General features: G+C 68.0%; 47 protein-coding genes and 2 pseudogenes (1 of these 49 running past the window's edge). 25 read left to right on the top strand and 24 right to left on the bottom strand.

Translation table 11 applies throughout. The features are described 5' to 3' along the window. Positions 1-112 carry the 5' portion of an isoprenylcysteine carboxylmethyltransferase family protein gene (locus G3N62_RS12475; RefSeq protein WP_034186073.1) on the bottom strand. 458 nt of this gene lie to the left of the window's left edge, so only the first 112 of its 570 coding nucleotides appear in the window; its start codon is at positions 110-112; its stop codon lies beyond the left edge, outside the window. Between the two features lie 67 nt (positions 113-179). Beyond that, positions 180-1082, bottom strand: coding sequence for an alpha/beta hydrolase (locus G3N62_RS12470; protein WP_034186072.1), 903 nt, complete (start codon positions 1080-1082; stop codon positions 180-182). Between the two features lie 722 nt (positions 1083-1804). On the opposite strand from G3N62_RS12470, the gene betI reads away from it, so the two are divergent. The 3 genes from betI to betA are packed head-to-tail and all read left to right on the top strand — an operon-like array spanning position 1805 to position 5617. Beyond that, complete coding sequence (betI, locus tag G3N62_RS12465) at positions 1805-2389, top strand: transcriptional regulator BetI (protein WP_034186211.1); 585 nt, start codon at positions 1805-1807, stop codon at positions 2387-2389. A gap of 32 nt (positions 2390-2421) precedes the next feature. After that, a complete protein-coding gene (gene betB, locus G3N62_RS12460; RefSeq protein WP_124669606.1) occupies positions 2422-3891 on the top strand; it encodes a betaine-aldehyde dehydrogenase in 1470 nt (489 codons plus the stop codon). 25 nt (positions 3892-3916) lie between these two features. Next, positions 3917-5617 carry a choline dehydrogenase gene (gene betA, locus G3N62_RS12455; RefSeq protein WP_059556914.1) on the top strand — a complete coding sequence of 567 codons (1701 nt, stop codon included), beginning with the start codon at positions 3917-3919 and terminating at the stop codon, positions 5615-5617. 270 nt (positions 5618-5887) lie between these two features. On the opposite strand, the gene G3N62_RS12450 is transcribed toward betA, so the two are convergent. The 7 genes from G3N62_RS12450 to G3N62_RS12420 all read right to left on the bottom strand — a co-directional run bounded on the left by G3N62_RS12450 (position 5888) and on the right by G3N62_RS12420 (position 13287). Beyond that, positions 5888-7009 carry a hypothetical protein gene (locus tag G3N62_RS12450; RefSeq protein WP_124669605.1) on the bottom strand — a complete coding sequence of 374 codons (1122 nt, stop codon included), beginning with the start codon at positions 7007-7009 and terminating at the stop codon, positions 5888-5890. 209 nt (positions 7010-7218) lie between these two features. Next, positions 7219-7722 carry an activator protein gene (locus G3N62_RS12445; RefSeq protein WP_124607767.1) on the bottom strand — a complete coding sequence of 168 codons (504 nt, stop codon included), beginning with the start codon at positions 7720-7722 and terminating at the stop codon, positions 7219-7221. 185 nt (positions 7723-7907) lie between these two features. Further along, positions 7908-8411, bottom strand: coding sequence for a hypothetical protein (locus G3N62_RS12440; protein ID WP_049035976.1), 504 nt, complete (start codon positions 8409-8411; stop codon positions 7908-7910). Between the two features lie 121 nt (positions 8412-8532). After that, positions 8533-9357 (bottom strand): OmpW family outer membrane protein, encoded by an 825-nt coding sequence (locus tag G3N62_RS12435; RefSeq protein ID WP_034186067.1) that lies wholly within the window; start codon positions 9355-9357, stop codon positions 8533-8535. A gap of 74 nt (positions 9358-9431) precedes the next feature. Then, entirely contained in the window at positions 9432-10685 is a 1254-nt protein-coding gene (locus G3N62_RS12430; protein WP_124669604.1) for a DUF2957 domain-containing protein, read from the bottom strand. A 71-nt stretch (positions 10686-10756) separates the two neighbouring features. Further along, the gene (locus tag G3N62_RS12425) at positions 10757-12370 is read right to left on the bottom strand and encodes a DUF2957 domain-containing protein (protein ID WP_049035969.1); all 1614 of its coding nucleotides are present in this window, start codon (positions 12368-12370) and stop codon (positions 10757-10759) included. A 620-nt stretch (positions 12371-12990) separates the two neighbouring features. Then, positions 12991-13287, bottom strand: a complete 297-nt coding sequence (locus G3N62_RS12420) for a cupin domain-containing protein (protein WP_059556917.1) — start codon at positions 13285-13287, stop codon at positions 12991-12993. Between the two features lie 420 nt (positions 13288-13707). Here G3N62_RS12420 and G3N62_RS12415 point away from each other — a divergent pair, with 420 nt between their 5' ends. The 4 genes from G3N62_RS12415 to G3N62_RS12400 all read left to right on the top strand — a co-directional run bounded on the left by G3N62_RS12415 (position 13708) and on the right by G3N62_RS12400 (position 17230). Beyond that, complete coding sequence (locus tag G3N62_RS12415; protein ID WP_034186209.1) at positions 13708-14652, top strand: ABC transporter ATP-binding protein; 945 nt, start codon at positions 13708-13710, stop codon at positions 14650-14652. A 3-nt stretch (positions 14653-14655) separates the two neighbouring features. Next, entirely contained in the window at positions 14656-15417 is a 762-nt protein-coding gene (locus G3N62_RS12410; RefSeq protein WP_034186063.1) for an ABC transporter permease, read from the top strand. A 152-nt stretch (positions 15418-15569) separates the two neighbouring features. Next, positions 15570-16994, top strand: coding sequence for an MFS transporter (locus G3N62_RS12405; RefSeq protein ID WP_124669603.1), 1425 nt, complete (start codon positions 15570-15572; stop codon positions 16992-16994). Further along, entirely contained in the window at positions 16991-17230 is a 240-nt protein-coding gene (locus G3N62_RS12400) for a hypothetical protein (protein WP_185733059.1), read from the top strand. The genes G3N62_RS12405 and G3N62_RS12400 overlap by 4 nt, the downstream gene beginning before the upstream one ends. Positions 17231-17275: 45 nt before the next feature. On the opposite strand, the gene G3N62_RS12395 is transcribed toward G3N62_RS12400, so the two are convergent. After that, positions 17276-17506 (bottom strand): hypothetical protein, encoded by a 231-nt coding sequence (locus G3N62_RS12395; RefSeq protein ID WP_034186060.1) that lies wholly within the window; start codon positions 17504-17506, stop codon positions 17276-17278. Between the two features lie 207 nt (positions 17507-17713). Between G3N62_RS12395 and G3N62_RS12390 the strand changes: the two genes are divergently transcribed. The 5 genes and pseudogenes from G3N62_RS12390 to G3N62_RS12370 all read left to right on the top strand — a co-directional run. Then, positions 17714-18145 (top strand): YciI family protein, encoded by a 432-nt coding sequence (locus G3N62_RS12390; protein WP_124669676.1) that lies wholly within the window; start codon positions 17714-17716, stop codon positions 18143-18145. Positions 18146-18250: 105 nt separating this feature from the next. Further along, positions 18251-19057: a DinB family protein gene (locus tag G3N62_RS12385; RefSeq protein WP_124669602.1), complete on the top strand. Its 807-nt coding sequence runs from the start codon at positions 18251-18253 to the stop codon at positions 19055-19057. Then, a complete protein-coding gene (locus tag G3N62_RS12380; protein WP_034186057.1) occupies positions 19054-19794 on the top strand; it encodes an alpha/beta hydrolase in 741 nt (246 codons plus the stop codon). Before G3N62_RS12385 ends, G3N62_RS12380 begins: the two co-directional genes overlap by 4 nt. A 110-nt stretch (positions 19795-19904) precedes the next feature. After that, complete coding sequence (locus G3N62_RS12375; protein WP_175026750.1) at positions 19905-20783, top strand: alpha/beta hydrolase family protein; 879 nt, start codon at positions 19905-19907, stop codon at positions 20781-20783. Beyond that, positions 20780-20905 (top strand): annotated as a pseudogene (locus tag G3N62_RS12370) (LysR family transcriptional regulator); the annotation flags it as partial. The gene G3N62_RS12375 and the pseudogene G3N62_RS12370, both read left to right, overlap by 4 nt. 85 nt (positions 20906-20990) lie before the next feature. Here G3N62_RS12370 and G3N62_RS12365 read toward each other — a convergent pair. Then, on the bottom strand, positions 20991-21221 hold the full coding sequence (locus tag G3N62_RS12365) for a hypothetical protein (protein WP_034186208.1): 231 nt from the start codon (positions 21219-21221) through the stop codon (positions 20991-20993). A 207-nt stretch (positions 21222-21428) separates the two neighbouring features. Beyond that, complete coding sequence (locus tag G3N62_RS12360) at positions 21429-22328, bottom strand: hypothetical protein (protein ID WP_034186055.1); 900 nt, start codon at positions 22326-22328, stop codon at positions 21429-21431. A 78-nt stretch (positions 22329-22406) separates the two neighbouring features. Between G3N62_RS12360 and G3N62_RS12355 the strand changes: the two genes are divergently transcribed. Continuing rightward, on the top strand, positions 22407-22745 hold the full coding sequence (locus G3N62_RS12355) for a hypothetical protein (protein ID WP_006493567.1): 339 nt from the start codon (positions 22407-22409) through the stop codon (positions 22743-22745). An 18-nt stretch (positions 22746-22763) separates the two neighbouring features. Here the strand turns inward: G3N62_RS12355 and G3N62_RS12350 are convergent, their stop codons facing one another. The 7 genes from G3N62_RS12350 to G3N62_RS12320 form a co-directional block, all read right to left on the bottom strand. Then, complete coding sequence (locus G3N62_RS12350) at positions 22764-23510, bottom strand: energy transducer TonB (RefSeq protein ID WP_124669601.1); 747 nt, start codon at positions 23508-23510, stop codon at positions 22764-22766. Positions 23511-23674: 164 nt separating this feature from the next. Then, the gene (pqqE, locus tag G3N62_RS12345) at positions 23675-24814 is read right to left on the bottom strand and encodes a pyrroloquinoline quinone biosynthesis protein PqqE (protein WP_124669600.1); all 1140 of its coding nucleotides are present in this window, start codon (positions 24812-24814) and stop codon (positions 23675-23677) included. A gap of 1 nt (position 24815) precedes the next feature. After that, positions 24816-25097: a pyrroloquinoline quinone biosynthesis peptide chaperone PqqD gene (pqqD, locus tag G3N62_RS12340; protein ID WP_006480620.1), complete on the bottom strand. Its 282-nt coding sequence runs from the start codon at positions 25095-25097 to the stop codon at positions 24816-24818. Then, a complete protein-coding gene (pqqC, locus tag G3N62_RS12335; protein ID WP_124669599.1) occupies positions 25094-25813 on the bottom strand; it encodes a pyrroloquinoline-quinone synthase PqqC in 720 nt (239 codons plus the stop codon). The genes pqqD and pqqC overlap by 4 nt, the downstream gene beginning before the upstream one ends. Positions 25814-25815: 2 nt before the next feature. Next, positions 25816-26739 carry a pyrroloquinoline quinone biosynthesis protein PqqB gene (gene pqqB, locus G3N62_RS12330; protein WP_069705505.1) on the bottom strand — a complete coding sequence of 308 codons (924 nt, stop codon included), beginning with the start codon at positions 26737-26739 and terminating at the stop codon, positions 25816-25818. A 61-nt stretch (positions 26740-26800) separates the two neighbouring features. Then, positions 26801-26875, bottom strand: coding sequence for a pyrroloquinoline quinone precursor peptide PqqA (pqqA, locus tag G3N62_RS12325; protein WP_006485436.1), 75 nt, complete (start codon positions 26873-26875; stop codon positions 26801-26803). Positions 26876-27189: 314 nt separating this feature from the next. After that, positions 27190-29220 (bottom strand): sigma-54-dependent Fis family transcriptional regulator, encoded by a 2031-nt coding sequence (locus tag G3N62_RS12320; protein ID WP_049035952.1) that lies wholly within the window; start codon positions 29218-29220, stop codon positions 27190-27192. A gap of 317 nt (positions 29221-29537) precedes the next feature. On the opposite strand from G3N62_RS12320, the gene G3N62_RS12315 reads away from it, so the two are divergent. Then, positions 29538-30527, top strand: coding sequence for an alpha/beta fold hydrolase (locus G3N62_RS12315; protein WP_124669598.1), 990 nt, complete (start codon positions 29538-29540; stop codon positions 30525-30527). A gap of 59 nt (positions 30528-30586) precedes the next feature. Here the strand turns inward: G3N62_RS12315 and G3N62_RS12310 are convergent, their stop codons facing one another. Beyond that, positions 30587-32917, bottom strand: coding sequence for a TonB-dependent receptor (locus G3N62_RS12310; protein WP_124669597.1), 2331 nt, complete (start codon positions 32915-32917; stop codon positions 30587-30589). Positions 32918-33349: 432 nt separating this feature from the next. Here G3N62_RS12310 and G3N62_RS12305 point away from each other — a divergent pair, with 432 nt between their 5' ends. From G3N62_RS12305 to G3N62_RS12280, 6 genes are all read left to right on the top strand, one after another. Further along, the gene (locus tag G3N62_RS12305) at positions 33350-35071 is read left to right on the top strand and encodes a methanol/ethanol family PQQ-dependent dehydrogenase (RefSeq protein ID WP_034186047.1); all 1722 of its coding nucleotides are present in this window, start codon (positions 33350-33352) and stop codon (positions 35069-35071) included. Between the two features lie 80 nt (positions 35072-35151). Then, positions 35152-36357 (top strand): c-type cytochrome, encoded by a 1206-nt coding sequence (locus tag G3N62_RS12300; RefSeq protein ID WP_049033822.1) that lies wholly within the window; start codon positions 35152-35154, stop codon positions 36355-36357. 98 nt (positions 36358-36455) lie between these two features. After that, positions 36456-36770 (top strand): high-potential iron-sulfur protein, encoded by a 315-nt coding sequence (locus G3N62_RS12295; RefSeq protein ID WP_034186207.1) that lies wholly within the window; start codon positions 36456-36458, stop codon positions 36768-36770. Further along, positions 36754-38628, top strand: a complete 1875-nt coding sequence (locus G3N62_RS12290) for a sigma-70 family RNA polymerase sigma factor (protein WP_124669596.1) — start codon at positions 36754-36756, stop codon at positions 38626-38628. Before G3N62_RS12295 ends, G3N62_RS12290 begins: the two co-directional genes overlap by 17 nt. Positions 38629-38988: 360 nt before the next feature. Then, on the top strand, positions 38989-40059 hold the full coding sequence (locus G3N62_RS12285) for a porin (RefSeq protein ID WP_069246006.1): 1071 nt from the start codon (positions 38989-38991) through the stop codon (positions 40057-40059). Positions 40060-40267: 208 nt separating this feature from the next. Next, the gene (locus tag G3N62_RS12280) at positions 40268-41674 is read left to right on the top strand and encodes a methyl-accepting chemotaxis protein (protein WP_124669595.1); all 1407 of its coding nucleotides are present in this window, start codon (positions 40268-40270) and stop codon (positions 41672-41674) included. A 21-nt stretch (positions 41675-41695) separates the two neighbouring features. Here G3N62_RS12280 and pbpC read toward each other — a convergent pair whose 3' ends face one another. Together pbpC and G3N62_RS12270 are read right to left on the bottom strand one after the other, a co-directional pair. Next, a complete protein-coding gene (gene pbpC / locus G3N62_RS12275; RefSeq protein WP_124669594.1) occupies positions 41696-44107 on the bottom strand; it encodes a penicillin-binding protein 1C in 2412 nt (803 codons plus the stop codon). Positions 44108-44161: 54 nt separating this feature from the next. Continuing rightward, positions 44162-50164 (bottom strand): alpha-2-macroglobulin, encoded by a 6003-nt coding sequence (locus tag G3N62_RS12270; protein ID WP_124669593.1) that lies wholly within the window; start codon positions 50162-50164, stop codon positions 44162-44164. Positions 50165-50455: 291 nt separating this feature from the next. Here G3N62_RS12270 and G3N62_RS12265 point away from each other — a divergent pair, with 291 nt between their 5' ends. Further along, entirely contained in the window at positions 50456-51724 is a 1269-nt protein-coding gene (locus tag G3N62_RS12265; RefSeq protein ID WP_124669592.1) for a lipoprotein-releasing ABC transporter permease subunit, read from the top strand. A gap of 8 nt (positions 51725-51732) precedes the next feature. On the opposite strand, the gene G3N62_RS12260 is transcribed toward G3N62_RS12265, so the two are convergent. Next, complete coding sequence (locus G3N62_RS12260) at positions 51733-52542, bottom strand: hypothetical protein (RefSeq protein WP_124669591.1); 810 nt, start codon at positions 52540-52542, stop codon at positions 51733-51735. 503 nt (positions 52543-53045) lie between these two features. Between G3N62_RS12260 and G3N62_RS12255 the strand changes: the two genes are divergently transcribed. Together G3N62_RS12255 and G3N62_RS12250 are read left to right on the top strand one after the other, a co-directional pair. Beyond that, positions 53046-55010 (top strand): Xaa-Pro dipeptidyl-peptidase, encoded by a 1965-nt coding sequence (locus G3N62_RS12255; protein WP_124669590.1) that lies wholly within the window; start codon positions 53046-53048, stop codon positions 55008-55010. Between the two features lie 131 nt (positions 55011-55141). Then, positions 55142-55510: an NUDIX hydrolase gene (locus tag G3N62_RS12250; RefSeq protein ID WP_124607571.1), complete on the top strand. Its 369-nt coding sequence runs from the start codon at positions 55142-55144 to the stop codon at positions 55508-55510. Between the two features lie 21 nt (positions 55511-55531). On the opposite strand, the gene G3N62_RS12245 is transcribed toward G3N62_RS12250, so the two are convergent. Continuing rightward, complete coding sequence (locus G3N62_RS12245) at positions 55532-56461, bottom strand: 2-hydroxyacid dehydrogenase (RefSeq protein ID WP_034186039.1); 930 nt, start codon at positions 56459-56461, stop codon at positions 55532-55534. Positions 56462-56627: 166 nt separating this feature from the next. On the opposite strand from G3N62_RS12245, the gene G3N62_RS12240 reads away from it, so the two are divergent. Together G3N62_RS12240 and G3N62_RS35945 are read left to right on the top strand one after the other, a co-directional pair. Then, complete coding sequence (locus tag G3N62_RS12240; protein ID WP_069705516.1) at positions 56628-57551, top strand: ABC transporter substrate-binding protein; 924 nt, start codon at positions 56628-56630, stop codon at positions 57549-57551. Further along, positions 57548-57671: pseudogene (locus G3N62_RS35945) on the top strand (ABC transporter permease); the annotation flags it as partial. The gene G3N62_RS12240 and the pseudogene G3N62_RS35945, both read left to right, overlap by 4 nt.

Raw genomic sequence — 57671 nt, 5'->3', positions numbered from 1 at the left:
AGCGCGACGCTTCCTTGCGCACGGTCGTCTTCACGCCCTGCGACGTGGCGATCCAGTAAGCGAGCCATGCGGCCCACGGAACGACGATGGCGATGGTCTGAACGATATTCACGGCTGGCCTGCCTCGTTGGGATGGGAATTCGGATGTGCGGGGCGAACCCGGTGCACGACGGTTGGCGTCACGACGACAGCGCGTGCATCGGCGCGGGCACGCACGCATGCGCGGCGGCGCGCGCCATGCCGGCCGCGACGCTCGCCTCGCCGCAGAAGAACTCGAGCAGCGCCGTGCGCGTGCATTCGCGCTGCGCGCGGCCTTCGATGTCGAGGAAATGGCCGGCGTCCGGCACCGTCGCGAACCGTGCGCGCGACACGTGCGCGCCGAGCTGGCGCACGTCGGCCGGCGTCGTGTATTCGTCGCGCTCGCCGTTCAGGAACAGCAGCTCGCAGCCGATGTTCGAGAACTCGCTGAAGTAGCGCTCGGGCCGCAGCGACAGAATCTGGTCGACGTGGAACGCGACCTGGTCCTGCTCGTCGCGCGGCAGGCGCGTGAGATACCGGTAGTTGTACAGCTTCATGATGCGCGGCAGGTAGCGGCCGACGGTGTCGTTCAGCAGCTGCGCGGCCTTCAGGTTCTCGCCGGCCGCGATGTGATCGCGGGCACGCGTCACGTAGTCGACCATCGCGTCGTTCAGGAACGGCGAGAACGAGCAGATCGCCGCGCGACGCACGCTCGGGCAGCCGCGCGCGAGCGCGAACAGCGACGCGACGCCGCCCCACGACACCGACACGAGGAACGCCGGCGCGAAATGCTCGACCAGGTACTGGAGGATCGCGGCTTCGTCGTCCTTGGTCAGGATGCAGCAACCCGGGTTGTACTGACGCGACTGGCCCGCATACGGCAGGTCGAAGCAGATCGTGTTCATCCGCTCGCCGAGGTACTGGACGGTCTGCCCGAACGACGCCGTCGTCGCGAGCGCGCCGTTGACGAGCATCGCGGTGTCGAACGCCGGGTCGAACACGTTCCGTTCGACATAGACCTTCAGGCCATTCGGTAGCGGGACCACGTGTTTTTCGGTCGGCATCGTCGTTCTCCGGTGGATGCGGCGTCTCGACGTCGCGGCATGCTGCAGGTGCGCAATGACAGGTGACGGCCCCGTGCGCGATCCGTCATCGCGCCCATTGCCGACGCACCGCGGCAAATGCCGGCGGCGCTCATTGATTCCTGATGGTGCGGCGCCATACTAATACGGTCGATATTACTTACTCAAGTCATTCCAACGATCCCCTCTACTCTGTTAGAAAATGCCCATGATTCAAATTTTTTCGTCAATTTCTATGGTATGCGGATTCTCCACGCGGGCGAACGCAATCGTTTGCGAGCAATCCGGAGAAGCGCTCGAAAAATCGATATTCTTTTTTAAATTCAAATACATAAGATATTTTAATCGCCTGATTAAAACGATTTCATGAAAGCTGCACGCATTCACGATCCGAATTGACGATTTCACATTGCGAATAATCTTACATATTTCGACACTCTTTCGTTTTGTAATGCACCGGAAGTGGAAATTTTCCCTCGCATTGCGTCATCTTTTCGGAATCCGTTTTAAACAGATTTCAATTTAATTAACCTTCTTTCAATGCATTTTTCCGCACCCGCACATGACCGCGGAGGCGACGCGGCACCCGTCGCGGCGTGCTGTTTCGCCGTCGGACCCTGATTTTTTGTTGATTGAACGATCAATAAAAAACCGCTAAGCTTTCGACTTCCATGAACGGCCCCGTCCGGGCGAAGGGAGTCGCGATGCCGAAAGTCGGAATGCGGGAGATCCGCCGCGCGCAGTTGATCGATGCCACGCTGCGCTCGATCGACGAAGCGGGCCTGCCCGGCACGACGCTCGCCTCGGTCGCGCAACGCGCGAACATCTCGACGGGCATCGTCAGCCACTACTTCGGCGACAAGGACGGCCTGCTCGAAGCGACGATGCGGCACGTGCTGCGCGACCTGTGGTCGGCCACCACGCGCCGCCGCACGGCCGCGCGCAAGGATCCGCGTTCGCGGCTGCGCGCGATCGTCGCCGCGAACTTCGACGATACGCAGGTCAGCGCCCCCGTGATGAAGACGTGGCTCGCGTTCTGGTCGCAGAGCATGCACGACCCGATGCTCAAGCGCCTGCAGCACGTCAACACGCGGCGCCTCCATTCGAACCTGTGCGCCGAGTTCGCGAAGGCCTTGCCGCGCACGAAAGCGCGCGAAGCCGCCAGCGGCCTCGCCGCGCTGATCGACGGCCTGTGGCTGCGCGGCGCGCTCGCCGGCGGCCCGATCGACACCCGGGCTGCACTGAAGCTCGCCCACGATTACATCGACCTGCTGCTCGCGTCCGCCTGACGCGTCACGCAGTCGCCTACCAGGAGATCCTCATGTCCGTATACGGTTTGCAGCGCCTCTACATCGGCGGCGGTTACGTCGACGCCACGAGCGGCAAGACTTTCGACACCTTCGATCCCGCCACCGGCGAACTGCTCGCCCAGGTGCAGCAGGCAAGCGCGGCCGACGTCGAGCGTGCCGTCGCGTCCGCGCAGGAAGGCCAGCGCGAATGGGCCGCGATGACCGCGATGCAGCGCTCGCGCATCCTGCGCCGCGCGGTCGACCTGCTGCGCGAACGCAACGACGAACTCGCGGCGATCGAAACGCGCGACACCGGCAAGCCGATCGGCGAGACGCTCGCGGTCGACATCGTCACCGGCGCGGACGTGATCGAGTACTACGCGGGCCTCGCGACCGCGATCGAGGGGCTGCAGGTGCCGCTGCGCGCCGAGTCGTTCGTCTACACGCGCCGCGAGCCGCTGGGCGTGTGCGCGGGCATCGGCGCGTGGAACTACCCGATCCAGATCGCGTGCTGGAAGACCGCGCCCGCGCTCGCGGCCGGCAATGCGATGGTGTTCAAGCCGAGCGAGGTCACGCCGCTGACCGCGCTGAAGCTCGCGGAAATCTATACGGAAGCCGGCGTGCCGGCCGGCGTGTTCAACGTCGTGCAGGGCGACGGCTCGGTCGGCGCGCTGCTGACGGGCCACCCGGACATCGCGAAGGTGTCGTTCACGGGCGGCGTCGAGACGGGCAAGAAAGTGATGTCGCTGGCCGGCGCCTCGTCGCTGAAGGAAGTGACGATGGAACTCGGCGGCAAGTCGCCGCTGATCGTGTTCGACGATGCGGATCTCGATCGTGCGGCCGACATCGCCGTGACCGCCAACTTCTTCAGCTCGGGCCAGGTCTGCACGAACGGCACGCGCGTGTTCGTGCACCGCTCGATCAAGGATGCGTTCACGCAAAAGGTGCTCGAACGCGTGAAGCGCATCCGCGTCGGCAAGCCGACCGATGCCGACACCAACTTCGGCCCGCTCGTGTCGGCCGCGCAGCTCGACAAGGTGCTCGGCTTCATCGAGAGCGGCAAGGCCGAAGGCGCGAAGCTGCTCGCGGGCGGCACCCGCCTGACCGACGGCCACTTCGCGAACGGCCAGTACGTCGCGCCGACCGTGTTCGGCGATTGCCGCGACGACATGAGGATCGTGCGCGAGGAAATCTTCGGGCCGGTGATGAGCATCCTCGATTTCGAATCGGAAGACGAAGCGATCGCCCGCGCGAACGACACGCACTACGGCCTCGCGGCCGGCGTCGTGACCGAGAACCTGTCGCGCGCGCACCGCACGATCCATCGCCTCGAAGCCGGCATCTGCTGGATCAACACGTGGGGCGAATCGCCGGCCGAAATGCCGGTTGGCGGATACAAGCAATCCGGTGTCGGACGCGAGAACGGCATCACGACGCTCGAGCACTACACTCGAATCAAGTCGGTGCAGGTCGAGCTCGGCCGCTACAACCCGGTGTTTTGAGGATCACGAAAGGAGATTGACCGTCATGACGACACGCGAATACGACTACATCATCTGCGGCGCCGGTTCCGCGGGCAACGTGCTCGCAACGCGCCTGACGGAAGATCCGGACGTCACGGTGCTGCTGCTCGAAGCCGGTGGCCCCGACTACCGCTTCGACTTCCGCACGCAGATGCCGGCCGCCCTCGCCTACCCGCTGCAGGGCCGCCGCTACAACTGGGCGTACGAGACCGACCCCGAGCCGCACATGGACAACCGCCGGATGGAATGCGGCCGCGGCAAGGGGCTCGGCGGCTCGTCGCTGATCAACGGGATGTGCTACATCCGCGGCAACGCGCTCGACTACGACAACTGGTCGACGCACAAGGGCCTCGAGAACTGGACGTATCTCGACTGCCTGCCGTACTTCAAGAAAGCCGAGACGCGCGACGTCGGCCCGAACGACTATCACGGCGGCAGCGGCCCCGTGTCGGTCACGACCAGCAAGCCGGGCGTGAACCCGCTGTTCGAGGCGATGGTCGATGCGGGTGTGCAGGCCGGCTATCCGCGCACCGACGACCTGAACGGTTACCAGCAGGAGGGCTTCGGCCCGATGGACCGCACGGTCACGCCGAAGGGCCGCCGCGCGAGCACCGCGCGCGGCTACCTCGACCAGGCGAAGGTGCGGCCGAACCTCGAGATCGTCACGCATGCGCTCGCCGACCGCATCCTGTTCGACGGCAAGCGCGCGTCGGGCGTCACGTACCTGCGCGGCAGCGAGCGCGCGAGCGCGCATGCACGCCGCGAAGTGCTCGTGTGCAGCGGCGCGATCGCGTCGCCGCAGTTGCTGCAACGCTCGGGCGTCGGCCCCGGCGCGTGGCTGAAGGAACTGGACATCCCCGTCGTGCTCGACCTGCCGGGTGTCGGCCAGAACCTGCAGGACCACCTGGAGATGTACATCCAGTACGAGTGCAAGGAACCCGTCTCGCTGTACCCGGCGCTCAAGTGGTGGAACCAGCCGAAGATCGGCCTCGAATGGATGCTGAACGGCACGGGCCTCGGCGCGAGCAACCACTTCGAGGCGGGCGGCTTCATCCGCACGCGCGACGACGACCTCTGGCCGAACATCCAGTATCACTTCCTGCCGGTGGCGATCAACTACAACGGCTCGAACGCGATCGAGATGCACGGCTTCCAGGCGCACGTCGGCTCGATGCGCTCGCCGAGCCGCGGCCGCGTGAAGCTGCGCTCGCGCGACCCGAACGACCATCCGAGCATCCTGTTCAACTACATGGCCGAAGCGCTCGACTGGCGCGAGTTCCGCGACGCGATCCGCGCGACGCGCGAGATCATGCGCCAGCCCGCGCTCGACCGCTATCGCGGCCGCGAGCTGAACCCGGGTGCCGACTGCAAGAGCGACAAGGAACTCGACGCGTTCGTGCGCGCCCGCGCGGAGACCGCGTTCCATCCGTCGTGCTCGTGCAAGATGGGTTACGACGACATGGCCGTGGTCGATGAAGAAGGCCGCGTCCACGGGCTCGAAGGGCTCCGTGTGGTCGATGCGTCGATCATGCCGATCATTACGACCGGCAACCTGAACGCGCCGACGATCATGATCGCCGAGAAGATTGCCGACAAGATCCGCGGCCGCCAGCCGCTCGCGCGGGTCGACGTGCCGTACTTCGTCGCGAACGGCGCGATGGCGAGGAACGTCGCGAAGGCCGTGCGGCAGCCCGAGACGGTCTGACGACGGCGGGCGCGCTGCCCGAACCTGGATGGTGTCCTGATGAAACGCCGCCGATCGCGATGGTCGGCGGCATCACATACTGCGTCCGGTCGATGGAGCGCGGAACCGAGGCGTTGCGCGGCCGGTCGGCGCGGCAGTCGTGCGGTCGCACGACGCGGCCCATGGCGTGACGCCGCGCCCGCACGTGCCAACGCGGCCCGGGATGTCGCCCCGGGGCGAGCGCCTGCGCGCGAGGCGGTGCGGGCCGTTTCATCCCGGCCAAGCCCCCCGTCAGCCGGCCTTGCTCCCGTCTTCGCCTGAGCGGGAAATCGTCACGCCCCGCGTGCGCACCCGCTTGCCGCGGACGATCGGATTCCAGCGCGACGTCAGGCTCATCGCGTCGCGCAGGCGGTCGAACGCGACATCCTCCGTCGGCCCGAAGCGGCTGACCGCCGGCCACGCGAGCACGTGGTCGAGCCACGCCTGCCAGGTGTCGCCGTGGAAGCGACCGCCGATTTCCCGCACCGTATCCGGTGCGGCGATCGCGATGCCCGCCAGCAGGTAGCAGGCCCAGAAGCTGCCCGCGCCGACGAGTCGATCGAGCCGGCAAACGGCGAGCGCGGCAAGCAGCCCGTCCATCGACGCGAGATCGGCGCGATGCGTACGGATCGCCCGCGCGACGAGATTGTGCTGCCCGCCGTACGCCTGAACCGACACGCCGTTGCCGGCCGCGAGCCCGGCCGAGAACATCGCGAGCGCGGCCATCTCGTCGATGCGCGCCGCGTCGTCTCGCGGGCCGCATGCGCGCAGCACGATCGCGTCGATGACGGCGCCGGGGTGGGTCGGCGTTTCCCCGTTCGCTGCCGCGATAGCGGTCAGCCTTTCTCTCGGGTTCTTCGCAGGCGGCATCTCGCGCGGCCCGTCAGGTGGGTTCGCGACGCGTTCTCGCGCGTCTTCGCCGTGGCGTTCGACGCCGCCGGCAATGCGTTCGAGCGCGGCCCAGCCGATGTCGGGATCGTCGAATGCGCACACCTCGATCACGCCGTGCGCGGAGTCGAATACGGCACGCGAGCCCGGGCAGCAACGTTCGGCCTCAGCGAGTTGCCGGACGGACGGCACATGCGAGCACGCGCCGAGCGGATCGGCCGGGTCGCACGCGCAGCCGCCGCCGTCCGACGCGCTCCACGGGACGAGCCGGTGGAGCGCGGCCGCCGCTTCGCGCGACAGGCTCGTGCCGGTTCCCGCGCGCGTCGTGTACGACGCGGCGACGGCCGTGTCGCCGGCATCGCGCGCGGTCATCGTGCAGGACGCCGTGTCGAGATGGTCGATCAGGTATTGCAGCCACGCGGCGGTGCGCAGCCGGTCGGGCGTCGCGTCGCGGGCATCGCCATACTTTGCTGGATCGGTAAGCATGGTTCCGGCCAATTGGAATCGTTTTGTTTCGATCGAATCGGGGAAGCGCAGTACGTCACGCCCGCCCCGCGGGTCCGCCCATGCCGGATCGCGACACGGGCGGCTCGGCCGGCACGCGGATAAGCGCGACGACGCGAATACATCGAGGAGGCGAACATGGCCGCGTGCGAACCGCACGATCCTCGCGCACGGCTGGCGCTCCGCGACGGTTACTGCACGTGGAGCTTCGGCGACGCGACGAGCGTGCCGGCCAACCTGCAGTCCGGCGCCCATTCGGCCTGGTTGAAGGTCAGCGACGCGTTCGAATCGTTCCACGCCGCCACGAGCTTGTCGGGACCGCAAGAACCCAGCAGCGTGAAGGTCACCTGCGCATCGTTGATCGACAGCTGTGTCGCGCTGTCCACCTGCCCCGTCCACGGCGTGGCGCTGCTCGCCGTACTGCTGATCAGCGGGCACCAGTTGCCTCCGCCGAACTGCGCCGACGTGATGCGGATCACGCCCGCCGGCGTGATCGTTCCGTTGAACGTCACCGCGCAGTTGGTGTTGATCGCCTTCTTGCCGAGCGTGGTCATTCCCGTCGCGGAGAACGGTTCGCCGTTCGGATTCATCGGCTGACCGTCCGCGCGAGAAACCGTCACGGCAAAGGCGGGCGCGGCCAAAACCGCGGTGAATACCACGGCAGCGACACGCGATGCGATTGGACGAATGTTCATCTGCACTGCCCTCTCTCTTTTTTGATATGAATGGCGGCACACCGGCAGAAACGATCGCGCCGCCGAATGAATCCGGCCGCCGCGCCGATACACGCGACGGCACGAACCCATCGAAGCCGCGGAAACCCGCCGCACATGCCGCACGGCCCTCGTGCGCGGCGGGTTCCGCTTCGATCGCCCGGCGTTTACTGCACGTGGAACTTCGGCGACGTGGCGACCGTGCCGCTCACCGTGCAATCCGGCGTCAGCGCGGACTTGTCGAAGGTCAGCGACGAGTTCGAATCGCTCCACGCCGTCACGACCTTGCTCGGCCCGCAGGTACCGAGCAACGTGACGTTCACCTTCACGTTGTTGATCGACAACTGCGTCGTGCTGTCGGCCTGGCCCGTCCACGGCGACGTGCTGCTCGCGCTGCCGCTGATCAGTCCGCACGTCGCGCCGCCCGAGAACGTCGTCGACGTGATGTTGACGATGCCGGTCGACGTGATCGTGCCGTTGAAGGTCGCGTTGCAGTTCGCGTTGATCGACCCCTTGGCCAGCGCCGTCAGCCCCGACGCCGAGAACGGCTCGCCGTTCGGATTCATCGGCTGGCCGTCGGCACGCGAAACGGTGACGGCGAAAACAGGCGCGGCCGAAACCGCGGTGAAAGCCACTGCAGCAACAAGCGATACGATTTTGCGAATGCTCATTTGAACTGCCCCCTCTCTTCACAAATGGCGGCACGCCGCCAGGAACGCGACCTTCCGGCCGGAACGATCCGGCCAGCCGGGCGCAGGAAACCGCCGGCGCGCGTCATGCGCGCCGGTCGGCTCAGAACTTGTAGGAAATCCCGACGAACGTGATCAGCGGATCGGCCTTCAGCCGCGTGCGCGTGGTCGCGAGCGTCGACCCGTCGGCCGCCTTGATCACGAGCGACGAGTAGGTCTTCAGCGGCATATAGGTCAGCGTCGCCGTCAGCCCCCAGTGCTTGTCGATCGCATAGCTCGCGCCGACGTTGTAGACCGGCGTGAACGACGACGACGCCTTGCCCTCCACCGACGTCGCGCCCGGCTTGCCGGCGCCGGCCGCGAGCACGCTGCCGAGGTTCTCGTTGATGTCCTTCGCGAAGTTGCCGTTCAGTTCGATGTTGCTGAACCAGCTGTAGGCCACGCCGATCCCGACGAACGGGCGGAACTTCGCCGTCGGCGCATTGAAGTAGTACTGCAGGATGATCGTCGGGCTCCACTGCCGCGCGTTCTTCACGGCCGGCTGGTTCGCCGACTTGTCCATGTCGACGTTGCCGAGCGCGCCGGCCGGGCCCGGAGGCTTGATCACGCCATGGCCGGTCAGCGTGAACTCGGGCGGCACGCCGAGCACCGACGTCACCGCGATGTGGTCGGTGAAGAAGTGCGTGAGCGTGAGGCCGACCGTATCGGCATTGTTGACCGTCAGGCTCGTGCCCGGCGACGTGAACGAGCCCGGCAGGCGCAGCGGCCCGTTGATCGGCATGCTCGCGAGATTCGTCGTCAACCCGTTGGTCGAATCCTGCGGCATGATGTGCAGCCAGCCCAGCGTCGCGACGTTGTCGCCCGCCTGCTGGGCCGATGCGAGCGTCGACGCGACTGCGGCGACACCCGCGACAATCAGCTTCTTCATGAAGTCTCCCCCTCGTTCTGTCGGGGCGCCGCGCATCCGCGCGCGGCGCCACCGTGTCTCCATCCAGGCGTGCGTCACTGCACGAATGCGCCGACCGTGAAGTACGGGTTGCTCGTATCGGCCATGTCGAGGAACCCGAACACGCCGCCGGTGAACACGAACTTGCCGGTTGCCGGCCCCGACGCCGCATCCGCGTGCACGGTCGTCACGACGCCCGGCACCTTCTGCGTGTAGTCGAGGTTCAGCGCGCGCGTGAGCGCGGCCTGCGACGCGTTGAACGGATCGAGCAGCGTGGCCTGCGCGCCGACGAGCGCGGTCGCGCGGTAGTTGAACGCGCTGTCGACGCCCGTGTACTCGCCGTCCTGCGAGCCCTGCGCGATCGCCGTCTGCGGGCTCAGGAACGAGATGCCCGATTCGTCGTCCGCGCTCGGCGGGCCTTGCGTGAGGTCCGCGTTCGCGGCGCCGGTGCGGATGAAGATCGGCACGAGCTGGTTGCGCAGCTTGCCGACGATCAGGATCCCCTTGCCGGCCTTCGCCGGATCGAGCGCGGCGAGCGTCGGCGGAATCTGCGGCTGGTAGTTGAGCGACTGGAACGCCGGCGCATCGGGGCGCAGCGTGAACGGCTGGTTCACGGTCGCGCTCGACGCGAGCGGCAACCCGCCGTTCTTCTTGCCGAAGTTGTCGGTTTCCGTATAACTGCCGTCCGCGTTGATCGTCACCTTCTGGTCGAGCGCCACCGGCTGGAAGTTCTGCGACGGCACCTGGTGATAGCCGAGCTGGTTGTACGTGCCGGCGATCTTCGTCAGGTCGGTTTCCAGCGACGAGAAGCTGATGAACGGGTAATACGGGAACGTCGTCTTCGGGATCTTGCCGACGCCGATCACGCCGTCGAACTGGATCGTCGCGCCGGGAATCGCGCCGCCCAGCACGCCTTCGCCGAGGAACAGCCGCGCGGGCCGGCTCGGGTCGAGGCTCGCGCTCTGCATCCGGAACGTGCACTGGTTCAGCTTCACCGTCGGCAGCCCCGTTTCGTCGGCCAGCGTGCCGTCGACCACATTGGCGGGCGCCGTGTCGCGCGTCGGCTGCACGGTGCCGGTGGTGGTCGGCACCGGCGACGCGAGGTAGGTCATCCGGTACGTCATCTTCGTCGTGTCGAGCTGCACCTTCACGAGCTCGCCCGACCCCGACCCGCCGATGAATACCGTGTTGTAGTCGATCGTCTGCGGACACAGCCGGACCACCGGCGCGGGCGGCGGGTCGCCGTCGCCGCCGCATGCGGCCAGCACGGGCGCGAGCGATGCCGCGGCCATCCATTGCTTCACATTCATAGGAATCCTCTTGAAATTCGATTCGCCGGCGGCGACGCATGCGCCGCCGGTGTTACGTGTTCAATGCAGGGTTACTGGACGAACGCACCGACCGTGAAGAACGGGTTGACCTTGTTGTTGTTGACGACCATCGCGTAGACGTTGCCGGCCGTCACGAGCCAGCCGGTGTCGCCCTTGCTGAAGATCGCCACGTTGCCGTTCGCGCCCTTCGCGTTGAAGTCCTGCGTGGCGGTCACCTTGATCTTGCCGGGCGTGGCCTGCGTATAGTCGAGCGCGAACTGCGAGGTGACCGACGACGTCTGCGGATCGATGAATGCCGCGGTATTGCCCTGGAACAGCGTGGACGTATAGTTCGCAGCCAGCGTCGACACGGCGGTACCGTCGTTGCAGGTGCCCGCTTCCGTCAGGAAGGTGCCGTTGACGAAACTGCCGGGCAGCTCCGGATGCGGCACGTTCGGATTGAAGCTCGGGCCCGCCGTCGGGAAGAAGGTCGTCGTGCCGGGAGACGTCACGATGCCGCAGGCGGAGGCGCTGGTCGCGCCGATGTAGCCGCCTTTCAGCGAATTCGCGGCGATCGCGGTGGTCGACGACAGCATCGAGATACCGACTTCGGCATCGGCGACGGAGGCGAGCAGATTGGTCGCATCGACATACGTGTAGCCGACGCGAATCACGACCGGTATCCGTACGCCATTCAGCTTGCCGACGATCATGATGCCTTTGGCCTGGCTCGACGCAAGAAGGATGAGCGACGACCCCTGCCCCGCGATCGGATACGAGAGCACGCCAAACGCGTTCGGCAGCCCGTTGCTCACGAACACGTTGTCGGCCGACCCGTCCGCATTCTTGCGCAGCGTCCACGGCGTCCCGGTCGTCTGGCACGAGTAGTCGCTGCCCGGGGTGATCGTGCACGAACCGTCCGCATTGAGCGTCTGGTTCCAGTTGACGACGTCCGGTTCCCAGCCGATTGGCCCGGGCGCGCTCTGCCCGCCCCCGCCGAGCGGCGACAGATGGATGCCTACCTCGTTGTAATTGCCCGCGACCTTCGAAAAATCGGTTTCCGTTTCGATGAAGCCGATGAACGGATAGAAATCGAACGTGCGCGACGGCACGTAGCCGATGGGCAACGGAGCGCCGAGGTCGATGCCCTTGAACGCGATCGTCGCCCCCGGAATCCCGCCGCCCACGACACCATTGCCGACGAACAGCATCGGCGGATCGGCGCGATTGATCGTCACCGCATACGCGCCGTCGCTCGTCGCGCCGCTGTCGAGCACGAACGCGCAGCGGTTCTGCTCGGCCGTCGGGAGGTTGGTCGGATGATGGAACGCGCCGCTGATCGTCAGGCCCGCGCGCGTGTTGTTGACTTGCCCTGCCGACGTCGGCACCGACGATTCGATGAACTGCATCTGGTAGGTGAGCTTCGTCGTGTCGAACTTCACCTTCACGTACTCGCCGCTGCCGGCGCCGCCCGTATACGTCGTCGTGTAATCGAGCGCGTCCGGACACAGCTTCGCCACGACGGGCGGCGTCGTTTCGGCGCCGCTCGGCCCGCAGGCGCTGCCCGAGCACTGCGGCACGTTGATCGGCCCCGGATCGTCGCCGCCGCCGCAACCGGCGACGAACGGCAGCACCAGCACCGCGCACGACAGGATCGCCTTCCGCCATTCAGGAATGCAAATCATCAACCCCTCCTTTTCAGGTACGACAAGTCTCGTCCGGCCAGGCTGCATGGCCCGCCGGTTGGTATCGCGCCGCCGCCCGAACGCGCGGCGCATGACAATGCGCGCCAGACGGCCGCGATGCCGGTCAGGCATGTGCGGCACACGCCGCTGCGGCAGACAAGCGCGGTCCCGCAGCGCCGTCATGCGGCACGGCGCCGTCGGAACGATCGGAACGGAAAGTGGTTCGCCGCGCTACACGGCGAGGTGACGACGCAGGCATGCGACCTGCGTCGCGCCTGCATGCAGCGAAAAATCGGGAAACGGCAGTCCGGCTGGCCCCGCGGATGGGCGTCTCATGGTGTGGTCTCCATACGTACGCTTGATTCGTTATCGTGATGCGTCGTTTGTCGAGACTATGATCGGACCATTCAAACAAGTAAATGGATGCAGAGTTCCAAACGAATGAACCCGCGCGATCCTAGCGTTTACACGGTATTTAACAGATTTTCAAACAGCCTTCATTTTATTTGCTCAGACAAATACCCGGGCTGTGGAACACGCGTTTGAACGGCACTCGCGCAATCCGCGCCGAGCCAGGCCAGGCGGCCTTCAGCGGCCCGCACGCATGTTGCGGCGCAACCTCATACGTCGATGATCGCGAGCGTGCCGTGGCTGCCGGGCAGCACCGCGTGACGTATCCCGGCGCGCGCGAGATACATCTGCCCGGCCCCAACCACCACCGTCTCACCGTCAACCTCGAGCATCAGCGTGCCGTCGAGCACCAGCAGCCCCTCGTTGTAGTCGTGCACTTCCGCGTCGTACGGCTGCGCATCCATGCGCAGCACCTTGATCCGGGCCGGCCCGACCTCGCCGACGATCGTGGATTTCCATGCGGCGGCCTGCGCGGCGGCCACGGACTTGAAATCGACCAAAGACATGCGCCCGCTCCATGAACGATGAAAGGAACGCATTATCGCGAGCGCGATGCGTGCCGTCCCGGTACGGCGCAAGGGTCTTCCGGCAGCACAGTCGAGGTGCCGCAACGGCGGAACCACGGTCGCGGCGGGAATCATGAGAAATGCGGCAAATTGTTCGCTTAATTCAAATAAAGCACGTATTTGCTGATCGAAGTGCGGGCGATTCATGCAAATCCGGCGCCGGCAATACGCGGCCTTTCCACCGGAATGCATTTCGATCTACCGATTGCTAATATGGCGGTCCTGCGATCCCGCACCACAACGTCGTTCGACATGACGCCCGACCGCCATGCCGTCCCCGGTCCCGGCCGCTTCGCAGCGGCGGCGACGCCGGGCACGCGCGGCGCGGCGTCGCGCCGGCCGGCCGTACCACCCGTGAGCATGCAACCGATCCTTTCCGTCTCCGACCTCTCCAAGACTTACGCGTCCGGCTTCCAGGCGCTGAAGCACGTGACCCTCGACATCCGCCCCGGCGAGATCTTCGCGCTGCTCGGGCCGAACGGCGCCGGCAAGACCACGCTGATCGGCTCGATCTGCGGCATCGTCACGCCGACCGAAGGCCGCGTGACGGTCGGCGGTCACGACATCCGCGATCAATACCGCGCGGCCCGCGAAATGATCGGCCTCGTGCCGCAGGAGCTGACCACCGACGCGTTCGAAAGCGTCTGGGCGACCGTGTCGTTCAGCCGCGGGCTGTTCGGCAAGGCGCCCGATCCCGCGTATATCGAGAAGACGCTGAAGGCGTTGTCGCTGTGGGACAAGCGCGACAACAAGCTGATGACGCTGTCGGGCGGCATGAAGCGCCGCGTGATGATCGCGAAGGCGCTGTCGCACGAGCCGCGCATCCTGTTCCTCGACGAGCCGACGGCCGGCGTCGACGTCGAGCTGCGCCGCGACATGTGGAAGCTCGTCGATTCGCTGCGCGAAAGCGGCGTGACGATCCTGCTGACCACGCACTACATCGAGGAAGCCGAAGAGATGGCCGACCGGATCGGCATCATCCTCGGCGGCGAGCTCGTGCTCGTCGAGGAAAAACGCGAGCTGATGCGCAAGCTCGGCAAGAAGCAGCTGACCGTGCAACTCGAGCACCCGCTCGCGGAGGTGCCGCCCGCGCTCGCGCCGTTCGGGCTCGAACGCGCGGACGACGGCGCCGCGCTCGTCTACACGTACGACTCGCAGCGCGACGACGCGAGCATCGCGAAACTGATCGGCGCGCTCGGCTCGGCCGGCATCGGCTTTCGCGACCTGCACACGACGCAGAGCTCGCTCGAGGACATCTTCGTCAGCCTGATCGACAACCGCCGCAACGGCGTGCAAGGAGCCTGACGCATGAACTGGCATGGAATCCGCGCGATCTACCGCGCAGAAATGGCCCGCACGCGCCGCACGCTGATGCAGAGCATCATCGCGCCGGTGATCTCGACGTCGCTGTATTTCGTCGTGTTCGGCTCCGCGATCGGCTCGCGCATCAGCGACGTGAACGGGATCGGCTACGGGTCGTTCATCGTGCCGGGGCTCGTGATGCTGTCGCTGCTGTCGCAGAGCATCTCGAACGCATCGTTCGGCATCTACTTCCCGCGCTTCACCGGCACGATCTACGAGATCCTGTCCGCGCCCGTGTCGTACTGGGAGATCGTGATCGCCTACGTCGGCGCCGCCGCGTCGAAGTCGATGCTGCTCGGCGTGATCATCCTCGCCACGGCCGGCCTGTTCGTGCCGCTGCACATCCTGCATCCGTTCTGGATGGTGCTGTTCCTCGTGCTGACGGCGATCACGTTCAGCCTGTTCGGCTTCGTGATCGGCATCTGGGCCGACAGCTTCGAGAAGCTGCAGCTCGTGCCGTTGCTGATCATCACGCCGCTCACGTTCCTCGGCGGCAGCTTCTACTCGGTCGACATGCTGCCGCCCGCATGGCGCGTCGTCACGCTGTTCAACCCGATCGTCTACCTGATCAGCGGTTTCCGCTGGTCGTTCTACGGGCTGGCCGACGTACACGTGTGGATCAGCCTCGCCGCGACCGGGCTGTTCCTCGTGATCCTGCTCGCGATCGTCGCGTGGATGTTCCGCACCGGATACAAGCTGAAGAATTGACGGCGCACGCGCCGCCGCGCCGATGACGCATTTGGGCAAGCAGGCGGCGTTTTTCCTCTGATGCGGCAGTTTGTGGTCGCGTCTACTGAACGTGAAGCATCGGGGCCCTGGAGCATGCGCTGCGCGGCCCCTTTTTCATTTCAGAGGACGCCATGCCCGCCGCCACCGCTCCCGTCTCCGCCGCCGCCCGGCTCGAACGCCTGCCGTTCTCCGGCTATCACAAGCGCATCTTCTTCATCATCGCGATCGCGTTCTTCTTCGACTCGGTCGACCTCGGCACGATGACGTTCGTGCTCGGCTCGATCCGCAAGGAGTTCGGGCTGTCGACCGCGGCCGCCGGCCTCGTCGCGAGCGCGAGCTTCTTCGGGATGGTGCTCGGCGCGGCCGTCGCCGGCCTGCTCGCCGACCGCTTCGGCCGCCGGCCCGTGTTCCAGTGGAGCATGGTGCTGTGGGGTGCCGCGTCGTACCTGTGCTCGACCGCGCAGAGCGTCGACGCGCTGATCGTCTACCGCGTGCTGCTCGGCATCGGGATGGGCATGGAATTCCCGGTCGCGCAGACGCTGCTGTCCGAGTTCGTGCCGACCGAGAAGCGCGGCCGCCTGATCGCGCTGATGGACGGCTTCTGGCCGCTCGGCTTCATCACGGCCGGCGTCGTCGCGTACTTCGTGCTGCCGCAGTTCGGTTGGCGCACCGTGTTCGCGCTGCTCGCGATTCCCGCGGTATTCGTGCTCGTCGTGCGCCGCATCGTGCCCGAATCGCCGCGCTGGCTCGAGCACGCGGGCCGGCACGCGGAAGCCGACACGGTGATGCACGCGATCGAGGCGAAAGTGATGCGCTCGGCCGGCGTCACGACGCTGCCGCCGCCGTCGCGACTCGCGGAACCGGTCGTCGCACGCGGCCACGGCGCGCTGCGCGAGATCTGGAGCGGCGTGTACCGTCGCCGCACGGTGATGGTGTGGCTGCTGTGGTTCTTCGCGCTGCTCGGCTTCTACGGCCTCACGTCGTGGCTCGGCGCCCTGCTGCAGCAAGCCGGCTTCGAAGTCACGAAATCGGTGTTCTATACGGTACTGATCTCGCTGGGCGGCGTGCCGGGGTTCCTGTGCGCCGCATGGCTCGTCGAGCGCTGGGGGCGCAAGCCGACCTGCATCGCGTCGCTGATCGGCGGCGGCGCGATGGCGTATGCCTACGGCCAGAGCGCGCTGTACGGCGGCAGCACGACGCTGCTGATCGTCACGGGCCTCGCGATGCAGTTCTTCCTGTTCGGGATGTGGGCCGCGCTGTACACGTACACGCCCGAACTGTATGGCACCGGCGCGCGTGCGACGGGGTCGGGCTTCGCGTCGGCGGTCGGACGCGTCGGTTCGCTGATCGGGCCTTACGTGGTCGGTGTCGTGCTGCCGATCTTCGGCCAGGGCGGCGTGTTCACGCTCGGTGCGCTGTCGTTCGTCGCGGCGGCGATCGCCGTGTGGACGCTCGGGATCGAGACGAAGGGCCTCGCGCTGGAACAACTGGCGGCCGGCGACGCGGCCGGGGGCAGCGGCCGGTATCCGGCGGCGGCGGCGGATAAGGTGTCGTGATCGCCGGGGTTCGCTTTCAGGCCGGGAACGCGTTCAGCGCCGTTCCCGGCCGCTGCGTCAACCGTCAGGCTTCGCGCCCGTGGCCGGTCATCCTCGAATCGATCCGGCGCCCGGACGACCTGCCGTCGCTCGCGCGCGTGGCGAACGCGCCGCGGCGGATCCCGGCACCCGATCTCGGCCTCTTCCTGCCGATACCCGGCGCGACGATCGCGCACCGCGAAGCCGCCGCCGCGTAAGCCGCGGAGGCGGCAATTCAACGATAAGGGTGCGGCCGGTGCCGGTCAGGCACCGGCGACGACGAACTCTTCGGCCGCCTTGCGCTGGACCGCGGCCATCACGGCCAGTTCGCGCTTGCTGCGCGTGTCGCCGGACACGACACCGGTCGCGTGCTTCGCCTTCGCACCCAGCGGGAAAAACACAAACGACGCGCCGGCCGGCGCGGCCGGTTCCGCACGCAGGCGCTTGTTCAGGATCTTCAGGTACTTCTTCTTCGAGACTTCCTTAGCAGCCATGGCACCCTCCGCGTCGACGTGGTGAAGATCAGCATACCAGTTTTGGTGATGCGCTCCGCGGCGGCGGCCGCCAGTTCGCCCTTCGCGGAAAATGCTTCGCGCGCGCTGTCGATACGCGTCCTTCTCGTACGTCGTGTTGTCGTAACCGATCGTTTTGCCGTCGATGCGGCCGGCGGTTCCCCCATTCATTTTTCAGGAGATACGACAATGCGCGTCCTGGTCATCGTCAAAGCCACCGCCGATTCCGAGTCCGGCCGGATGCCCGACACCGAAAGCATGGCCGAAATGGGCCGCTTCAATGAGGAACTGGTCAAGGCCGGCATCCTCCTCGACGCGGACGGGCTGCGCCCCAGCAGCCACGGCAAGCGTGTGCATTTCTCCGGCACGCATCGCTCCGTCGTCGACGGCCCGTTCGCCGAAACGAAGGAACTCGTCGCCGGCTACTGGCTATGGCAGGTGAAATCGATGGAAGAAGCCGTCGAATGGGTGAAGCGCTGCCCGAACCCGATGCCGGGCGACTCCGACATCGAGATCCGCCCGCTGTTCGAAGCCGAGGATTTCGGCGACGCGCTCACCCCCGAACTGAAGGAACAGGAAGCGCGGATGCGCGCGGAAGTCGACGCGCGGCAGAAGTCCTGAGCAGCAGGCGGGCACGCGCCTCGCGCGTGTCCGGAGACGCCGGTTGACGAGCACCCGATTAGTAACGTATCGTTTTGATACGTTACTAATCGAAACCCGTTCGTCATGCATTCCCGTTTCGACCGTTTCCGCACGACCGCGCTCGGCGCCCAGCTCGAAGCGTTGATCGAACAGCCCGAGCGCTATCTCGAGTTCGCCGCGCTGTCGCGCGTCGGCGTCGCCGCGATCGGCGCGATCCAGGACGAGATCGCGCGCAAATTCCCCGAAATCGAAGCGGACACGACGGCTCGCCAGTTCTGCGGCGCGATGGTCGCGGAAGTCATGCGCCGTCACGGTCACGAGGTCGTGCAGGCGCGCGGGCGGCTCGGCGGCGCGCTGTTCAGCTACGGTGCGGTGTTCAGCCCGTTTCCGCGGCGGCTGCCGTTCGCCGACGTCGCCGCCGCGCTGGCCCGCATGCCCGACCGGCTCGCCGCGTATGCCGCGCGGGTGCCGGTCGCGCTGCGCACGCGCCGCCCGACCGGTACCGGCTTCTCGCTCGTCGAACACGCGTACCACCTGCGCGACCTCGACGCCGTGTTCGCCGAGCGCATCGAGGTCGTGCGTACGGCCGAATTGCCCGTGATCGAGTCGGTCGATGGTACCGCCCTCGCCGCGCAGCGCGACTATCTTGCGCAGCCGCTCGCCCCCGCGGTCGACGCATTCCGATCGGGTCGCGCCGCGCTGTGCGCCACGGCCGCCGCGCTGGAACCGTCGCAACGCGCGCGCTGCGGGCTGCGCGACGGGATCCGCCGGATGTCGCTCGACGAACTCGTGCGCGAACTGCTCGACCACGACCGCACGCACATGCTCGAACTCGACGAACTGCTCGCCGAACTCGCGTTGCCGCCCCTGCCCTCCGTATCCGCCGAATGACCCAGCCCGCGCCCGTCGTCTTCATTCACGGTTTCATCGGCACGTTCGACGTGCGCGGATGGAACGGCCCGCATCTCGCGCCCGACCTGCTCGGCTACGGCGCGCATCGCGCAACCCCGTTCGATGCGATCTCGCTTGCCGCACAGGTCGAACACGTGCGCCGGACCGTCGCCACGCATTTCGGCGCGCAGCCGGTCGATATCGTCGGCCATTCGGTCGGCGGCGCGATCGCGATGCTGTTCGCGCATGCACATCCTGAATGCGTGCGGCATGTCGTCAACGTCGAAGGCAACTTCACGCTCGACGATGCGTTCTGGTCGGCGGCGGTCGGCCGCATGACGCCCGACGAGGCCGACGCGATGCTCGACGGCCTGCGCGCCGCCCCGCTCGACTGGCTGCGCGGCGCGATCGACGCACCGTCGCCGAGCCAGCTCGACGCCGCACGCCGCTGGCTCGCGCATCAGCCGGCATCGACGCTGCGCGCGATGGGCCGCTCGGTGGTCGCGACGACCGGCGCTCCCGGCTACCTGCAGGCGCTCGCGCAAGTCTTCGAGCGTCACGGCGTCTGGCTGGTCGCCGGCGAACGCTCGCGCGCGGGCTGGCACGTGCCCGACTGGGCGCTCGCGCGCTGTGCGGGCTTCGACACGATCGCAGGCTGCGGTCACCTGATCGCGGCCGAGCAGCCCGATGCGTTTCGCGCCGCCATCGAGCGCATCGTCGCCGCGCCGCCCACCTGACAACCCGTAGGATTCACCGAAATTTGTCTGAAAGGCACGGTTGCTAGAGTCGCCTGAACAGGGTTTTCCCGGTGCCCGGCGCCGGACCGAGTCGACACATGCGAGGATCGATGAACCTGGCACGTACCTTCTGGCTGCTTCTGCTGCTCGCCGTCACGAGCCCTGCGTTCGCGTTTCACGCGCGGGTCGTCGCGATCCCGAGCGCCGCGATGCACGAGACGCTGAAGGCGACCGTCGTGCTGCCCGACGATTACACGCACGGCAACCGCGGCGACGAACGCTATCCGGTCGTCTATCTGCTGCACGGCTCCGGCGGCGACCATACCGACTGGACGTCGAACACGCGCATCGCCGCGCTGGCCGACCGCTATCACGCGATCCTCGTGATGCCCGACGGCGGACACGAAAGCTGGTACATCGACAGCCCGTTCGATTCGGGCAGCCGCTACGAAACCTTCATCGGCGACGAAGTCGTGTCCTACGTCGATCTGCATTTCCGCACGATCGCGACGCAGCACGCGCGCGCGATCACGGGGCTCAGCATGGGCGGCTTCGGAGCGCTGCGCATCGCACTCGACCGGCCCGACACGTTCGGCGCGGTCGGCAGCATCAGCGGCGCGGTCGATCCGCGCTGCTGCGCGGACGAGCCGGGCATCGACCACGTATTCGGCGATCCCGTGCGCCATCCGTCGTTCTGGAACCGCAACGTGATCGTCGAAAGCGCGCGCGCGTTCGTCCGTGCGCATCTCGACCTGACGATCGATTGCGGTCGCGACGATTCATTCGTCGACTCGAACCGCACGCTGCACGAACGGCTCGTCGCGCTCGGCGTGCCGCACGACTATACGGAACGGCCCGGCGGTCATACCTGGGATTACTGGGCGAACGCGATCCGCTACCAGATGCGGTTCTTCGCGACGTCGTTCCAGCATCGCGGCTACGCGTACCGCCCAGCGCCTGCCGCGCCGGGCATGACGCGCGCGGGCTGACGCACGCGCCGCGCGACAACCCGGCAGGCCTGCCTGTCTTCGTCGCCGTCGCGCGCGAGCGTAGCTTCACGCGTGCGGCCGCCCGACTCGGCGTGCCGCAATCGGCACTCGGTTACACGATGATGGATTGACAGGCCGGGCAACCCGCTCGCATGAAGCGGTACGCACGCGGCCCGGCGTGCGAAGACAACGGCGGAAACGGATCGGTCAGTTGCCGTGCGTGGCGTCCGCGCCGACGACGCGATCGAAGCATTCCTGTGCACGCGCCAGTTCGTCGAGCGCGCGATCGAGGCGCGACATCGCACGTGCGTATTCGGCCGACGAACCGTCGTCGTCGCTTTCGCCGCGCACCGCGCGAAACGCCTGATCGACGTTGCGCGTGGCTTCGACGAAGCGCTGTGCGGCCTGCGCTTCCCGCGAACAGATGTGGGTCGACATCGACACTCCTCCCTCAGGATTGCAGTGTGAAGCACGCCGACGCTCAGTGTACGTGGTGCGCATGTCGTCGGCGTGAACCACGACCCATCGCGTATCGACGCATCGGCCGCCGCGCAGCGCGCTTCGTGCCGATTGTCCCTCTGCGCTCGCCGATCCGCCACGGCGAGATTGCAACAAATTCTTGCGCGGCCTGCCGCGCGCCTGGCGTCACGCGCGCCCGATACGCGGATGCGCAAGCCCTGCAAACGCAGCCGCGTCGCCCGGCGACAGGTCGAACAGATCGCCGGTGAGATCGCGCGGATGCTCGACGGCCGGCCGGTTGCGCATACGCGCCACATGGGCGGGCGCAACATACGCGGCCGCCGTTTCGATCGGCGGCACGTCGAACAGATCGCGCGTGACGCCGCGCACGGCGTCCGTCGGCGAACGGCCGCGCAGGCGCGCGACGAGCTCGACGAAGCGATCGAAATCGCCCGCGCGCGTGGCCTTGTTCACTTCCGCGAGATCGCGCGCCTTCAGCACGCACGGCTGCGCGAGCCGCACGAAATACGGCGCTTCGAGCTCGACCGACAACGCGAGCGGATAGCTCTTGCCCGTCTGCTCCCTCGCCCGCCCGACGCAATCGACCACGGCCGCACCCTGTGCGGCGCCGAGCGGCTTGCCGGTGCTCACGCTGCGCAGATGATCGGGAAACACGCGCAGCTGCGTGCCGACCGTCAGCGCGGTGGACGACGCACACACGAGTGCGTAGTGCTGTTCGCGGCGCCGGCCCGACGGCAACGTCGAGCGGCTGGCGATGAACGTATGCGGCGGCAACGGCCGCACCTGCCCGCTTGCGTCGACCCATGCATTCCACAGCAGCGCGTCCTTGCGCTCGCCCGCTCGCGGGCGCGACGCGACCGGCGAAAACAACGCGAGCAACGAGCCCGTGCGATGCGCGGCGACTTGCGCGCTGCTGCCGAGCGGCTGGTTGATGCCCCACAGAAAACGCCCGCCCCCGAGCCGGCGCTCCCATTCCTTGCGGAGCACGACGGTCGGCAGTTCCTCGCCGGACTCGGTACCGATCTTGGTCCAGCAGAACGTGGGAGGGAGGTGTTTCAGTGTCATCAACTTTCTCGGGATACAGCTTCGCTGGTGACAGCAAGCCCATTCAACAGCCGTAACTGTATAGGTATAATGCATCGCATGGAAGCCCCGGACCAAGATTTTCCCGTTCAAGACCTGTTGCGCCGCCTGCTGGCAGACACACGCTCGTCCAGCGAAATAGCGCGACTTTCCGGGGTCAGCCAGCCGACCGTGTCGCGCCTGCGGCTGTCGAACGGACGGCGGCTGCGCCGCAGCGCGCCATTCAACAAGCTATGCAGTTTCTATGGCGTCGATACGGAGCCGTCGCGCCGGCGCTACAACGACCTGCTGCGCGACGCGATCGTCGACGCGTGGGACGGGTCGGACGAGCACGGACGCGCGCTGCTGGTCGTGATCCAGGGGCTGAAGGATTTGCAGGCGAAGGCGGATGACGGGTGATGTCGCCAGAGTGCCCGGTCATTCATCGAGAGTGAACGTGATCGGCACGCGCGCCCGCATCGGCAGCGGCGTGCCGTTCTCGACCTGCGCAGCGCAGCGGCTCTCCAGCACCGCGTCGCGCGCCGCCGCATCGAGGCGCGGAAAACCGCTGCCGGTCACGACACGCGCAGCGACCACCCGGCCGGCCGCATCGGTTACCAGTTCGACGAGTACGGTGCCGTGCTCGCCCGTACGCAACGACTGCGGCGGGTAGCCGGGGGTGGCCAGCGCACAGTCGGGATGCGCGACGAAGCGCGGCGTCGCGGGCGCCGGTAAGGTCTGCGATTCGGATCGTGCCTGCCTGGTGTCGGGATGCGCGTCGTCGTGCGGCGTGACGCTTCGCTCGCTTGCCGTCGCGGACGGCACGGGTGGCGACGGCGCCGCCGCATCGCGTGCCGGCGGCCGGGTTCGATCCGGTGCGGCGGGTTGGATCGTCGGCAGCTTGCTGCTCACCGGCGAGCGAGGCGCGGACACCGTGCGATGTGTCGCGTGCGACGCAGCCCTCGAATTCGCCGCGGCAGCCGCCGCCGTCGGCACTGCCGGTGCCGGCGCAATCAGCGTCGCCACCATCACCCGGCGTTGCACGGTCACGCCGCGCACGGCCGGTTCGCGGGCGAGCAGGATCAATACGCCCACATGCAGCACACAGGTCGCGGCGATCGCCAACGCGATACGCACGCCGCCAGGGTCGACGAGATCGTGGAGGGCGCCGCGCGCCCCGTTCATCCTTCGAATACCCGCATCAGCCGCACGCATCACGCACTCCGTCCCGCGTTCAGCCTTCGTTGCGCACGAAATTGCGCCAGATATATCTGGAGGACTGCGTATCGATCGTTCAGACATCCATTGCGTCGCGCTGCCTCACCCGGGCTCGTCCTGACCGCGCCCCGTCAGCCGTCGCACGCCGCGCCGCCTTGCGCGAGCGAATTCTCCTTGCTGCGAAACACCAGCGGCCGTTCGTCGCGCGGCGCGCGACGTCGCGCGAACTGCACGGCCTGTTCGACCTGGCCGTGATGGGCGGACTTCTCGCACACCGGGTCGGCCTCGTTCGGATCGCCCGTCAGCAGGTATGCCTGACACCGGCAACCGCCGTGATCCGCATGCCGCTCGTCGCACGTGCGACACGTTTCGCGCATCCAGTCGTCGCCTCGAAACGCGTTGAACGCGTCGCTGTCGTACCAGATTTCCCGCAGTGACCGGTCACGCACGTTCGGCAACGCGAGCCCCGGCAGCGACCGCGCGGCATGGCACGGCAGCGCGGTGCCGTCCGGCGCGACGCCGAGAAACACCGAACCCCAGCCGTTCATGCAGGCCTTCGGGCGGCGCTCGAAATAGTCGGGCACGACGAACAGGATCTTGCAGCGCTCTCCGATCAGCTTGCGATAGCGGTTGACCGTATCCTCGGCCTCGCGCACCTGCTCGACGGTCGGCATCAACTGGTCGCGATTGAGCATCGCCCAGCCGTAGTACTGCGTGTTCGCGAGCTCCAGGTAATCGGCGCCGAGGTCGAGCGCCATCTCGATGATCTGTCCCACGTGCGGCAGGTTGTAGCGATGCAGCACGCAGTTGAGCACCATCGGGTAACCGTGCGCCTTGATCAGCCGCGCCACGTCGCGCTTCAGTTCGAACGTGCGCGTGCTGGTCAGGAAATCGTTCAGCTCGCGCGTCGAATCCTGCAGCGACAACTGGATGTGGTCGAGCCCGGCGGCCTTGAGCCGCTCGATGCGCGCGACGTTCAGCCCGATGCCCGACGTGATCAGGTTCGTATAGAAGCCAAGCCCGCGCGCATGCGCGACGAGCGTCTCGAGGTCGCCGCGCTGCAGCGGTTCGCCGCCCGAGAACCCGATTTGCGCGGCACCGAGCGCGCGCGCATCGCTGATGACCGTGCGCCACGTGTCGGTGTCGAGTTCCGCGCCGTGCGTCGCGAAGTCGACCGGGTTGTAGCAGAACGCGCAGTGCAGCGGACAGCGGTACGTGAGTTCCGCGAGCAGCCACAGCGGCGCGGACGGACGGGAGGTGTCGGACGTCATGTCAGTCGAGCCAGCCGCGCAGTCGCGCATGATCGAGGAAACGGTAGACGTCGGTCGCGAGATCCGATTGCATGAACAGGCGCTCGAGCTCGCCGATGATGTCGTCCAGTTCGCGCGTGCCGTCGCAGCGCGCGAGAATCTCGCCCGCACTCGGGTTCAGCTTGACCATGCCCTCCGGATAGAGCAGCACGTACGCATCCTGGGCCGCCTCCCATTGCAGGCGGTACATGCCCCTGAGGCAGGGGCGCAGCGGCACGCCGCTGGCGGCTTCGATCGCATTCATAACGGGTAGGCCTTTTCGACGGCGTCGAGCATCGACCACAGGATGTCGAGCTTGAATTGCAGAATGCCGAGCGCGCGCTGCTGCGCTTCCGGTGTCGTGAAATGCGCGAGCGTGACCGCGAGCCCGTGCTCGACGTCGCGCTGCGCGAGCGGCACGCGACTGCGGAAGTAATGCAGCCCGGCCGGCTCGATCCACGGGTAATGCGACGGCCAGCCCGCGAGCCGGTCGAGATGGATCTGCGGCGCGAACATCTCGGTCAGCGACGAGCACACCGCCTCCTGCCATGGCGCGCGCCGCGCGAAGTTTACGTACGCATCCACCGCGAAACGCACGCCGGGCAGCACGTGTTCGAGCGACCACAGTTCGTCTTGCTCGAGACCGCATGCCTCGCCGAGACGCACCCACGCCTCGATGCCGCCTGCGTTGTCGCCCTGCCCGTCGTGGTCGATCAGCCGCTGGATCCAGCGGCGCCGCGTCTCGCGATCCGGGCAGTTCGACAGGATCGCCGCGTCCTTGAGCGGGATGCAGATCTGGTAGTAGAAGCGGTTCGCGACCCAGCCGCGAATCTGCGTGGGCGAACAGGCGCCGCCGTTGAGCCGCCGGTTGAACGGATGATGGATGTGATAGCGCGATTCGAGCGCACGCAGGCGCGCCTCGAATTCGGTCGCGGTCCAGGGCGTCGCGTGCAACGCCGTAGCGGGGATCGGTGCGTTCATCGTCAGACCTGGAATTGCATGCCGTCGTGCGCGACATCGATGCCATGCGCGCGCAGGTGCGCGTGTTCGACGGAATGCGGATCGAGAATCGGGTTCGTGTTGTTGATGTGCGTGAGCACCTTGCGCGTTCGCGCGGGCAACCTGTCGAGCCAGTCGATCATGCCGGGCCGCCCGTGTTCCGCGCACTGCGCGAGATGTCCCATGTCGGACGCGTGCTTGCCCGACAGGCCGAGATCGATCATCTCGGTCCCGGTCCAGAAGGTGCCGTCTACCAGCACGAGATCGGCGCCGTCCATTGCCGCGCGTACGTCGTCGGTGACCGACGCGAGTCCCGGCGCATAGAAGGCGCGCCGCCCGCTCGCGACGTCTTCGATCGACAGCGCGATGTTGTCGCCGGGCGCGGCCGACGCGCGCCGCGGCGAATAAGGCGGCGGCTTGCTGTCGACGGCAATCGCGGTGAAACGGATCCCGCTCGCCGCCGGCACCGCAAACGGCTCGCCGGGCACGATCGTGTGCGAGGCAACGCCGCAGTAATGGCCGAGCAGCGGCACGAGCGGCAAGCCGGTCGACAGGTCGTCGAGTACCGGCGCGCTCGCGTAGAGCGGCAGCGGCGTCGAGCGCTCGCGCAGCATCAGCAGGCCTGTCACGTGATCGATCTGCGCGTCGCACAGCACGACGGCGGCGATGCCGCTGTCGCGGATCGCGCGCGCCGGTTGCAGGTCCGGCGCCGCGCGCAACTGGGAAAGAATGTCGGGCGACGCGTTGACCAGAACCCAGTCGATGCCGTCGTCGCTGACCGCGATCGACGACTGCGTGCGCGACAGCACGTGGCCGCTTCCGCTGCGCGCACGGCGGCAGTTCGCACAATTGCAGTTCCATTGCGGCAGGCCGCCGCCGGCTCCCGAGCCGAGTATCTTGATCTTCATGGGCGTCAGCTCCCGAGACCGCCCGCGCCGACCACGGCGAAGCGGGCGGCACGCGCGGCGATCAGCGGTTGGCGATGTACATCGTGATTTCGAAGCCGAAGCGCAGGTCGGTGTAAGACGGTGTCGTCCACTGCATGGTGTGTCTCCTGTCGAGTTGAGGATTGATGCGTTGCCGGATGAGTCGAACGACCGCGGCAATCGAGCGGTCGGTTACTCTTCAGCAAGGAGCGTGCCGAAGCCGTATTTCGGCGGTGCGGCGGCGGCAGACGGCCCTCGTCCGGGGATCGGGGCGCAATCCTTACGAATGGCCGACACGATTCGCGCGAATGCGGGCCGCCACCCCGGCGGCGCGATGTCCGCGAGTGGTGACAGGTGTTGAATCGTTGAACACCGGTGTTGCAACTTGACACACCGGCTGTGACAGGCCGCGCCCGGCGCGACGGCTGCGCGTCAGCTTTCGTCCGACGGCGGGCGCCCCGCGTCGGCTGCCGGCATCTTCCGGTAGATCGTGTTGCGCGAGACGCCGAGCGCGCGCGCCGCGGCGGACACGTTGCCGCCGTGACGAGCGAGCGCGGCGGCGATCGCGGACGCGGCGACGTCCTGCAGCCGCGCGTCGGCGGCCGGCAACGCATCCGCGATACAGGGCCCGGCGCCCGCCGCGGCGGACGAATCGGGCGCGGCCTGCACGGCCTGCGCATCGCCACGCCGCAGGTCGTCGAAGAAGTCGTCCGGCAGGTGCTCGCGGCGGATTTCGCCGTCGTCGTCGACCATGGCCGCCGCCGTACGCAGCAGGTTGCCGAGCTGGCGGAAGTTGCCAGGCCACGTGCAGCGCACGAACAGCGCCATCACGTCCGGCGCGACGGACAAGGGCGGACGCCCCGGGCCCGCGAACGCTTCGCGCTGCAGCATCTTCTGCACGACGACCGCGAGATCCGTGCGGTCGCGCAACGGCGGCAGGCGCACCACGAGGCCGTTCAACCGGTAGTAGAGATCCTCGCGGAAACGGTTCTGCGCGATCATGTCGCGCAAGTCGCGGTGCGTCGCGCAGATGATCGCGATATCCACGGCGATCGTCTTCGTCGAGCCGAGCGGGTTGACGAGGCGCTCCTGCAGCACGCGCAGCAGCCGCACCTGCAGCGGATACGGCATGTCGCCGATCTCGTCGAGAAACAGCGTGCCGCCGTTCGCCTGCAGCAGCTTGCCGATCGCCCCCTTGCGGCGCGCGCCGGTGAACGCCCCCTCCTCGTAGCCAAACAGCTCGGACTCGATCAGCGTCTCCGGAATCGACGCGCAGTTGACCGCGACGAACGGCGCGTCGCGGCGCGGCGAGTCGTTGTGGATCGCCTGCGCGAGCAGTTCCTTGCCGGTGCCGGTCTCGCCGGTGATCAGGATCGGAATGTCCTTGCCGATCACCTTGCGCACTTTCGCGATCACGCTGGCGACCTGCGCATCGCCGGTGTCGAGATAGTTGAGCCGCGACAGGCCGGCCGACGTGCCCGCCGCCGGCGCGGGCACCGCGTTCGCGCGCGCGGCCGGCGCCCCCGCATCGTGGACGTCCGTCGGCCGGCTGCCTTCGGCGAGCGTCGCGCGGCGAAAGTGCACGCGCGCGCAGACCACCGCGCCGTTGCCGAGATTGAGCATCAGGTGCCGGTCGGTGCTCGCGCGCATGCGGTCGATCAGCTGCGCGCTGGTGACGTCGAACAGCGACGACAGCGTGTGCGCGCGCAGCACGGCGAGCGGCATGCCGAGCTGGAACTGCGCGCTGCGATTGGCCGACAGGAAGCGCCCGTCGGCGGTAAACGCGACGATCCCCTCCATCAGCGTGCCGAGGAACTCGGGGCGGCCATGGAACGATACCTGCAGCGTTTCCTGAAACGTCGTCGTAAACAGGTGATTCTCGATCATCTGCACCGACATCTTCGCGAGCGCCATCGTGTGCTGGTGATAGCTGCGGTGATCGCCCGTCACGTCGAGCACGCCGATCGCATCCCCGTACGGATCGAGAATCGGCACGCTCGAACAGGTCAGGAAGCGGTTCGCGGCCAGGAAGTGCTGGTCGCCGTGGACGACCATCGGGCACAGCTCGGCCAGTGCCGTGCCGATCGCGTTGGTGCCCTGCCGGTTCTCCGCCCAGTTCGCGCCCGGGCGCAGCGCGACCTTTTCCGCGCGGCGCAGGAAATCGTCGTCGCCGATCGAGTGCAGGATCAGCCCCTCCGCATCGGTGAGCACGATCATGCTCTGCGTATTGACGATCTGTTCGTGCAGCGTCTCCATCACCGGCATCGCGTGCACGCACAGCACCCGGCTCTGCTCGCGCTTGAGCACCAGCGCCGAGGTCGACAGCACGTCGTAATCGGGCCGCGCCGATACCTGCAGGCCAAATGTCTCCGAGCGCTCATGGGCCTTCTGGATCGACGGCGCGGGCCAGCCAGCGGGATGCACGGCCCGTGACCCGGCCGCCTGCTCTACGTCATCGCGCATTGTCTCCTCCGGGGGATCCTTCCGGTCAACTGCCGGACTCTTTGCCGTCATTGCAAGCAAGCATCGGGCCACGCCGACGCCACGCAACTTCATGAAAGGACAATGTAATCAGTCGTCCGGGCACGGCCGGGCGTGTCGCGTCGCGCGACGGCCTGCCTGCGTGATACCGTGATTTCCCGCCGCGTGACTACCCGTGCGAATCCGGATCTTCGCGGCCGGCGCGCCGCTGGCTCGCTTCTCGCTTGGTCGCAGGGCAGGCCCGGCGACTGCCCGGCCGCCGACGGTTACCGTTCCTATTCCGCGCGAACCCCATCGACATGACACGCCGCCCGCTTCGCTCCACGCCATCGCCCGCCTCGCCGGCCATGCCCGTTCGTCGGCGCCTGCATCGCGACGCGCAATCGATCGCGTTCGCCGTGGCCGGCGCCCCGCAGGGCCACCCGGTCGTCGTGCTGCACGGCGGGCCCGGCAGCGGCAGCCAGGCCGGCATCCTGCGGCTGTTCGACCTCGCGCGCATGCGCGTGGTGCTCGTCGACCAGCGCGGCGCGGGCGCGTCGGGGCCGCGCGGCGGCACACGTCACAACCACACCGCGCGGCTGATCGCGGATCTCGAGGCGGTACGCGCGCAGCTCGGCATTGCACGCTGGGGCGTCGTCGGCGGATCGTGGGGCGCCGCGCTCGCGCTCGCGTATGCGGGCACGCATCCGGAGCGGGTGACCGGGGTCGTGCTGCGCGGCCTGTTCCTGACGTCGCGACGCGAAGTCCGCGGCCTCTTCGTGACGTCCCGCACACGTGCCCCGCGCGAATGGCGCCGCCTGCATGCGGCAGCCGGCGGCGGCCAGCCGGAACGCCTGCTGGCGCGCTGCGCGCAGCGGCTGCGCCGCGGCGCAAGCGCAGCCCGACAGCGCGCGGTGGCGCTCGCGTGGCACGCCTATGAAAACGCCCTCCTCGCATCGGTGCGCACGCGCCGCTCGCCCGTCCGCACGATCCGGTCGAACGAGACCGTCGGGCGGCTGATCGACAAATACCGGATCCAGGCGCACTACCTGCAACGCGATTGCTGGCTCGGCGAGCGCCGCGTGCTCGCGCTCGCGCGACGCGCCGCCCAGGCCCAGGTGCCGCTGTTCGCCGCGCACGGGATACACGATCCCGTTTGCCCGGTCCGCAACGTCGAGCGCCTCGCGCGGGCCGTACCCGAGGCGAAAATCGAACGCGTGCGGGCCGGGCATCTGGCCAGCGATCCGGCACTGGCGCGCAGCGTCGCACGCGCCGCGCATGCGATGTTCGCGACGGTGCCGCTGACCTGACGGCCCCGCGCCCGCTCGCGGCATGACGCCGCGCGACGACACGAGCGAACGCGCCGCGCTCAATCCCACGCGTAGCGCACGCCGACCCATGCGCCGCGCGGTGCGCCGGGCCCGACGAACTGCTCGTTCACCGGATTCGCGCCGTCGAAGGTGTGGTTCGGCCCGTTGAAGAAATTCTGGCCAAGTGCGCCGAAGCTCGCGTAGCGCCTGTCGAACAGGTTCGTCACGCTCGCGAACACCTCGAACCGCTTCGTGATCCGGTAACGCATGTCGAGATCGACCAGCACGTAACCTGCGATCCGGCCGTTGACGTCCTCGTTGTTCTCGTCGCCGCGCGCATACACGCCGCTGCGCCACGTTACGTTCGTACCGATGTCCCACGCGGACGTCGCCGCGTAGTCGAGCCGCAGCTTCACCGTATGCGCGGGAATGCCGGGGATGCGGTCGCGCGGCTTGACCGTCACGTTGCCGTTCGCGTCGGCCGCCGAATTCGCCGGGCTGTGTTCGGTCCACGAAGACCGGTAGGTCGCCTCGACATGGCTGTACGACAGCCCGACACCGAGCGGGCCGAACCGCGTGCGGCCGGCGAGCTCGATCCCCTGCCGCCGCGTATCGCCGACGTTGCGGAAATAGCCCTGCGCGCTGGCCGGGCTGCTGATGAACTGAATGTCGTCGCTCAGTGTCGTGCGATAGGCCGCGGCGCTCCAGGTCGTCGCCGCGCCGACGCGGCCGCGCACGCCGGCTTCGAACGTCTTCGAAATCACGGGCTTGAGCGCCGGGTCGGCGATGAAGTCGTTGGGCAGCGAACACGGCGCGGACGGGTCCGCGCACGCGAGCTCGATCGCGGTCGGCGACCGCATGCCCTCGTTGTAGGTTGCATATGCGGTGAATCCCGCGACCGGATTCCAGTTGAGCCCGACCGCCGGGTTGAAGCGCGAGAATACATGGTTGCCGTCGAGCAGCGGCTGCACGCCGCTCTCGTCGCCGATTAGCGCTTTCGACCAGTCGTAGCGGCCCGACAGCGTGAGCGTCCAGTGCGGCGTCAGCGACAGCGCATCGCTCAGGTATGCACCGACGCTCGCGTTGCGCGTCTTCGCACTGGTCTGCCGGACGAAATCGCCGATGCCGATCGCCTCGCGCGCATCGGTGAACGATGCGTCCTGCGACGACGCGACGTAGCTCGAGTTCGCGACATCGGCCGAGACGCCCGCGACCAGCCGGTTCGCCATTCCGCCGAGCTTGCCGAGCAGCGTGAGCTGCACGCTGCCGCCGTAGCTGTCGGTGACGATCGTCGATTGCACGTTGCTGCCCTGCACCGTGTCGACCGTGCCGTCGTCGTTCACCGAACCGTAATCCGTATTGTTGTTGCTGCTCGTGTTCGCGTTGCGCAGGTGCCGGTAGTATGCGTTGCCGCTCAGCTCGACGTTCTCGCCGAAAAAGCGATCGCCCGACAGCGTCAGGTAGCCGGCGCTGTTGTGGTTCCGGTCCGGATACGTATACGCCTGCTTCGGGTTGTCGACGAACGAGCGCGGGATCGTCTGGGTGCCGGACAGCGTGTTGTCCGCGCCGCCTGCGGCGATCGACAGCGTCGTGTCCGCATCGGTGTAGCGCAGCTTGCCGAACGCCTGCCGCACGCGGCTCGCGTTATGGTCCGCCCAGCCGCCGTCGTTCGCGAGGTTCGCGGTCGCATAGTAGTCGAGGTTCGGGCCGATCGTGCCGCCCTGCTCGATGCTCGCGGTCTTGCGGCCCCACGCACCGCCCGACACCTCCGCTTCGCCTCCCGGGCTCGATTTGCCGTTCTTCGTCGTGATCGCGAGCGCGCCGCCGAGCGTGTTGAGCCCGTACACCGGGTTGGAGCCCGGAATCAGCTGCACGCGGTCGATCGCCTGCACCGGCAGGATGTCCCAGTTCACGACGTCGCCGAACGGCTCGTTCACGCGCACGCCATCGACGAACACCGACAATCCCTGCGGCGTGCCGAGGAGCGGCGACGCGGTGAAGCCGCGATAGTTGACGTCCGTCTGATACGGATTGCCCTGCGCATCCGAGATCGTCACGCTCTGCAGGTTCGCGGCAAAGAAATCGGCGAGCGTCGCGCGGTGCTGGATCTCGAGTTCCGCCGCGCGCACCGTCTGCACGTTCGCCGGCACCTTCGACAGCGGCGTGCCGATCCCGAGCAGCGGCGTGGTGCCGACCACCACCACCGCAGGCAGCATGACGGCCGGCGCGGGCGGCACGATCGCGGCGGCGTCCGGCTGCTGCTGCGCGCGCACGCCGCCGGGCGGCAAGCCGAACAGCGCGAGCGCGCCGAGGGTCGAGCCAACGCATCGCGCACGCCGGCCACGTCGTGTCGCGCCGTCACACCCGGCGGCCTTTGGTCTCCTGATCATTTACGTTGTCTCCGCATTCCTATTCCGCCGGCGCGGGCGATGCACCGCGCGGCGACGAGTTGTCGCGAAGCGGGCGTGCGAGAACCGTGCCAGCGCAGCGCGGACGAGCGCAGCGTGCCGCGCCGCGCATCGCTGCGGAACGGCATGCGTGCAACCGGCGGCCCGCTGCGCCGCGGACTGCGCCACCTGTCATGTTTGGCAACACTTCGCGCGCGACGGTGTACCTGAATGCAACACCTGCGTCGACGTCATGGCACGTCTCGCCGATCGGCACATCACCCGCGATCCGCCGGTGCACCGCGCCGCACCGGCATCCCGCCGCGATGGCATGCGACTTGCGTAAAGGGCAGTGCACTCGGCCCGGACACCCCAACCGTGCCGGCGCGACGAATCGTTCGCGGCGGTGCGACCACAATGACTCAGGAGACAACCATGAAGAAACTCTCGGCTTCAGCGAGCCGGCTGGCGACAACCGTAGTCGCGGTGGCCGCCGCCATCGCACTGAACCCCGGCCTCGTCGAAGCGGCCGCGGACTACCCGGCCGTGACCTACCAGCGCCTGACCGATGCACACGGCGACCCCGGCTGGCTGACCTACTACCGCACCTACGACGGCCGCTCGCATTCGCCGCTCAAGCAGATCGACACGTCGAACGCGAAGGATCTCAAGCAGGTCTGGGCGTACAAGTTCCCCGCCGACCTGAAGCAGGGTTTCGAAGCCACGCCGATCGTCAACGGCAACTATCTGTTCGTGACGACGCCGAAGGACAACGTCTACGCGTTCGACGCGAAGACGGGCCGCCAGCTGTGGAAATACGAGCCGAAGCTCGGCGCGGCCTCGTTCAAGACCGCGTGCTGCGACGTCGTCAACCGCGGCGTCGCGCTGTACGGCAAGAACGTCTACATCGCGATGCTGAGCGGTGAAATCGCGGCGCTCGACGCGCAGACCGGCAACCTCGTGTGGAAGAAGCAGATGTTCGAACCGGGCCTCGGCTACGCGTTCTCGCTCGCGCCGCTCGCGATCGACGGCGCGATCGTCGTCGGCACGTCCGGCGGCGAATACGGCATTCGCGGCTACATCGCCGCGCTGAACCCGGAGGACGGCTCGCAGGTCTGGAAGCGCTACACGATTCCCGCCGCCGGCGAAAAGGGCGCGGAAACCTGGCCCGACGGCATGCAAAGCCACGGCGGCGGCGCCGCGTGGCTCACCGGCACGTACGACGCCGCGTCCCGCACGCTGTACTGGGGGGTCGGCAACCCCGGCCCGTGGCTCGCCGCGCTGCGCCCCGGCGACAACCTGTATTCCGACTCGCTGCTCGCGCTCGACGCGAAGAACGGCAACCTGAAGTGGCACTACCAGTACACGAACAACGACACGTGGGACTACGACGGCGTGAATGCGGCCGTCCTCGCGGACATCAAGTACAAGGGCAAGGACTACGACGCGATCATCCACGCGGACCGCAACGGCTTCTTCCACGCGATCGACCGCACGACCGGCAAGCTGATCTACGCGACGCCGTTCGTGAAGGCGTTGTCTGTCACCGGCTACACGGCCGACGGCAAACCGATCCAGGACGCATCGAAGTTCCCGAAGGCCGGCACGACGATCGAAACGTGCCCGAGCTTCCTCGGCGGCAAGAACTGGTGGTCGATCTCGTACGACCAGGAACGCAACATCGCGGTCGTGCCGGCACTGCACGCGTGCATGAGCCTGACCGGCAAGTCGGTCAGCTACATGGAAGGCCTGCCGTATCTCGGCGAAGGCTTCGAGATCAAGCCCGAACCGGGCAGCGAAGGCTACGGCGAACTCACGGCCATCGATGTGAACACCGGCAAGAAGCTGTGGAGCCACTGGTCGAAGAAGCCGTGGAACGGCGGCGTCGCGACCACGGCGAGCGGCCTCGCGTTCAGCGGCTCGCTCGACGGCCACCTGTACGCATTCGACACGGCGACCGGCAAGGTGCTGTGGGAAAGCCCGCAACTGGCGAGCGGCATCATTTCGCAACCGTCGGTGTACGAGGTCGACGGCAAGGAGTATGTCGCCGTGCTCGCCGGCTACGGCGGCGCGAACCCGATCTGGGGCGGCCCGATGGCCGACATCGCGAAGGACGTTCCGCGCGGCGGCACGCTCTACGTGTTCGCGCTCGACTGAACGCGCGCCAGCCCCGAGTCGCGCCCGCATGCGCCCGATGCGGGCGCGACGCCCCACCCGCTTCAACCGGACACACGACCATGAATACTCGTCTCACCTCCGTTACCGTCGCCAGTCTGCTCGCCGTGGGCGTGGCGCTGACACCGGCAGCCGCGTCGGCCGGCGTGCGCGTCTGCACGCTGCCCGGCAGTCCGACCACGGCGCTCGACCGCGCCGTTGCGCGCGAAGTGTTCCGCACCGCGGGCATCGCCGCGACCTTCAACAAACGCGGTGTCGACGACAATGGCGACGACGACGGCATCTCCGCCAGCGAGCTGACGAAGTCGCTCGAACGCGACTGCGACGTGATCGCCGGCTTCCCGCGTTCGGCGATCGCCGATGCGTCGGGATCGAAAATGACGTTCTCGCAGGGCTATCTGCGCTCCGGCTACGTCAGCGTGTCGCTGCGCGATGCGCACGCACCGGCCGGCACGAAGGAAACGATCGCGGCCACGTACGGCAGCCCGTCGCAGCTGATCGCCGCGCAGCAGGCGAACGCCCGCTTCGACCTCGAGAACACGAGCGAGCAAACGATCGGCGCGCTCGCCGCCGGCCGCGCGCAGCGCGCGATCGTCTGGTATCCGAGCGTCGTCGCCTACGCGCACGCCCATCCGAAACAACGGTTCCAGGTTGCGGCGACGTCGTCGCCGTATTCCGACTGGCAACTGTCGTTCGCCTTCGGGCCGGGCAAGGACGCGCTGCAGAAGCGCATCGACGCCGCGCTGTCGCAGATGAGCGGTAACGGTCGTCTCGCATCGCTCACGCGCGGCTGGACGCTTCCCGACGACATCGCGCAAGCCGCTGCCACGACCGCGCCCGGCCGGTTTCTCGACGGCGCGCTCGCGTCCGCGCAGCGGCCGGCAAGGAGCGGTTTCATCAAGGTGTCGACGGGCGAAGGCAGCGGCGTCCCGTCGTTCGACCAGACGCAGGTGCAGCACGGCAAGAAGCTGTACGCCGATGCGTGCGCGAAATGCCACGGCGACCAGCTCGAGGGCAATACCGCGCCCGCGCTGAGCGGGGAGGCGTTCGCTCCCGAGGGCAAGTCGCACATCACCGTCGGCGGCATCTTCCTGTACATGTCGAGCAACATGCCGGCCGATCGCCCCGGCAAGCTGACCGCGGAGGAATACGAGGACCTGATGGCGTTCCTGCTTTACTCGAACGGCTACGACACGTCGAAGAGCAAGCTGACCGCCGATATCGCCAACGCCTCGAAGGCGCCGCTCATCGCCGGGCCGCGCAAGTAAGCTCCCCGCCCACCTTCGCTTCGATCGACCGTCGCGCCGGGATGCACGCCCGGCGCGCGGATCGGACTTTTTTCCTTCATTTCATTCAGGACGACATCATGATCTCCCGCCATCGCCGGACCTTCTTCGTTCAGGCTGCCGGCCTGTGCGCCGCGCTCGCGGCCGGCACGCGCGCATTCGCCGCCGCACCGCCCGTCGACGAAAACGACGCGACAGCGAAGACGCTCGGCTACCGCGCAAAGGCGACGACCGTCGACGCAGGCAAGTTCCCGAAGTACCAGGCCGGCCAGACGTGTTCGAACTGCCGCTTCTACAAGGCTGCCGCGGGCGAATCCTTCGGTACGTGCCCGATGTTCGCGGGCAAGGCGGTTGCCGCCGAAGGCTGGTGCAACGTCTATGCAAAGCTCGCGTGACGCCGGGCCCGGGCGCGACGGCGCGCCGCGTCGCGGCACGGACGCCGAATACGCGGTCCGTCTGCATGCGCTGATCGCGCTGGGCATCGACCGCGGATACGTGACACGCGGCGAAATCGCCGATGCGTCGCCCGGCGACGCGGCCGACGGTCCGGATTTCGATGCAGCCGCGTCGATTCTGCGCGAGCTCGGCATCGACGTGCGCGAGCATGCGGACGCGCGTACCGCATGGACGCTCGACCGCCATTTCGCGCAAGTGTCGGAAGTCGCGGCGCCGCTCGCCGACGCATCGACGCCGCTCGCGGCCGACGACCTGCCCGCGGGCCGGACCAACGACCCGATTCGGCTCTATCTGCGGGAATTGAGCGCGACGCCGCTGCTCGAACGCGACGAAGAAATCGCGCTCGCGCTTCGCCTGGAAAACGGCCGCGCGGCATGCATCGGCGCCTTGAGCCGCGATCCGGCGGCGCTCGCCGTCATCGCGGCGATCGCGGACGACATCCGCGCCGGCAAGGTAGCGGCGTCGGCTTACGTGACGGGGCTCGTCGGTGATGCCGAGCCGTCAGCGCGTGCGCCGACGATGTTGCCGGGCGATCCGACCGTGGCATCGCCGGTTTCCGACGACGGCGCCGGTCTTGCCCTCGACAGCCCGGCGTGGCGCGATACGATCGTCGACGCGCTCGAGCGCGCCGCTGCGCCGGCATCGGCGATGCAGCACGCGTTGCATGCGAACGGTTTCGCGTCGGCCGCTTACCGGGCACTGCTGCGCGACGCAGCCGCATCGACCGGCAGAATTCGCTTCACCTCGCGCGCGATCGAACGTATCGCGCAAGCGAACGGCGCGCGCGCGACTCAGGCGCGCACGGTCGAAAAACGGCTCGCCGATACGCTGGCCGCCTCGGGCATACGGATCGAATCCGCGCGCCACGATTTGTTCACGCGATGCGACGACGTACGCGCATGGCTACACGCATGCAGCACCGCGCATCCCGGCTGCGCGGCCGCCCTCGCCCGTCATGCGCCGGCGCTGCTCGAAGCGCGCAGCGCGCTCGCTCGCCTGGCTGCCCAGTCGCCGCTACCGCTCGACATCGCGATCGCGCTCGATGGGAGGCTTTCGCGTATCGAGCGTGCGATGCAACCCGCGAGAACGAAGCTGTTCCAGAGCAATCTGCGGCTCGTCGTCTCGGTCGCCAAACGCTATGCCGATCGCGGCCTGCCCTTCTCCGATCTGATCCAGGAAGGCAATATCGGCCTGATGAAGGCAGTCGATCGCTACGATCACCGGCGCGGCTTCAAATTCTCGACGTATGCGACGTGGTGGATCCGCCAGGCGATCACGCACGCGCTCGCCGATCTCGGACGCACGATACGCGTGCCCGCGCATACGGTCGATTCGCTCAACAAGCTGTCGCGGCTCGCACGACTGCACCGGCAGCGGACCGGCGACGTCGCGGACGCACGGTCGCTCGCCACGCAGATGCGGCTGCCCGTCGACAAGGTGCGCGAACTGATGAGCATCGTGCGGGAACCGATCTCCGCCGACCTGCCGGTTTCGCCCGATCACGACCTCACGCTGGGCGACGTCACGATCGACGCGGATGCGCCGACGCCGGAAGAAGCGGCGAGCGCCGGCCAGTTGCGCACCGCGGTTGCCGCGCTGATCGACTGCCTCCCGGTACGCGAAGCGTGGATTCTTCGCCTGAGGTACGGCATCGATGTCGAAAGCGAGTATTCGCTGCGCGAGATCGGCCGGCAACTGAACCTGTCGGCCGAACGCGTTCGTCAGCTCGAGGTATCCGCGCTCGAACGCATCCGGCAATTCCGGCACGCACCGGCGCTGCGCTCGCTGATCGCCTGACGCGGCCGCGCCGGGCGACCATCATTCCGCTCGCACGAAAACTGATCAGGACTGCAACACGATCTGCTGCATTTATGAACGCTTCCTCGTGTCGCGCTACCGTCCGCGATGTCGCTGGGTCGACCAGGTGGTTCGCCACGCGCCCGGCTGTCGCGGCTTTCCCCGCCTGCACGCACCGGTCGCGCGCCTGGCATGCATGTTGCATTTTCCCGAGCGCCGTCAGGAATCACATTCGCGCCGGCAACAAGCATCGCCGTGCGTTCCCCGACGGCACGGCATGCAGGCGGCTCACATCGATTCCGTTACGGCGCTTTTAATTAGTAATACGTATTACAACACTCAAAAAAACGGAGACAGACGATGAAGAGCAGGACATGGACGATTTGCGCGGCGCTGCTCGGCGCGGCGGCAAGCACGAGCGGTTTCGCGCAGAGCAGTGTCACGCTGTACGGCGACCTCGACGCCGCCTTGCTCTATACGAGCCGATCGCTCGATTCGGCAACCGGCGGCAACGCCGGGCGCCAGTTCGCGCTGACCGACACGGGCATGACGCCGACCAACTTCGGCATCACCGGAAGCGAGGATCTCGGCGGCGGGCTGCACGCGAAGTTCAAGCTGGAGAGCGGCTTCAACGTCACGGATGGCGCGTTCGGCCATTCGAACGGCAACTTCTTCGGCCGCCAGGCGTGGGTCGGGATCGACGGCGGATTCGGCGAAACGAAGGTCGGCCTGCAGTTCTCGCCGTTCGTGCTCGCGATACTCGGATCGGACCCGCGCAACGTCTCCCACTTCGGCGCCGCACTGGTGCCGTACGTCGACAACGTGCTCGTCACGGGCCTCTTCAACCCGAACGCGATTTCGTATACGAGCCCGACGATCGCCGGGCTGACGGCCAGCGCGATGTTCGGCTTCGGCGGAAAGGCCGGCGACTTCCAGGCGGGACGCCAGTATTCCGGAAGCGTCACCTATACGAACGGCGGCTTCATGCTCAACGCGGCGCTCTACGACGGCAACGGCGGCACGTCCCCGACGCCGGTTGCGAGCACGGTCGCGTTCGTCGGCCGCACGATCGGTGCCGCCTATACGTTCGGCCCCGTGACCGGCAAGGCGTCGTTCACGAGCTACAAGGTCGCCGGCTCGTTCAGCAACAACGTGTATAGCGCCGGCCTCGACTATCGCGTCACGCCGGCCCTCGACCTGAATACCGGCGCGTGGTACACGACCGACCGCAACGATTCGCACAATCACTCGCTGCTTGCCGCGGTCGGCGCCGACTACAGCCTGTCGAAACGAACGGGCCTGTATGCGCAGGTCGGCGTCGTCAACAACCACGGCGCGATGAATACCGGCCTCGGCATCACGGGCGGCGCGTTGTACGGGTTGCCGGGCACGACGGTCGGCGTCAACGCCGGCATCCGCCACGTGTTCTGACGCAGCGCTCGCGAACGGGCGGCCGGCACGGCAACGCGGCGCAAACCCGACGCAAACGCGCCCCGCCCGGTGCCGGTCCGGTCGTCCGGCACGCCGATCTCGATGTTTACCCGACCTCAAGTCCGCGGCCGGGCGGCCGTCAAGTCAGGAACGCACGCCCAACCTCCGCCGGGAACCCGGCGCGCGTCTTTCAAGGAGACCCACCCACGTGAACTTCTTCGGAATCGGCCGCGGCCGCCGTTCGACGAGCGCGCTCGTCGGCGACATCGCCGAACAGGCCGGCAGGCTCGGCATCGAGATCTGCGACGTATCGGGCCACGTCGAGGAAGTCGCGGCCCGCGTCGCCCGGCAGGCCGAGGTATGCCATACGCTGCGCGAATCGGCCGCCCTCACGCTGCGCGGCAACCACCGGATCGCCGAGGCCGCGCAGCAGGTGCGCGACGTCAGCGCCAATGCGTCGAATGCGGTCCGGCAGTCGCAGCAGACGATCGAGGCATCGCTCACGGACATTCACGGCCTCGTCGAGGGCGTCACCACGATCGGCGACCAGATGGGCGCGCTGCGCGACGCGCTCGATCACGTGCGGGCCGTGTCCGAGGAAATCTCCGTCATCGCGCGCCAGACCCACCTGCTCGCGCTGAACGCCGCGATCGAGGCCGCGCGGGCCGGCGAGTCGGGCCGCAGCTTCGCGGTCGTCGCGGCCGAGGTCAAGAACCTGTCCGCGAAAACCGGACAGGCGACGGCTCAGATCGAGACGACCCTCGCGCGGCTCGCCGAGCAGACCGAGCGCCTGCTCGCGGAAGGCACCGACAACGCCGCGCGGGCGCATCGCGTGCGCGAGGGCACGCGCACGATCGGCGAGGTCGTGCACGCGACCGGGTACGCGATCACCGAGCTTGCCGGCGGGGCCGAACAGATCGCGTCGCTGACGGACGAGATCGAGGCGCAGTGCCACCGACTCGACGAGCAGGTAGGCGAGATGGCGTCCGGCGTCGAGAACTCGGCCGACAATTTCTCGCAGGCCAAGGACCGGCTCGGCAATCTGCTCTCCGTTTCCGAGACGCTCATCGAGCTCACCGCCGCGACCGGCATCGAATCGCCCGACACGCGCCTGATCGACACCGCGCGGAGCACGGCCGCCGCGATCGGCAAACTCTTCGAGAAAGCGGTAAGCCGCGGCGATATCGCACTCGACGCGCTGTTCGACACGCACTACGAACCGATTCCGGGCACCGACCCGCAACAGTTCATGACGCGCTTCACGGCATTCACCGATCGCGTGCTGCCGGCCGTCCAGGAGCCGGTCCTCGCCCTCGACGAACGCATCGTCTACTGCGCGAGCTTCGACCGGCAGTGCTACCTGCCGACCCACAACCGGAAGTTCTCGCTGCCGCAGCGCGCGGACGCCGCCTGGAACGCCGCGAATTGCCGGAACCGCCGGATCTACACGGACCGGACGGCGCGCATGTCGGTATCGCATGACAAGCCGTTCCTGCTGCAGACCTATCGCCGCGACATGGGCAACGGCCAGTTCGCGCTGATGAAGGACGTCTCCGCGCCGATCGTCGTCGGCGCACGGCCGTGGGGCGTCCTGCGAATCGGCTACAGCGTCTGAACCGGGGCGTGCGGGCCGCGCCTATTGCTCCAGCCCCACTCCCAGCGGCCGCTGATCGCTGCGCCCGTGATCGTCGACCACCCGCACCGTATAGCTGCCGGCCGTCCCCGGCTGCCAGAACAGCGCGTCGCCCGGCGTACTGCGGCCGACATACGCATCGTTGACGAACCAGTACAACGCATGCGCGCTCGCATCGGCCGTCGCGTTGAACGCGATGCGCGTCTCCCCGGTGCGCGTCACCCGCATCGCATACGTACTGCCGCGCAGCGGCGACGTGATCCGCGGCGGGTCGCCCTCCACCTGCCCCGCATCGCGGCAGTCCGCATTCTGCGGCGGCCGCCTGCGTGGAATACCGGCCTGCGCGAACACCTGCTGCAGGTCCGACGGCCAGAACTCGAAGATCTCCGTATGCGTGCGCTTGCCGTCGTACGGCGGACACGCGGCCTTCCCCGTCGCATCGTCGATCACGACGGGCCGGTGCACGTTGCTCACGCGAATCGGCGACGTGCCCGGAATGAACCACGTCCAGCCCTGTTGCGGACACCATTCGTTCGGCAGATCGCCGCTCGCGAGACAGATCCGCACGCGCTTCAGCCGCGGCGGCATCGCGCGCGGCGGCTCGGCGAGCGGGCGCTCGGCGTTCATCGCATCGACGACCTGGAAGAACAGCGGCGCGGCCGCATCGACGCCGACGAAGGCCGTATTGGCCGAATTGTCGAAATTGCCGACCCACACGACCAGCACGTACGGGCCGAACACGCCGGCCGTCCACGCATCGCGGAACGACCATGACGTGCCGGTCTTCCAGTACACGGGCACGCTCGACGGCTGCGCGCCGCTCGTCTCGTCGGGGCGCAGGTGCTGGCGCAGCATGTCCATCGTCATGTAGCTCGCGTCGGCGCTCAGCAGGCGCCGGGCGGGCCGCGCCGGCTCGTCCGCGCGCAATCGCAGCGGCCGGAACTCGCCGCGATTCGCGAGCATCGCGTACAGCGCCGCGAGATCCTGCATCGTCACTTCGCCGCCGCCGAGCACGAGCGCGAGCCCGTAGTGCTGCGCGCTCGCGAGGCGGCGCACGCCGGCTTCCTGCAGGAACCGGTACAGATCCGGCGACTTGAGCTGCGACGCGACCCATACGGCCGGCACGTTGCGGCTGCGGTTCAGTGCGTCGGTCGCGGTGATCGGCCCGAGGAAATGGCCGTCGAAATTCTCCGGCGCGTACGGGCCGAACGACGTCGGCACGTCGCGCAGCACCGTCTGCGGATGCAGCACGCCCTGGTCGAAGCCGAGCGCATAGATGAACGGCTTGAGCGTCGAGCCCGGCGAGCGCCGCGCGAGCGTGCCGTTCACCTGCCCGTCGATCGTGCGATCGAAGAAGTTCGCGGAGCCGACCAGCGCCTTCACGCCCATGTCGCGCGTATCGACGAGGATCGCCGCCGCGTTGCGCACGCCGCGCGTGTCGTTGCGCGCGACATAGCGTGCAACCTGTCGTTCGAGCGTGCGCTGCAGGTCGAGATCGAGCGTCGTCACGAGCCGCGCGCCGGCCTCGCTGTCGTCCGCCGCATCGCCCGACGTCGTGCGCCACGCGCCGCGCGCGGCGAGCGCCTGGTCGACCGCATGCGGCGCGTCGAACGGCAGCGCGGAGAGCGGCCGCATCGCGAGCGGCAACGCGAACAGCGGCTTCAGCGCTGCATCGCCGGGATGCGTCGTCAGCCAGCGCGCAAACAGCCGGTTGCGCGACGCGGCCAGCGCGCGGTTGATCTCGTCCTGCCCGCCGCGCACGCGCCGCGCCGGGTCCTGCGGAATCACCGCAAGCGCGAGCGCTTCGGGCAACGTCAGCGCATCGGGCATTCGGTCGAAATAGACGACGCTCGCGGTGCCCGCGCCTTCGACGTTGCGCCCGTATGGCGCGTCGTTCAGATAGGCTTCGAGGATCTGCCGCTTCGAATAGAACAGCTCGAGCTGCAGCGCACGCGCGACCTGCGCGAGCTTGCCGGCCGGCGTGCGCGTGTTCAGCTTCCACAGCGAGCGTGCGAGCTGCATCGTCAGCGTCGACCCGCCCTGCGGATTGCCGCCGCGCACGTACGTGATCCACGCGCCGCGCGCGAGCCCGTACGGGTTGAAACCCGGATGCCACCAGAACCAGCGGTCCTCGTGCAGCATCACGGCTTCGACGAGCTGCGGCGACATCCGGTCGAGCGGCACCCATAGCCGGTAGCGCTCGTCCTTCGCGAGCGTCAGGCGCAGCAACCGGCCCTGCGCGTCCGTCACCGCGACCGACGACGGCTTCCAGTCGCGCAGCGGCGGATGCGGCCACAGCCGGCACGCAACCAGCGCGCCGACCACGAGCAGCACGCCCACGAGCCAGTTCTGCCAGCGGTGCAGCCAGCGGCCGGCACCGTGCAGCGCGCGCCGGACGGCAGAGGCTTCAGCCACGCGCGAGCACTCCCCGCTTTCGACGTGGCGCGCAACGCCGCGGCATCCGCCTCGTCATCGCGCGCGCTCCACCGTCAGCGCCGTGCCGCCCGGCGCCTGCGCCTGCACCCGGCGGTCGTACATCGACTCGCCGTACGCGGGCGGCGCGACGAAGCGGCCCGCGTTGCTCGCCTTGATCCGGTAGACGAATTCGCGCACGTCGGTCGTCGCGGTGCCGTAGATCACCACGCGATCCTCGCGCACATCCGCGAACTGCGGCTGCCACGTCGACCCCGTCACGCCGATCGGCGACCGCCACGGCGCATCGGCCACCGGCGCCGACGCGCCGCCGTTGCCGTCGCCATCCTGCGTGTCCGTCGCGGGCGGCGGCGCGATCACCGGATCGAAGCCGCCCGGCAGCAGGTCGACGATCGCGATGTTGCCGACGTTCGCCGAACCCGTCGCGCGGATCTTCAGGTGCACGTCGATCTCCTGGCCGAGCGTGATCCTGTCGAGCGGCTTGCCGTTCGTGTCGGTGTAGTCGCGCACGATCTCCAGGCCGTTCCTGATCGCCTTCGTCGACGTGCCGCGGTCGTAGCCGGACTGGCTCGCGACCCACCACGCCGGCAGCGTGCTGCCGTTCACGAAGTCGACGCGCGACGCACCGGCCGCCCACGTGCCCGAGCGCACGAGGCCCGCCTGGATCGACGACACGTCCTTCGCGCCGGCACCCGCGCGCACTTCGTCGATCGCGAGCCGGTCGAGCTGGCCCGCGTTCGACGCCGCGTATGCGTCGAGCGCGAGAATCGTCATCGCCGACGACAGCGTGTTGTAGCGGTTGTCGACGAGCGGCGCGGCGAGGTTGTCCATCGCGCGCGGCGACAGCTTGCTCACGCGTTCGGGGAAGTGCTTCGCGAGCAGGTACAGCACGCTCGCGTCGCGCGTCAGCGGGTCGATGTAGTAGCCCGTCACGTAATCGCCGTCCGACGCGCGCTTGCGTTCGAGCAACGCCTGCGGGCCCGCGATCAGCGCGGCGGCTTCCTTGTCCTGCTTCAGCAGCTGATACGACGCGGCGAGCCATGCGGCCGCGAGATCGTTGTTCCAGTCCTTCGGGTACGCCTCCTGCAACCGTTTCTGCACGGCCGCGAGGCTGTTGGTCGTCACGTTGCCCTGACGCGTCAGCAGGTACACCGCGTACGCGCGCTGCCGCAGCAGGTCGAGCGAGCCGAGCGCATCGTTCGCGGCGAGCTTCTGCAGATAGGCATTGCCGGCATCGAGCATGTCCTTCGGCACCGCGATGCCGCGATCGCGCGCATCGAGCAGCACGTGCATCGCATACGCGGACACGAACGGATCGGCGCCGGGCGTCGCGCTCCACAGCCCGAAGCCGCCCTGCGCGTTCTGCCGGCCGCGCAGCACGCCGAGGAACTGCGCGATCGCGCTCGCATTCGCCGCATCGGCGCCGGCTTCGGGCGCATGCATCGCGCTCGTCAGCGCGCGCACCGACAGCCACTTCGCCGCGAACACGCGCGGCACGACCGCGCTGACCATCTGCTCGCTGCAGGCGTGGTCGAAGTTCACGAGATACGACGACAGCCCCTCGGACAGCACGAGCGGCGCGGTCGAGATGCTCGCGTCGCGCGACGCGTACGCGTCGTACATCGACCGCAGGTTCGGCACGCTCGCCTTCTTGCCCGGATCGACGCGCGCGATGTCGAGCTGCGTGCGGAACGCGGCGGCCGGCCGCACCGACACGTCGACGCGCTGCTGCGCGCCCTTCGCGCCGTAGCGCGCGCCGAACGACAGCGCGCCCGAACCGAGCGTATCGGTCGCCTTCACGCGGAACATCGCGACGCCTTCGTGCTGCGGCGCGAGCGCGACGTTCCGCGTCGCCGGACCGATCACCTGCAACTGCGGGCCCGTCTTCAGCGTGACCGCCACCGGCACCGGCTGGTTGCCCACGCCCGTCAGGTTGTTCGCGACGCCGACGCTGACGTCGGCCTCGTCGCCCGGCGCGAGCGTCGTCGGCACGTTCGGCGACAGCACGAAATCGCCGCGCACCGTCGTCGCGCCTTCGAACGTGCCGACCAGGTCCGGCGACACCGACACGGCCATCACGCGCAGCTTGCCGTTGAAGTAGTCGGGCACCGTGTAGCTCAGGCGCGTGTCGCCGTTCACGTCGACGATCCCCGACCAGTAGACGACCGGCTTGTCGCGCTTGCGCTTGAACGGGTTCAGCTGCCGGCCGATCGCGTCGTCGGCGTCGCCGCCGGGCGCGGCCATCGCCATCAGCTTCTCGAAGTCCGGCAGGATCAGGTCGAGGATCTGCGACGTGCCGACTTCGAGCATCCGCTTGCGGAAGAAGAACTTCAGCGGATCGCCGAGCTTGTAGCGCGCGACCTGCAGGATGCCTTCGTCGACCGCGAACACGACGACCTTTGCCGGCTTCGCCGAATGCACGGTGAAGTTGACGGTATCGCCCGGCTTCACCAGCGCCGGCGTCTCGACGCTCACCGCGTTGCGGCGCGCGTCGAGATTCACCGAGAACGGCACGACGCCGTAGCTCAGCGGGCTCATGAAGATCTCGTCCGACGACGGATCGCGGATGTACTGCACGTTGATGTAGCCGTTGCCTTCGAAACCGGCCGGCACCGTGATGTGCTGGATCGAGCTCGTCGTGTCCGCATGGAACCATGCATGCGCGTACACCTTGTCGCGCTCGATCGTGATCAGCCCGCTGCCCGCATAAGGCGCGCGGATCGCGATCTCGACCTGCTCGCCCGGCCTGAAGTCGTGCTTCGCGAGGCTCACCTGCAGCTCGGCGTTGCGGTCGAGCGAGCGCGTGACGTTCGCGGCGCCCGTGACCGAATACTCGATCCGGTTCACCGCGGTGCCGTCCGCGCGGCGGATCACGAGCGCGTAGCTGCCCGGCTTGTCGGTACGCAGCGCGAAGTCGAGCCCCGCGGCCGGAATCGACAGCGGCTTCTCGTCCACCGGCACTTCCTTCAGCCGCGAATCGTATTTGTATGCGCCGGAATCCTGCTTGGTCAGCACCGACACGTAGCGCTCCTCGACGAGCTGCGCACGCAGGTCCTTCACGTCGATCGCCTTCGCGCCCGGATCGATCGCGACGAGCCGCACCGAGCGCGGGCTGCCGCGCTTCACGTAGCCGAGATCGTCGACCGACTTGTAGCCGACGAGCCAGTCGTTGTTCGACACGAGCGTCTGCGCGTTCGCCGCGACGTTGCGCCCGCCCTCCGCTTCGTAAGCCTTCGCCTGGAAGTACAGCTGGTAGGTCGCGTCCGCGTACTTGTCGAGATCGAGGTCGAACTCGGCATGGCCCTTGTCGTCGGTCGTGCCGTCCTGCAGCGTCGTCGTGTAGCCTTCCTTCGCGCGCCGCGCATCGAAGAAGTGATAGCCCTGCCAGCTGCGGAACGACGGCCATACGGGGCGCAGCGTCAGCGTCGCCGCGACGCGGCGCTTCTCGGCCGGCGTGCCGAACAGGTTCTGCGCATCGACGATGCCCTTCAGCCCCTTCGGCTTCACCCACCCTTCGACGACCTGCTGCGACAGCTTCGCGTCGACCTTCATCCGGTCGGGCAGGAACTCCTTCACCTGGACGGTCGTGCTGCCGATCGGCTCGGCACCCGGCTGGCCGTCCTTCACGATATACAGGTTAACCGTCCACGTGCCGGTCGGCGCCGTTTCGGCGGTCGTGTAGCCGAGTTCGGTGAAGCCCGTCGCATCGACGGTCACCGGCTTGCGCTCGACGGTGATCCCGCGCGGGTCGACGATTTCCGCCTGCAACGGCACGCCGGCCGGGCTGCGCGCCCAGCTGGCCGCGCGCACGATCAGGCCGATGTGGAACGGATCGCCGGGCCGGTACAGGCCGCGATCCGAGAACAGGTACGCCGACAGCTGCCCCTGGCCCGTCGCGTTGCGCTCGCCGTCGACGTCGAAGCGCGAGAAGTCGAGCTGACGGTCGCGCCCGGCCACCGGCAGGAACGACAGGTCGGTGTCCTTCTTCACGACATACAGCTGCGGCCGCTTCTCGCGGTCGAGCCCCTTGAACGCGGGAAAATGCACGATGCCGTCGGCGCTGGTCGTCTGCGTGAACAGTGCCTGACCGTTGACCGCGAGCACCGACACGGTTGCGCCCGCAACCGGCTTGCCGGTGCGGATCGACTGGATGAACACGTCCTGGCTGCCATCCAGCGCCTTCTTGACCAGCATCCCGAGATCGGTCACGACGATCAGGCGCGTGTCGCCGAGCGCGCTGTCGCCATCGTCGCCATTGCCGTTGCCGCTGCTGTCGCCCGCATCGGCGTTGTCGGACTGATCCTGGCTGCCGTCGGCGGACGATGCATCGTCATCCTTCGCGTCGTCGGTCTGCTTCTTCGCGGCCGCCGGATCGAACTTCGACAGGTGCAGCAGGAACACGCCGCGCTTGCCGCCCTTCAGGTACTGGCCGAGATCGATGCCTTCGTAATGGGCCTTGCCGGGCTCGCCGGCCGGGAACGCGCGCGTCTGCACGAAGCGCTCGACGATGTGATCCTCGCTGAACGAATAGGACAGCTCGGGCCGCGCGTACGTGCCGTTGTTGAAGCTCACGAGATGCTGGATCTGGTCGGGCAGCACGCGGCCGATCTCGACCTTCATCCCCGGCAGGTTGCGCGACACGACCGACAGCCGCTTGCTGCCGCTCATCGACAGCAGCGAGCCGTCCGCCATGAAACGCAGCAGCTTCGGATAGTCGGGCACCGTGAACGCGCTCGTCACGGGCTTGCCGAGCAGGTAGCCGCCGGCCGACTTCAGGTCGCCCTCGACCCGCACGACGACGCGCTCGCCCGGCGTCGCGTGGTACTTGAAGCTCTGCAGCATCGCGAAATCGTTCTCGGTCGGCACCGCTTCGAGCGGCAGCGGCTTCGACTGCTTCAGCACCGCGTCGCTGATGTCGGCCACGTTCCATTCGTACGGCGGATCGTCGTCCGACTGCTCGACGCCCGGCTTGCGCTTCGGCAGCACCCACGCCTTCGCGCGCGCGGCGAGATCGGCGCTGCGCACACCGTCGGACGTTTCGGCGACGAGCACCTGCTCGGGCTCGTAGCGCTCGTTGTCGACGAGGGTCGGCGCGACGTTGCCGATCGACAGGCTGTACAGCCCCGGCACGCCGACCGACGCATGCAGCACGTCCGGCGTGCCGTTGCCGCCGCGCGCGCTCTTCACGCCCTTGTCGACGTCCAGCCGCACCGACAGCGGATCGCGCGGGATCTCGAGCGGCTGCGAGTAGACCCACGCGCTCGTCTTCATCTTGTCGTAGTTGACCGTGTAGCGCAGCGGCGACGCGCTCTTGCCGTCGCGGCCGACCAGCACGAGGCCGATGCGCTTCTCGAACTCGGCCGGATCGACCGGGTAGTTGAAGCGCAACTGCAGCAGGGCCTGCTTCTCCGCCGGGTTGTCGGGGTTCTGGTAGAACTCGTTGTTGCCGAAGGTGGCGGCGAACGCCGGCAGGTCGAACGCGAAACGATCGTCGCGCATGATCACCTGCGGCGCGAACACGCGGTGCACCGCGAAACGCACCTCGACGTGCGCGCCGACCGGCCAGTCGGCCGCCGGCGTGAAGCGCAGCGTCTTGTCGTCGACCCACTCCCACGCGCCCTTCAGCGCGGGCGTCATCTCGATGCCGTCGCCGGCCGGCTTGCCGACCCGCTCGATCGGCGCGGCCGACTGCGCGAACGCCACTTCGAGCGGATGCACGGTGATCTTCGGCTTGTCGGTGTCGTCGACCTCGTAGGTCGTGATCGCCGGCGCCTTCACGGTGAAGCCGACGGTTTCGGGCTCGGGCGGCTTCGGACGATGCTTGAACCAGTAGCCGCCGTAGCCGAGCGCGGCCGCGAGCAGCACCAGGCCGCCGGCGTGCCACGGACGGCGGCGCACGGCCGCCGCGGTGATGCCCATCCACGCGGGCGCCGTCCACGACACGTCGCCGACCAGCGGCCGCAGCGCGCAGCCGAGCAGCCACCAGACGAAGCCCGCCACGCGAATCGGCAGGAGCAGCAGGAAGCGCAGCAAATCCATGTTGTTATTTCCTTGTTCAAGGACGTGCGGCCGGCTTCGGCGGCGTTCCCCGAGATTTATCGGTCTGTGACGGCGCGGCCCTGGTTGCGCCGTAATGCTTGGAATGTTGTGTTCGACCGGATGCTGGCCGCCATTATCGATCAGACCCGAAAGGATGGAAATATCGGTGTGCCGGCGCGCAACGCCGCCCGACGACCGGCCGGACGGGCAGGTTTCGGCTCTCCGCCCCGACCTCGGCACACGGCCGCGCCGCGTTCGCTAGAATGCGCGGCTCGGCAGGATCGAATCGAAATGAAAGGAAACCGCTTGAAACTCCCGTTCGAATGGCAGATCGGGCTGCGCTACGCGCGCGGCGGCCGGCGCTCGGCCGGCGACGGCTTCGTGTCGTTCATCGCCGGCGCCGCGATGGCCGGCATCGCGCTCGGCGTCGCCGCGCTGATCGTCGTGCTGTCGGTGATGAACGGTTTTCGCACCGAGGTGCGCGACCGGATGCTGTCGGTGCTCGCGCACGTGGAAATCTTCTCGCCGACCGGTTCGATGCCGGACTGGCGGCTGACCGCGCACGAATCGCTGCGGAACCCGGCCGTGCGCGCGGTCGCGCCCTATGTCGACGCGCAGGCGCTGCTGACGAACGCGGGCAGCGTGACGGGCGTCGCGCTGCGCGGCATCGACCCCGTGCTCGAACCGCGCGTGTCCGAGATCGCGCGCAAGCTGAAGACCGGCCGCCTCGACGCGCTCGTGCCGGGCGAGATGGGCATCGTGCTCGGCGCGGCGCTCGCCGATGCGCTGCACGTGAAGATCGGCGACCGCATCACGTTCTTCGCGCCCGGCCACGGCGCGCGCATCGGCGAGGCGCTGCCGCGGTTCCGCCAGTTCAACGTGGTCGGCACGTTCGAGTCCGGCCATTACCAGTACGACAGCGCGCTCGCGTACATCCACATCCACGACGCGCGGAAGCTGTTCAACGTGCCCGCGCCGACCGGCGTCCGGCTGCGCGTCGACGACCTGCAGCGCGCGCCGGAGATCGCGCTCGCGCTGTCGCGCACGCTGTCGGGCGACCTGTACATCCGCGACTGGACGCGACAGAACCGCACGTGGTTCGAAGCCGAACGGCTGCAGAAACGGATGCTGTCGCTGATCCTGATGCTGATCGTCGCGGTCGCCGCGTTCAATCTCGTGTCGTCGCTCGTGATGACCGTCACGCAGAAACAGGGCGACATCGCGATCCTGCGCACGCTCGGCGCGCCGCCGCGCTCGATCATGAAGATCTTCGCGATCCAGGGGATGACGATCGGCCTCGCCGGCACGCTCGCGGGCGTCGCGTCCGGCTGCGCGATCGCGGTGAGCATCCCGTGGGTGCTGCCGGCGATCGAGCAGGTGCTCGGCATCCGCTTCCTCACCCCGTCCGTGTACTTCCTCAGCTCGCTGCCGTCGAAGCTGTCGGCGATCGACGTGATCGAGATCGCCGCGGCCGCCTTCCTGATGTCGTGCGCCGCGACGCTGTACCCGAGCTGGCGCGCCGCCCGGGTACGGCCGGCCGAGGCGTTGCGCGACGAATAGGCCGCGCGTTACGCGGTCTCGTGGAAGCCGACGCTGTGGCTGCCGTCCGGCGTGTAGGCGGCGAGCACGTCGAGGCCGACGTCGACGAGTTCCGCGCGCATGCCGGCCGTCTTGTGGCCTGACGGGTCGACCAGGATCGCGGTGCCCGACGACAACTGGCGCACGGTATTCAGCAACGCGAGCGTGCCGCGCGCGGTGCCGGCCGACTGCCCGACCGTCAGCGGCGTGCCGTCTTCCGCGACGAGGCGCTGGCCGGACGTCAGCGGCTGGTTGCGCGCGACGGACGCGTTGAGCAGGCTCATGAAATGAAAACGCGCATCGGCGTTCCGGCCGGCCACCGCGCGGTCGCTGTCGGTGAACGTGTCGCCGCGCACGGCCGCGCCCTGCGCGGCGAGGTCGACCGCCTGGTCGTGAAACGCGTTCACCGCGGCCACGAGGCCGGCATTCGCGTTCAGCGTCGACTCGATCCACGCGCGGTCGCTCTCCGGCAGGCTCGTCGAGTCGACCTTGATCTGCCCGTTGTCGGTCGTGAAGTCGAACGACGCGTCGGCCAGATCCGGCCGCTTCGCGACGATCTCCTGCATGCTCGCCGCGAGCGGGTCGGTCACGCCGCGCAGCTTCATCGTCAGGTCGCCGACCATCGACAACTGTTTGGTCAGCGCCGCCTGCATCGCTTCAGGATCCAGCGCCCTGACCGTGAGCGGCTGGCCGGGCGGGTTCCCGGAATCCGCCGTATCCGTGCCCTGGCGCCCGTCGAGCGCCGCCTGTGCCATCTGCGCGAGCGACAGGCCGCCCGCAGCCGTAACCGAAATCGTCATTGCCCTCTCTCTCCTTTCAGACTGTTTTTCACGGTTTACGGACGGATTCCACGAAAGTTGAGACGGTATCGCGTCGACACATGCAAACTTTGTTTGACTCAAGCTAAAAAAGTTTGACACGGACATTTCACTGAGATAACTTTTGCGCAAGCTTCCGGAAAGCAATCCGGCCCGCCGTGCCGGCTCGTTTCGCGCTTTCCTGCCATTGCCGCACCGCCGTTCGCAACATTCCCGCGTCACCGCATCGCGCCGTTCCGTTTCATCCGAAACCTGAAGGAAGCCCGGTCATGCCTGCGTTTGATTCGCACTCCTGCATTCATTCCGTGCCGCCGCCGCGCTGACGCGCCATTCGCGCTCCGTTCGGGGCGAGACGCCGGTGCGCGTCGCCCGCCGCTTTTGATGGTGCAGTTCCGCTTCATCCGATGCAGTACCCGGCCAGGCCGCAGGGGGCGTATCGCGAGCCGCGCCGGTTCCAGACAATCACAAGAGACGAGGTCGATCCAATGAACATTCATCGAACCGGATTCCGGCGCGCGTGGCTGCCCGCGCTCGTGGCAGCCGCGACGCTCGCCGCGTGCGGCGGCGACGACGGCGGCAGCGCGGCGGGGGTATCCGCACTCGCGCAGGGCCAACAGGAGGGGGCCGCCGCAGCGGCGGCCGATGCGCAGTCGCTGGCGTCGCACGTGTCGCCGTCCGGTGTCCCGTACGCGAATCCGGCCAGCAACGGACGCTACAAGCCTGTGATCAGCAACGGCCAGGTGCAGCCGTCGCTGTCGGGCGGCACGATCGAGGAAAACGCGTGGGTCGACACGCCGGTCGATTCCGACGGCGACGGCATGCGCGACCGCATCCACGTGCGCATCGTGCGGCCGTCCGAAACCGCGAACGGCGCACGCACGCCCGTCATCGTGCTCGCGAGCCCGTACTACGCGGGGCTCGCCGACAGCCCCGACCACGACGTCGACGTCGAACTCGACGGCACGCCGCATCCGGCCGCGAACGCCGGCGCACCGGCATCGGCATCCACGCGCATCCTGGCCGCCGCGCCGCAGTCGCGGATGCTGCAGCAGGTCGAAGCGGCCGCCGCCGGCCGCTCGTGGATCGAGAGCTACTTCGTACCGCGCGGCTTCACGATCGTCTACGCGGATTCGCTCGGCACCGCCGGCTCGGACGGCTGCCCGACGATCCTGACGCGCGACGAATCGGTCGCGATGGCGTCGGTGATCCGCTGGCTCGGCCGCGACGCGACCGCGAAGGACGCGAACGGCAAGACGGTCGTCGCGAACTGGTCGACGGGCCACGTCGGCATGTACGGCGTGTCGTACGACGGCACGCTGCCGAAGATGGTCGCGAGCCTGCGCACACGCGGGCTCGACGCGATCGTGCCGATCGCCGGGCTGACGAACATGTACGGCTACTACCGCTCGGGCGGCCTCGTGCGCGCGCCGGAAGGCTATCAGGGCGAGGACGTCGACGTGTACATCAAGGCGCTGCTGACGAACGCGCATCCGGAACGCTGCACGCACCTGATCGACGAAGCGTTGCAGCAGGAAGACCGCAAGACCGGCGACTATTCGCCGTTCTGGGCCGCGCGCGACATCCCGACGGGGTTCGCGGTCGCGCCGGCACTCGTCGCGCAGGGGCTCACCGACGACAACGTGCGCGTCGACCAGTCGACATCGTGGTATCTCGCGATGCGGCGCCAGGGCGTGCCGACGCAGCTGTGGCTGCACCGCCTGAAGCACACCGACCCGACGCGCGTGCCGGCGATGGGCGAAGCGTGGACCGCGGAGGTGAACCGGTGGTTCACGCGCTACCTGATCGGCTACAGCAACGGCGTCGAGCGCGATCCGCGCGCGGTGATCGAGCAGGCCGACGGCACGCTGCTGAAGGAAGCCGACTGGGCCGCGCGCCGTGCGACGCCGGTCACGTACTTCGCGGGCGGCGACGGCGCAAGCACCGGCACGCTGCTGCGGCTGCCGAGCGGCGGCCCGCTCGCGCGCTTCACCGACGATGCGCGCATTCCGGCGCTCACGCTGGCGAACACGCCGACGGGCGAAAACCGCAGCCGCTTCGAAACCGCGCCGCTGACGGCCGCGGCGCGCCTGTCCGGCACCGCGACCGCACGCGTCAGGCTGACCTTCACCGGCGTCGCCAACGTGACGGCGCTGCTGGTCGATCGCGCGCCGGACGGCACGGCCACGATCGTCACGCGCGCCTGGACCGACCCGCGCAACCGGCTGTCCGAGTGGCTGACGGAACCCGTGCTGCCCGGCCTGCCGTACGACCTGAAACTGACGTTCATGCCGCGCGACTACAAGCTGGAAGCCGGCCACCGGCTCGGGCTCGTCGTCCTCTCCAGCGACTACGAGGCGACGCTGCGGCCGACGCCCGGCACGGGCCTGACGCTCGATCCGGCCGGCACGTCGGTGACGGTGCCGCTGGCTTCGACGTCGGCGGGCGTGTAGTCGCACGCCGGCTGCCGGCATGACGGCACGGCCGCCCCCGCCTGCGCGCCCGTCGGCGCGGGCGGGGGTTCGCTGCAGGAACGGCACGCCTGCGCCAGGCTGCGAAAATCGAACGCCAACGGTGCCCTCCCATGATCCCCCTCAGCGCGAAAGCGATCGTCCGTGACGGCCGCTCGGTCCTGCTCCTGCGTAATCCACGCGACGAATGGGCGTTGCCGGGCGGCTGGCCCGAAGCCGGCGAATCGCTCGAGGAAACCGTCACGCGCGAAGTGCGGGAGGAATGCGGGATCGTCGCCTCGGCGATCCGCCACGTGGCGAGCCGCTCGTGCGAGGTCGTGCCGGGCAAGCGCGTGCTCATCGTGTGCTTCGAGTGCCGGGTCGATCGTCATGAAATCGTCCTGAGCGACGAGCACAACCCGTTCGGCTGGATCGACCTCGATGCCGACAAACCGGCGAACCTGCCGGATTTCTATCGGGCATTCCGCAGGCAGGCGGGCTGATTCGCGCCCGCCCTTCGGCACTCACACCGGCGTCAACACCGGCTGCCCCGCGAAATGCCGCGCCGCGTTGTCGAGAAACTGCTGCACCGACCGATCGAGCGCCTCGGGCGACCAGCCGCCCATGTGCGGCGTCAGCACGACGTTGTCGAGATCCGTCAGCGCGCGCGGCGGCTCCGGTTCGCCTTCGTACACGTCGAGCCCCGCACCGGCGATGCGCCGTTCGCGCAGCGCGTCCGCCAAAGCAGCCGTATCGACAACACTGCCGCGCGACACGTTGACGAGAAAACCGCCGGGCCCGAGCGCATCGAGCACGGTGCGGTCGATCAGGTGCCGCGTGCCCGCGCCGCCGGGCGTCGCGACGATCACGAAATCGGCCCACTGCGCCAGCGCGTCGACCCGGTCGAAATAGCGGTAGGGAACGGGCTTCTCGGACCGGTTGTGATAACCGATCTCGATGTCGAAGCCGGCCGCACGGCGCGCGCACTTCTCGCCGATCTTGCCGAGCCCGACGATGCCGAGCTTCCTGCCCGACACGTTCGGCGGCATCGGCAACCCCTCGCGCCACACGCCCGCGCGGGTTTTCGCATCGAGCTGCACGACGTTGCGCACCGCCGCGAGCAGCAGCGCGAACGCGTGATCGGCGACGCAATCGTCGTTGGTGCCCGCGCCCGTGACGACCGTGACGCCACGCGCCTTCGCATGCGCGACGTCGATGTGCTCGTAGCCCGCGCCGAGCGCGCTGACGAACGTCAGTTGCGGCAGCCCGTCGATCTCGGCGGCGGTGAGCCCCGTGCTGCCGTTGGTCAGCACCGCGCGAATCGTGCCGCCATGTTCGGCGATCGCGCGTGCGCGTTCGTCGGGCGTCGGAGCATGGCGCACGTCGAACGACGCGGCGATCTTGCGCTGCGCGTCGCCGCGCAATGCGATGAGGACCAGCAACTCGGGCTTCATGTCGGCAAGTGTCCGCAGGCAGGGAACGAATTTCAGTGTAACAAGCGCACGCGACGGATGCGGGTTATCCCCACACGGGCTGTGGACACACCGCCGCACGCGGTTTGCCAAAGCCGGCTCAGTCAAGTAACTTTCGGCGTACGCCCCCGTCCTGGAGATCGGCCCAATGAAGCTCGCCCTGCCCGCCCGGATCCTGGGCCTCGTGTTCGCCGCCGCCATCGTCGCGCCCGGCGCGCACGCCGACACGCCCGTCGTGGTGTCGTCGAAGATCGACACCGAAGGCAACCTGCTCGGCAATCTCGTCGCGCAGGTGCTGAAGGCCCACGGCATTCCGGTCACCGAAAAGATCGCGCTCGGCACGACGCCGATCGTGCGCAAGGCGCTCACGAGCGGCGAGATCGACATCTACCCGGAATACACCGGCAATGCCGCGTTCTTCTTCAACAAGGCCGACGACCCCGTGTGGAAGAACGCCGCGCAAGGCTACGACACCGCGAAGAAGCTCGACTACGCGGCGAACCATCTCGTGTGGCTCGAGCCGGCGCCGGCGAACAACACGTGGGGCGTCGCGCTGCTCGCCCCCGTCGCGCAGTCGCAGCACCTGAAGACCCTCTCCGATTTCGGCAAGTGGGTAGCCGGCGGCGGCAAGGTGAAGCTCGCGGCATCGGCCGAATTCGTGAACAGCGCGTCCGCGCTGCCGTCGTTCGAGAAGGCGTACGGCTTCAAGATGAAGCCCGAACAGCTCGTCGTGCTGTCCGGCGGCGACACGGCCGCGACGATCAAGGCCGCCGCGAACCAGACCGACGGCGTGAATGCCGCGATGGTCTACGGCACCGACGGCGGCATCGCGTCGAGCGGCCTCGCGGTGCTCGACGACGACAAGCACGTGCAGCCCGTCTACGCGCCGGCGCCCGTGATCCGCGAAGCCGTGCTGAAAGCGCATCCGCAGATCGCCGACTACCTGAAGCCCGTGTTCGCGAGCCTCGACCTGAAGACGCTGCAATCGCTGAACGCCCGCATCCAGATCAACGGCGAGCCGGCCGCCGGCGTCGCGAAAAGCTACCTGAAAGCGAAGGGCTTCGTTAAATGACGGATCGCGCGGCCGCATCCGCGCGGCGCGTGACACTCGACAAGGTCGGCATCCTGATCGGGGTACTGACGATCGTCGCCGTGTTCGGCCTGTCGTTCGCGGTGCTGCGGCCGAACCGGA

The organism is Burkholderia sp. Tr-20355 (genome assembly GCF_017104685.1).
Classification (GTDB): domain Bacteria; phylum Pseudomonadota; class Gammaproteobacteria; order Burkholderiales; family Burkholderiaceae; genus Burkholderia; species Burkholderia seminalis.
The sequence above is the reverse complement of the archived record's forward strand: the minus strand, read 5'-3'. Positions and strand labels throughout refer to the sequence as shown.

What these genes read in the sequence shown, in the direction of transcription:
- pqqD (WP_006480620.1), bottom strand. Translation starts at nt 25,097, where the DNA reads ATGAATGCGATCGAAGCCGCCAGCGGCGTGCCGCTGCGCCCCTGCCTC.
- G3N62_RS12390 (WP_124669676.1), top strand. Translation starts at nt 17,714, where the DNA reads ATGCGCGTCCTGGTCATCGTCAAAGCCACCGCCGATTCCGAGTCCGGC.
- G3N62_RS12290 (WP_124669596.1), top strand. Translation starts at nt 36,754, where the DNA reads ATGCAAAGCTCGCGTGACGCCGGGCCCGGGCGCGACGGCGCGCCGCGT.
- G3N62_RS12365 (WP_034186208.1), bottom strand. Translation starts at nt 21,221, where the DNA reads ATGTCGACCCACATCTGTTCGCGGGAAGCGCAGGCCGCACAGCGCTTC.
- G3N62_RS12350 (WP_124669601.1), bottom strand. Translation starts at nt 23,510, where the DNA reads ATGAACGGGGCGCGCGGCGCCCTCCACGATCTCGTCGACCCTGGCGGC.
- G3N62_RS12430 (WP_124669604.1), bottom strand. Translation starts at nt 10,685, where the DNA reads ATGAATGTGAAGCAATGGATGGCCGCGGCATCGCTCGCGCCCGTGCTG.
- G3N62_RS12450 (WP_124669605.1), bottom strand. Translation starts at nt 7,009, where the DNA reads ATGCTTACCGATCCAGCAAAGTATGGCGATGCCCGCGACGCGACGCCC.
- G3N62_RS12320 (WP_049035952.1), bottom strand. Translation starts at nt 29,220, where the DNA reads ATGCGCGATGACGTAGAGCAGGCGGCCGGGTCACGGGCCGTGCATCCC.
- G3N62_RS12265 (WP_124669592.1), top strand. Translation starts at nt 50,456, where the DNA reads ATGAAAGGAAACCGCTTGAAACTCCCGTTCGAATGGCAGATCGGGCTG.
- pqqE (WP_124669600.1), bottom strand. Translation starts at nt 24,814, where the DNA reads ATGACGTCCGACACCTCCCGTCCGTCCGCGCCGCTGTGGCTGCTCGCG.
- G3N62_RS12395 (WP_034186060.1), bottom strand. Translation starts at nt 17,506, where the DNA reads ATGGCTGCTAAGGAAGTCTCGAAGAAGAAGTACCTGAAGATCCTGAAC.
- G3N62_RS12260 (WP_124669591.1), bottom strand. Translation starts at nt 52,542, where the DNA reads ATGACGATTTCGGTTACGGCTGCGGGCGGCCTGTCGCTCGCGCAGATG.
- G3N62_RS12245 (WP_034186039.1), bottom strand. Translation starts at nt 56,461, where the DNA reads ATGAAGCCCGAGTTGCTGGTCCTCATCGCATTGCGCGGCGACGCGCAG.
- G3N62_RS12435 (WP_034186067.1), bottom strand. Translation starts at nt 9,357, where the DNA reads ATGAAGAAGCTGATTGTCGCGGGTGTCGCCGCAGTCGCGTCGACGCTC.
- betB (WP_124669606.1), top strand. Translation starts at nt 2,422, where the DNA reads ATGTCCGTATACGGTTTGCAGCGCCTCTACATCGGCGGCGGTTACGTC.
- G3N62_RS12270 (WP_124669593.1), bottom strand. Translation starts at nt 50,164, where the DNA reads ATGGATTTGCTGCGCTTCCTGCTGCTCCTGCCGATTCGCGTGGCGGGC.
- betI (WP_034186211.1), top strand. Translation starts at nt 1,805, where the DNA reads ATGCCGAAAGTCGGAATGCGGGAGATCCGCCGCGCGCAGTTGATCGAT.
- G3N62_RS12240 (WP_069705516.1), top strand. Translation starts at nt 56,628, where the DNA reads ATGAAGCTCGCCCTGCCCGCCCGGATCCTGGGCCTCGTGTTCGCCGCC.
- pqqB (WP_069705505.1), bottom strand. Translation starts at nt 26,739, where the DNA reads ATGAAGATCAAGATACTCGGCTCGGGAGCCGGCGGCGGCCTGCCGCAA.
- G3N62_RS12360 (WP_034186055.1), bottom strand. Translation starts at nt 22,328, where the DNA reads ATGACACTGAAACACCTCCCTCCCACGTTCTGCTGGACCAAGATCGGT.
- G3N62_RS12410 (WP_034186063.1), top strand. Translation starts at nt 14,656, where the DNA reads ATGAACTGGCATGGAATCCGCGCGATCTACCGCGCAGAAATGGCCCGC.
- G3N62_RS12355 (WP_006493567.1), top strand. Translation starts at nt 22,407, where the DNA reads ATGGAAGCCCCGGACCAAGATTTTCCCGTTCAAGACCTGTTGCGCCGC.
- G3N62_RS12255 (WP_124669590.1), top strand. Translation starts at nt 53,046, where the DNA reads ATGAACATTCATCGAACCGGATTCCGGCGCGCGTGGCTGCCCGCGCTC.
- G3N62_RS12445 (WP_124607767.1), bottom strand. Translation starts at nt 7,722, where the DNA reads ATGAACATTCGTCCAATCGCATCGCGTGTCGCTGCCGTGGTATTCACC.
- G3N62_RS12425 (WP_049035969.1), bottom strand. Translation starts at nt 12,370, where the DNA reads ATGATTTGCATTCCTGAATGGCGGAAGGCGATCCTGTCGTGCGCGGTG.
- G3N62_RS12375 (WP_175026750.1), top strand. Translation starts at nt 19,905, where the DNA reads ATGAACCTGGCACGTACCTTCTGGCTGCTTCTGCTGCTCGCCGTCACG.
- G3N62_RS12305 (WP_034186047.1), top strand. Translation starts at nt 33,350, where the DNA reads ATGAAGAAACTCTCGGCTTCAGCGAGCCGGCTGGCGACAACCGTAGTC.
- G3N62_RS12285 (WP_069246006.1), top strand. Translation starts at nt 38,989, where the DNA reads ATGAAGAGCAGGACATGGACGATTTGCGCGGCGCTGCTCGGCGCGGCG.
- G3N62_RS12415 (WP_034186209.1), top strand. Translation starts at nt 13,708, where the DNA reads ATGCAACCGATCCTTTCCGTCTCCGACCTCTCCAAGACTTACGCGTCC.
- G3N62_RS12385 (WP_124669602.1), top strand. Translation starts at nt 18,251, where the DNA reads ATGCATTCCCGTTTCGACCGTTTCCGCACGACCGCGCTCGGCGCCCAG.
- G3N62_RS12380 (WP_034186057.1), top strand. Translation starts at nt 19,054, where the DNA reads ATGACCCAGCCCGCGCCCGTCGTCTTCATTCACGGTTTCATCGGCACG.
- pqqC (WP_124669599.1), bottom strand. Translation starts at nt 25,813, where the DNA reads ATGAACGCACCGATCCCCGCTACGGCGTTGCACGCGACGCCCTGGACC.
- G3N62_RS12295 (WP_034186207.1), top strand. Translation starts at nt 36,456, where the DNA reads ATGATCTCCCGCCATCGCCGGACCTTCTTCGTTCAGGCTGCCGGCCTG.
- G3N62_RS12405 (WP_124669603.1), top strand. Translation starts at nt 15,570, where the DNA reads ATGCCCGCCGCCACCGCTCCCGTCTCCGCCGCCGCCCGGCTCGAACGC.
- G3N62_RS12250 (WP_124607571.1), top strand. Translation starts at nt 55,142, where the DNA reads ATGATCCCCCTCAGCGCGAAAGCGATCGTCCGTGACGGCCGCTCGGTC.
- G3N62_RS12310 (WP_124669597.1), bottom strand. Translation starts at nt 32,917, where the DNA reads ATGATCAGGAGACCAAAGGCCGCCGGGTGTGACGGCGCGACACGACGT.
- G3N62_RS12300 (WP_049033822.1), top strand. Translation starts at nt 35,152, where the DNA reads ATGAATACTCGTCTCACCTCCGTTACCGTCGCCAGTCTGCTCGCCGTG.
- betA (WP_059556914.1), top strand. Translation starts at nt 3,917, where the DNA reads ATGACGACACGCGAATACGACTACATCATCTGCGGCGCCGGTTCCGCG.
- G3N62_RS12315 (WP_124669598.1), top strand. Translation starts at nt 29,538, where the DNA reads ATGACACGCCGCCCGCTTCGCTCCACGCCATCGCCCGCCTCGCCGGCC.
- G3N62_RS12440 (WP_049035976.1), bottom strand. Translation starts at nt 8,411, where the DNA reads ATGAGCATTCGCAAAATCGTATCGCTTGTTGCTGCAGTGGCTTTCACC.
- G3N62_RS12470 (WP_034186072.1), bottom strand. Translation starts at nt 1,082, where the DNA reads ATGCCGACCGAAAAACACGTGGTCCCGCTACCGAATGGCCTGAAGGTC.
- G3N62_RS12420 (WP_059556917.1), bottom strand. Translation starts at nt 13,287, where the DNA reads ATGTCTTTGGTCGATTTCAAGTCCGTGGCCGCCGCGCAGGCCGCCGCA.